The organism is Streptantibioticus silvisoli, assembly GCF_027947535.2.
GTDB lineage: Bacteria > Actinomycetota > Actinomycetes > Streptomycetales > Streptomycetaceae > Streptantibioticus_C > Streptantibioticus_C silvisoli.
Genome location: NZ_JAAGKO020000011.1, coordinates 114,056 through 169,474 on the forward strand (window position 1 = coordinate 114,056; position 55,419 = coordinate 169,474).

Here is a 55,419-nt window from a genome sequence, read left to right on the forward strand (position 1 = left end):
TGATCCGGTCGGCGTACATGTGCACCTCGCCGGAGACGTTGCGCGCCGCGCGGCCGATGGTCTGGATCAGCGAGGTGCCGGAGCGCAGGAAACCCTCCTTGTCGGCGTCGAGGATCGCCACGAGCGAGACCTCCGGCAGGTCGAGGCCCTCACGCAGCAGGTTGATGCCGACCAGGACGTCGTACTCGCCGGCCCGCAGCTCGCGCAGCAGCTCGATCCGGCGCAGCGTGTCGATGTCGCTGTGCAGGTAGCGCACCTGGATGCCCAGCTCCAGCATGTAGTCGGTGAGGTCCTCCGACATCTTCTTGGTGAGCGTGGTGACCAGCACGCGTTCGTTGCGCTCGGCGCGCACCCGGATCTCGTGCACCAGGTCGTCGATCTGGCCCTCGGTGGGCTTGACGATGACCTGCGGGTCGATCAGGCCGGTGGGGCGGATGACCTGCTCGACGTAGGTGTCGGAGCGGGACAGCTCGTAGGGGCCGGGGGTGGCCGACAGGTAGACGGTCTGGTCGACCCGGCCGAGGAACTCCTCCCACTTCAGCGGCCGGTTGTCCAGCGCGGAGGGCAACCGGAAGCCGTGGTCGATCAGGGTGCGCTTGCGGGAGGCGTCGCCCTCGTACATCGCGCCGATCTGCGGGACGGTCTGGTGGGACTCGTCGATGACCAGGAGAAAGTCCTCCGGGAAGTAGTCGAGCAGCGTGTTGGGCGCGGTGCCCGCCTCGCGGTCGTCGATGTGGCGGGAGTAGTTCTCGATGCCGGCGCAGGAGCCGATCTGCCGCATCATCTCGATGTCGTACGTGGTGCGCATCCGCAGCCGCTGGGCCTCCAGCAGCTTGCCCTGCTTCTCCAGGGTGGCGAGGGTGGTCTCCAGCTCCTTCTCGATGCCGGCGATCGCGCGTTCCATCCGCTCGGGACCGGCGACGTAGTGCGTGGCGGGGAAGACGTACAGCTCGGTGTCGTCGGTGATGACCTCGCCGGTGAGCGGGTGCAGGGTCGACAGCGCCTCGACCTCGTCGCCGAACATCTCGATGCGGACGGCGAGTTCCTCGTAGACCGGGAAGATCTCGATGGTGTCGCCGCGCACCCGGAAGGTGCCGCGGGTGAACGCCACGTCGTTGCGCGCGTACTGGATGTCGACGAAGCGGCGCAGCAGCTGGTCGCGGTCGATCTCGTCGCCGACGCGCAGCCGGACCATGCGGTCCACGTACTCCTGCGGGGTGCCCAGGCCGTAGATGCAGGAGACGGAGGCGACGACGATGACGTCGCGGCGGGTCAGCAGCGAGTTGGTGGCCGAGTGCCGCAGGCGTTCGACCTCCTCGTTGATGGAGGAGTCCTTCTCGATGTAGGTGTCCGTCTGCGGGACGTACGCCTCGGGCTGGAAGTAGTCGTAGTAGGAGACGAAGTACTCGACGGCGTTGTTGGGCAGCAGTTCGCGGAACTCGTTGGCCAGCTGGGCCGCGAGCGTCTTGTTCGGGGCGATGACCAGGGTGGGGCGCTGGAGCTCCTCCACCATCCAGGCGGTGGTGGCGGACTTGCCGGTGCCGGTGGCGCCGAGCAGCACGACGTCCTTCTCGCCGGCCCGGACGCGCCGGGCCAGCTCGGCGATGGCCGTGGGCTGGTCGCCGCTGGGCTGGTAGGCGCTGACGACCTCGAAAGGGGCCACCGTGCGCTCGATGTCTGTTACGGGCCGCATGTCATCACCGTACGACCTGGCACTGACAATCGGCGTCCGACCACCTGCCGGCCACCCCCGGCACCGCCGTGACCTGCGACGACGGTCCCGGATCGGGAATTGTCCGCGGCACCCGCTACGTTGTCGATCACGGGGCCGCACGGCCCCGCCCGGCCGTACCGCACGGAGGACGTCATGCCCATGCCCACTCCCGACTTCGAGTGGATCTTCACCGAGGGCCGGACGTTCACGTTCCCCGAGGACGACCAGGCCGGGGTGATCGGGCTGATGTCCGGTGGGGAGCTGGCGCTGCCGACCGGCCGGGTCGCCGCCTGCGACCCCCTGGTGACGCTGGGCGAGGAGCTGGAGGGGTTCACCGCGACGGTGCCGCCGGGGCGCTATCCGGTGTCGGTGGCCGTGGTGACCATCGGCGATCCGGCGGCCGCGGAACCGCACCAGCGGGTCGCGGCGGCCCGGCTGGTGATCAAGGACGTGCCGCCGGTGAGCTGGGACATGGCCCTCCAGCCGGAGCAGGAGCTGACGGACCTGACCGACGACGAGTTCTACGGCTACGGCGTGGACGCGGGCACCGGCTGCTTCGCGGACGCGAGCGTCGACAGCCGCTTCGCCGGCGGGCAGGGCGCGGAGGACTCGCAGCTCTTCGACGCGATCAACGCGGCCGGCTGGACCGCCCGGCCGATCAACCACACCGACCCCGCCACCGGCCAGCAGGTGGTGGTCTTCTTCAGCGGCTGGGGCGACGGCGCCTACCCGACCTGGGTGGGCCGGGACGCGTCCGGCGAGGTGTGCTGCTTCGTCACGGACTTCTTCGTCGTCCCGCCGGAGGCCATACCGGGCGCTGTCGGCGGCGGAGCCTAGGGTGGGCCGTATGACGACTTCGGCGACCGCGCCGGGCGGCGGGACCCCCGCCGCAGAGCCGCCCGCGCAACGGCAGCCCGCCGGCGGCACCACCGTGCGCTGGACCGTGCTGGACGACATGCCGATCGGGCCCCTGCTGGTGGCGGCGACGCCGCAGGGGCTGGTCAAGGTGGAGTTCCGGGCCGGTGAGCGGGCGGTGCGGTCGGTGCTGGGCCGGCTGGCGGCGCGGTTCGGCACCGAGCCGGTCCGGGACGACGCGCCGGCCCCGGACAGCGTGCTGGGCCGCGCGGCCGCCGAACTGCGGGCCTACTTCGCCGGGACGCTGCGTGACTTCACGGTGCCGCTCGACTGGTCGCTCAGCGGCGGCTTCAACCTCAGGGTGCTGCTGGAACTGGCGGCCTCGGTGCCGTACGGCGGCGTCGTCGGCTACCAGACGCTGGCCGACCGGGTCGGTGAGCCCGGCGCCGCCCGCGCGGTGGGCGTCGCCATGGGCTCCAACCCGCTGCCCGTCGTGGTCGCCTGCCACCGCGTCGTGGAGTCCAACGGCAACCTGGGCGGCTTCGGCGGCGGCCTGCCCATCAAGCGCCAGCTGCTGGCCCTGGAGGGCGTCCTGCCGGAACCGCTGTTCTGACGGGCGCCTTCGTCCGCCCCGCTCACGCCCCGCCCTCCCCGCGGTCCCCCCGGTCCTCGAAGTGGGCGGCGGCGAGGAACTCGGGGTTGGGATCGAGGGCGGCGGCCAGGCGGTAGTGGCGCTGGGCCTCGGTGGGGCGATTGGCGCGGGTGAGGGTGCGGGCCAGGGCGAAGTGGGCGAAGGCGTTGTCGGGCTCGCGCTCGATGACGACCTGGAATTCCAGCTCGGCGGCCCGCAGCTGGGCGCCCAGGAAGAAGGCCCGGGCCCGCAGCAGGCGGGCCGCGGTGTTCTCCGGGTGGGCGGTGATGACGGGGTCGAGCAGCTTGACGGCGCCCCGCGGATCGCGGGCGGCGAGCAGCTGCTCGGCGGCGCGGTAGTCGATGACGTTGGTTTCCGGGCTGCGCTCGGCCACGTATACCTCCTCGCGGCGGCGATCTGTCGCCTTTCAGGAATACCCAACCGGCACCCCGCCAATCGCATTCCCCGGCGCCCGGACGCCGGCGTACCGATGGGCTGCACCCACGTTCGGTGACCCGGATCACGCAACCCGCGTGCCGTCGGCGGACTCCTAGGCAGGGGGGAGTCCAACCGAACGGAGCATCAGATGATCGGGCCGAACCGGCCGCAGTGGTACCGCAGGCACCTGCTGGGGGTGGCCGCCGCGGCGGGGGCCGGGGTGATCACGGGCTGCTCGCCGCAGGCGGCACCGGGCGGCGCGGGCCACACCCCTGCCGCCGGACACGCGGACGGCAGCAACGCGACCGCCCGGGAGAACGCGCGGCCCGGCGACCGGGACTGGCGGCTGCGGCGGCTGGGCGCGGACCGGGCGGTCGAGGGGTACGCCGACCGGGTGAGCGTGCTGCCGGGTGAGGCCTTCCACCTGCACGTGTCCACCACGGCGGCGGCGTTCCGGGCCGAGGCGTTCCGCATGGGGTGGTACGGCGGCGCCGGGGCGCGCAAGGTGTGGCAGTCGCCGCGGGTGACCGGTGCGCGCCGCAGCGTCCCGGGGCCGGCGGGGGCGACCCGGACGGTGACGGCGGGCTGGCAGCCGTCGCTGCGGGTGCCCACGGCGGGCTGGCCGGAGGGGGCGTACCTGATACGTCTGACCGCGGACGGCGGCGCGCAGCGGTACGTGCCGCTCGTCGTGCGGTCGGCGCGGACCGACGGGAAGCTGGTGCTGCTCCACGCGACGGCGACCTGGCAGGCGTACAACACCTGGGGCGGCCACAGCCTGTACCAGGGGCCCGGCGGCAAGGCGGACTACTCCAACCGGTCGCTGGCGGTCAGCTGCGACCGGCCGTTCGACGGCGACGGGGCGAAGCTGTTCCTGACGTACGAGCGGCCCGTGGTGGCGCTGGCGGAGCGGCTGGGGCTGCCGGTGGCGTACGTGACGGGCATGGACGTCGACCGGGAGCCGGGGCTGCTGCGCGGGGCGCGCGCGGTGGTGTCGCTGGGGCACGACGAGTACTGGAGCCCGGCGATGCGCGAGCGGGTGACCGCGGCGCGGGACGCCGGGACGAACGTGGCGTTCCTCGGGGCGAACGCGTGTTTCCGGCGGATACGGCTGGAGGCGGCCGACAGCGGTGACCGGCGGCTGGTGGTCTGTTACAAGACGGACTGGCAGCGGGACCCGCTGTACGGCAAGGACGACGCGGCGGTGACCGCCGACTGGCGCGAGCCGCCGGACGCACGGCCGGAGAGCTCGCTGACCGGGGTGCTGTACGAGTCGAACCCGACGAGCGCCGCCTACGTGGTGGCCGATCCGGGGCACTGGGTGTTCGCGGGGACCGGGGTGCGGCGCGGGACGCGGTTCGCGAACCTGGTGGGCACCGAGTACGACCGGGTGAATTCCGGGCCGCTGACACCGCGTCCGATCCACATCGTCGCGCATTCGCGGCTGGTGTGCCGGGGCGTGCGGACGTTCTCGGACTCGGCGTACTACACGACGCCCGGCGGCGCGGGAGTGTTCGCGACCGGCACCATGCGCTGGGTGGAGTCGATGACCGGCAACGGCGCGCACGGGATCGCGCGGCACACCGCACGATTCACCGGCCGGGTGACGGCGAACGTACTGCGGGTCTTCGCAGCGGGACCGGCCGGGACGCCACACCCGGCGCAGGACAACCTGGCGGACTTCCACCCGTTCGACGGCGACCCGACCTGGGCCCGCAAGGACCTCTGGTAGCGGCTGGCCGCCCCGGACCGGCGGGCCGGTGCCCAGGGCGCAGGTCAGGTGCCCACGGCCCCCGGCCGGCGCTCACGCGCCCACGTACGGCCGTCCTGCGCCCGTGCCGCGGCCAGGGGCCGGACCCCGGCCGCCGACAGCCTCAGTGCCCGGCGCGGGCGCGCAGTTGGTCCCACACGCGCCTGACGCGGGGTTCGAGGGCTTCGAGCGGGCCGTCGTTGGCGATCACGAGGTCGGCGATGGCGAGCCGCTCGTCGCGGCCGGCCTGGGCGTCCATCCGGGCGCGGGCCTGTTCGGGCGTCATGCCGCGGACGGCCACCAGCCGTTCGAGCCGGGTCTCGCGGGACGCGTCGACGACGACCACCAGGTCGTAGTGCGGGGCGAGGCCGCTCTCGGCCAGCAGCGGCACGTCGTGCACGACGACGGCGTCGGGCGCGGCGGCGGCCTCCAGTTCGGCGGCGCGGCGGCGGACCAGCGGGTGGACGATGACATTGAGCGCGGCGAGACGTTCGGGGGCGCCGAAGACGAGTTCGCCGAGCCGGGGGCGGTCGAGGGTGCCGTCCGCGGCGAGCACGCCGGCGCCGAACTCCTCGACGACCGCGGCCAGTCCGGGCGTGCCCGGCTCGACCACCTCCCGGGCGATCCGGTCGGAGTCCACGATGACGGCACCGTAGGACCCCAGCAGCCGGGACACCTCGCTCTTGCCGGCGCCGATCCCGCCGGTCAGGCCCACCTTCAGCATGCGGTCAGCCTACGGCCTGCGGTCATGCCCCGGTCAGCCGCCGTCGCCCTCCCGTTCGGCGAGGAAGCGTTCGAACTCGGCGCCCAGGTCGTCGGCGGACGGCAGGTCGGCGGCCTCGGCGATGAGGCTCTCGCGGCTGCCGGCGCCGGCCAGCGCGTCGTACTGCGCCTCCAGGCCGCGGACGACGGCGACCAGCTCGGCGTCGCCCTCGGAGATCTGCCGTTCGATCTCCACCTGGACGGTCTCGGCCTCGGCGCGCAGGGCCTGGGCGATGTCGGGCAGCACCAGGCCGGTGGCACCGGTGACGGCCTCCAGGACGGTCAGCGCGGCATCCGGGTACGGCGAGCGGGACAGGTAGTGCGGCACGTGGGCTGCGACACCGAGCACGTCGTGGCCGCCCTCGGTCAGGCGCAGCTCCACCAGCCCCTCGGCGCTGCCGGGCACCTGCGCCTCGTCGAACCAGGCGCGGTGGCCGGGCACCAGGTCGGTGCGGTTGCCGTGCGGGGTGAGGCCGACCGGGCGGGTGTGCGGCACGCCCATCGGGATGCCGTGGAAGTTGATCGCCATGCGCACCCCGAACTCCTCCACCAGCTGCTGCACGGCGGTGGCGAAGCGCTCCCACAGCACGTCCGGCTCGGGGCCGGCCAGCAGCAGGAACGGGGTGCCGGTGCTGTCGTGGGTGAGGTACAGCGCCAGCTCGGGCGTCTCGTAGTCGGCCCACCGGTCGCGCCGGAACGTCATCAGCGGCCGTCTGGCCCGGTAGTCCAGCAGGCGGTCCACGTCGAACCGCGCGACCAGCTGGTGGTCCAGCCGGCCGAGGAGCTCGGTGATCAGCTGCTCGCCGGTCTCACCCGCGTCGATGAAGCCGTCCAGGTGGTACAGCAGCACCAGCCCGTCGGCGACCACGGCCTCGACCGCCTCGACCCCGTCCGGCTCGAACTCGTACAGATCCCGCGCTTCCAGCAACGTCAACGCTCCTTCTTCGTCTCCCCCGCGTCAACACGGGCCCCCGCAGGGGAATTCCCCCGCCCGGCCGCTCCGCACACGGCACGTCGACCGGATGACCGGTATGAACGGTCTTGACAGCTGTTGGAATCCCCCGACGGGAAGGTTCGACGCGGCGAACGCTCCCGACCATATATGCGCGATACATCAGCCTTCCCCGTGTCGTCACGAAGGGACCTCAGGCCGTGCCGCACCGATTCGCAGGACGTCCGGCGTCCCGGCGTCTGAGGGCGCCGCTGGCCGCCGCGGCGGCGGTACTCCTGCTCGTCGTGGTGCCGCACCTGCCGGATCGTCCGCCGCGTCCGGTACAGCGGCTCACCGACCTGGTGAACCCGTTCATCGGATCACGCGACGAGGGCAACACCTTCCCGGGCGCGACCGTGCCGTTCGGCATGGTGCAGCTGTCACCGGACACCGGGCATTCGACGGGTTACGACTGGGGGCAGGGCCACATCCGGGGGTTCAGCGCGACGCACCTGTCGGGGGTGGGGTGCCCGGCCGGCGGCGACCTGCCGGTACTGCCGACGACCGGCGCCGTGACGCGTACCGACGACGCGCGGTACGCGGCCGCCTTCCGGCACGCCTCGGAACGGGCGTCGCCGGGGTACTACCGGGTCGGCCTGGAGTCGTACGGCGGTATCACCGCGGAACTGACGGCGACCACCCGGACCGGCTGGCAGCGCTACACCTTCCCCGCCACCGAACGGGCCAACGTGATGCTGGACGCCGGGCAGGCGCTGCACTCCGTGGTCTCCAGCCGGGTCACCGTCCTGGGCGCGCGCACCGTGGCGACCGCGATCACCGGGCGCGGCTTCTGCTGGGGGACCCTGCCGTACACGCTGTACACCGTGACGCGGTTCGACCGGCCGTTCACCGGCTACGGCACCTGGAGCGGCCCGGCGGTGACGCCCGGGGCGCGGAGGTCGGCCGGGCCCGGGCTGCGGGGGGCCTACGCGCGGTTCGACACCCGACGCGGGCGCCGGGTGACAGCGGTGACCGCGCTGTCGTGGGTGAGTACGCGCGGGGCGCTGGCGAACCTGGCGGCGGAGGGCCGCGGCGGCTTCGACGCGACGGCGCGGGCGGCCCGTGACACGTGGCAGCGGCGGCTGTCGGCGGTGCGGGTGACCGGCGGGAGCGACGGACGGCGGCGGGTGTTCTACTCCGCGCTGTACCGGGCGTTCCTGGCGCCCAGCACCGGTACGGACACCGACGGCGCGTACACCGGCTGGGACGGGCGGGCGCACCGGGCGCGGGGGTTCACGTACTACCAGAACTGGTCGCTGTGGGACACCTACCGCACCCAGGCGCAACTGCTGTCGCTGGTGGCGCCGGCCGAGTCGCGGGACATGGCGCTGTCGCTGCTGCGGGTGCGGCGCGACAGCGGGCGGCTGCCCAAATGGGGTTACGCGACGGTGGAGACCAACACGATGACGGGCGATCCCGTCACACCGTTCCTGGTGAACGCCTGGGCGCAGGGCCTGCTCAAGGGGCACGAACGCGAGACGTACGCGGCGCTGACCTCCGAGGCGGGCGAGGCCCCGCCGGCCGACACCGCCTACGAGGGGCGCGGCGCCGACAAGGCGTACCTGTCCGACGGGTACGTGCCGCTCGATCCGTCGGAGGTCGGCGCACCGGGCGACCCGGACACCTCACGGGCGGCGTCGGCGACGCTGGAGTACGCGCTGGGCGACGCCGCGCTGGCCACCATGGCGGACGCCCTGGGCAGGCCGGCGGACGCGGCGCGGCTGCGGGCCCGCGGACAGGACTACCGCAACATCCTCGACCCGCGGACCGGCTGGTTCCGCGCCCGCGGCCCCGGAGGCACGTTCACCGGCCCGGGGGGCCCGTCGGCCGGCACCGGGTTCCACGAGGGGACCGCCGGGCAGTACGCGTGGCTGGTGCCGCAGGACCTGCCGGGCCTGGTCAGCGCGCTGGGCGGCCGGGCGGCGGCACGGCGGCGCCTCGACGCGTTCTTCGCCTACGACCGGTTGCGGGCCGACCCGGCCGGGACCGCGCGGAAGGTCTGGGTCAACGGCCCGTACGCGTACTACGCCCGGACGACGTACAACCCGCAGAACGAGCCCGACCTGACCGCGCCCTACGCGTACCTGAGCACCGGTCAGCCGTGGAAGACGACGGACGTGGTGCACGCGGCGTTGACGCTGTTCACCGACGCGCCGGACGGGGTGACCGGCAACGATGACCTGGGCACGATGTCGTCGTGGGCGGTACTGGCGTCGATCGGGATGTATCCCGTGATGCCGGGGACCGCGATGTGGGGGCTGACGACGCCGGTTTTCTCCCGGGTGGACCTGACGCTGGACCGGCGCTACTACCCGCGCGGCCACTTCACGATCACCGCGCCCGGCATCTCGGACGGCGCGCGGTACGTGCGGTCCCTGTCGGTGGGCGGCACGCCGAGCACCGCCAGCTGGATCGGCACCGAGGACGTGCGGGCCGGCCGCGACCTGGACTTCACCGTGGGCACCGCGCCGTCCGCCTGGGGTACCGGCGCGGCTGACGCGCCGCCGGCCGTGGACGGCGTGCCGGTACCGCAGCGCCGCGCGGCGCTGTCCGTGCTGCCGGGGCGTACCGCGGCGGCCCCCGGGCGTTCGGTGCGGCTGACGGCCGCCGCGGTCTTGACGGCACCGGGAACCGCGGCGGGCACGGTCACCGCCTCGGCGGCCGGCGGCCTGACGACGACGGTCCGCGGCGGCCGGATCGCGGCGTGGTCCGACGACCTGCCGGCCACCACGGTCGTCGCGGTCGACGTCGGCGTCCCGTCCGGCACGGCCGACGGCACGTATCCGGTGACGGTACGACTGGCCGGGCCCGGCGGCACGACCGCGGTGCGTACCGTGCCGGTGACCGTCGGTGGGGGCTTCGCGCCGCCCGGTGGGCCGTAGGAGCGCCTGCGGGGCGGCCCGGGCCCAAGGGGGTCGCCCGCCGGTCCGGAGGGACGCGAGAGGCCGCCTGCGACGCGTTGCGCGGGGAGCGCCCGGGGGAAACGGGATCGGCGCCGGGAAACGGGCGAGGCCCGCCCCCCGAGGGGAGCGGGCCTCACTTGCGTGCTGGGGACCGAGCGTCAGCTCTGGCCGCCCGCCAGCTTCTCGCGGAGCGCGGCGAGCGCCTCGTCCGAAGCGAGCGCACCGGAGTTGTCGGCCGACTCCGAGGAGTACGAACCGCCACCCAGACCGCTGGCCGCCGGCGCGGCGGCGGGGCCACCCTCGGCGGCAGCCTGCTCGTCGGCCTCGCGGGACTTGACGACCTGTGCCTGGTGCTGCTCGAAGCGGGTCTGCGCCTCGGCGTACTGGCGCTCCCACTCCTCGCGCTGCTTCTCGTAACCGGGCAGCCAGTCGTTGGCCTCCGGGTCGAAGCCCTCGGGGTAGATGTAGTTGCCCTGGTCGTCGTAGGACGCGGCCATGCCGTACAGGGTCGGGTCGAACTCGACCGCGGACGGGTCCGCGCCGAAGGCCTCGTTCGCCTGCTTCAGCGAGAGGCTGATGCGGCGGCGCTCCAGGTCGATGTCGATGACCTTGACGAAGATCTCGTCGTTGACCTGGACGACCTGCTCCGGGATCTCCACGTGGCGCTCGGCCAGCTCGGAGATGTGGACCAGGCCCTCGATGCCCTCGTCGACGCGGACGAACGCGCCGAACGGAACGAGCTTGGTGACCTTACCGGGGACGACCTGCCCGATCTGGTGGGTCCGGGCGAACTGCTGCCACGGGTCTTCCTGGGTCGCCTTGAGCGACAGGGAGACGCGCTCGCGGTCCATGTCGACGTCCAGGACCTCGACCGTGACCTCCTGGCCGACCTCGACGACCTCGGAGGGGTGGTCGATGTGCTTCCAGGACAGCTCGGAGACGTGCACCAGGCCGTCCACGCCACCCAGGTCCACGAAGGCACCGAAGTTGACGATGGAGGAGACGACGCCGGAGCGCACCTGACCCTTCTGCAGGGTGGTGAGGAAGGTCTGACGCACCTCGCTCTGGGTCTGCTCCAGCCAGGCACGGCGGGACAGGACCACGTTGTTGCGGTTCTTGTCCAGCTCGATGATCTTGGCCTCGAGCTCCTTGCCGACGTACGGCTGGAGGTCGCGGACGCGGCGCATCTCCACGAGGGAGGCGGGGAGGAAGCCGCGCAGACCGATGTCGAGGATCAGGCCGCCCTTGACGACCTCGATGACGGTACCGGTGACGATGCCGTCCTCGTCCTTGATCTTCTCGATCGTGCCCCAGGCGCGCTCGTACTGAGCACGCTTCTTGGACAGGATGAGGCGACCTTCCTTGTCCTCCTTCTGGAGAACCAGGGCCTCGATCTCGTCACCCACGGCGACGACCTCGTTCGGGTCGACATCGTGCTTGATCGAAAGCTCGCGGGAGGGGATGACGCCTTCGGTCTTGTAACCGATGTCGAGCAGGACCTCGTCCCGGTCGACCTTCACGATGACGCCGTCGACGATGTCGCCGTCGTTGAAGTACTTGATCGTCTCGTCGATCGCGGCGAGGAAAGCTTCCTCGTTACCGATGTCGTTGACCGCCACCTGCGGGGTGGTACGAGGGGCCTCGGTGCTGCTCGTCATTAGGGAAAGGACTCCGGTGCGGACAGTAAGTCGTAGGTACTGCTACGCCGGGAGCCCGTATCGCTTCTGCCGATTCCGGACAGCTTCGAGATGGTGGACCGGAATGAACCGGACACCACGTCAACAACTGAGGGATCTGTGGCAGACGCGAGCGCGACCTGCTCCGTCCGAGGCGCGCAGGCCCGCAGCGCAACTTGTAGCATACGGGGGCGGCCGGAGCGGGTCAATGCACGAAGAGCGCACCTGGGACACCAGCACCCAAAACCGGCACAACCCGCAAGCCACAGGTCGATCAGTAGGGTACGACGAACCCCCCGATGAACCAAGACATTCCCGCCTTCAACGCGCCCGACGACCGGCCGGACCTGCCGGACGACCTCGACGAACCCGAGGCCACCCGCCGCACCGCGGACCCCGGCGAGACCAGCACCGCCAACCGCGGCTGGTGGGACCGCAACGCCGACGAGTACCAGAGCGACCACGGCGCCTTCCTCGGCGACGACCGCTTCGTCTGGGGCCCCGAGGGGCTGGACGAGGCCGACGCCGCCCTGCTGGGCCCGGCCGCCGCCCTGACCGGACAACGCGTACTGGAGATCGGCTGCGGTGCCGCGCAGTGCGCACGCTGGCTGGCGGGGCACGGCGCCCGGCCGGTGGCGCTGGACCTGTCCTACCGCCAGCTCCAGCACGCCCGCCGGATCGGCGAAGGAGCCTGCGACGGTGACGAGGCCGACGCCGGGGCCCCCGGCGGCTTTCCCCTGGTGCAGGCGGACGCCGGCGCCCTGCCGTTCGCCGACGGCTCGTTCGACCTGGCCTGCTCGGCCTACGGCGGCGTGCCGTTCGTCGCCGACTCCGCCCGCGTGATGCGCGAGGTCGCCCGGGTACTGCGCCCCGGCGGCCGCTGGGTGTTCTCCGTGACGCACCCGATCCGCTGGGCCTTCCCCGACGAACCCGGCCCCGAGGGCCTCACCGCTGGCGCCTCCTACTTCGACCGCACGCCCTACGTCGAGCAGGACGACGACGGCCGCGCGGTGTACGTCGAGCACCACCGTACCCTCGGCGACCGGGTGCGGGAGATCGCCGCCGCCGGACTGCGCCTGACCGACCTCGTCGAGCCGGAGTGGCCCTCCTGGAACGACCAGGAATGGGGCGGCTGGTCCCCACTGCGCGGCCGCCTCTTCCCCGGCACGGCGATCTTCGTCTGCGTGAAGGACTGACGTGTAGGGGGGTTTGGGGGTTTAGGGGCTCGGGGGCTCGGGGCTGACGTATTACGTGGGTTCGCGCGGCTGACGTGTACGGGGGATCGGGGGATGCGGGCGGCCGACGTATACGTGGGTCGGGAGACACGGGCGGCCCCGACGTATACGTGGGTCCGCAGGGCTGATGTACACCGGGGCTCAGGGGGTGCGGACGGCCAACGTATACGCGGGTCAGGAGACACGGACGGCCCGACGTATACGTGGGTCCGCGCGACTGACGTACCCGTGCGCTCGGCGACGCTGACCCTATGACGTGCGCCTTCGCGGCCCGACGTACACCGTGGGCTCAGGGACGCGAACGGCCGACATACACGGGCGCCAGCATGGCCGGCGTACACGTGCGCCCAGGAACGCGGCCCGGCCTACGTACACGCGAGCCCGCGCAGCCGACGTACACGCAGCACTCGACGGTGCGAACGGCTGCCGCGCGACGTGACGACACGGTGCGAACGGCTGCCGCACGACGTGACGACCGCCGTAGCGACGTCATAGCGCTCGGCCGCGCGGTCACTACCCTTGCGGCGTGATCCGCGACGAGGCGTTCGAGCTGCCGGTGAGGAGCGCGCTGCCCGCATTGCGGACGGCGCTGGAGACGGGCGGTACCGCGGTGCTGGCGGCGCCGCCCGGTACCGGCAAGACGACGCTGGTACCGCTCGCGCTGGCCGGGCTGGCGGACGGCGGGCCGGTACGGCGGGTGCTGGTCGCCGAGCCGCGGCGGATGGCGGTACGGGCGGCGGCCCGCCGGATGGCCTGGCTGATGGGTGAGGACGTGGGACGCCGGGTCGGGTTCACGGTGCGCGGTGAGCGCCGGGTGTCGGCCGGGACGGTCGTCGAGGTGGTCACGACCGGCGTACTGCTGCGGCGTCTGCTGCGCGATCCGGAACTGCCGGGCGTCGACGCGGTGATCGTCGACGAGTGCCACGAACGCCACCTGGACGCCGACACCGCGATGGCGTTCCTGCTCGACGTCGTCGCGACGCTGCGGCCGGAGCTGGCGCTGATCGCCGCGTCCGCGACCGGCGACACCGCCGCGTGGTCGCGGCTGATGGGCGGCGCGCCGGTGGTGAGCGCGGCGGGGACCGCGCACCCGGTGGAAGTGGTGTGGGCGCCGCCGGCCGCGACGGTGCGGCCCGCGCACGGCACCCGGGTCGATCCGGCCCTGCTGTCCCACGTGGCCGAGGTGGTGCGCCGGGCCCTGCGGGAGCGCGAGGGGGACGTGTTGTGCTTCCTGCCGGGCGTCGGCGAGATCACCCGGGTGGCGGGTCTGCTGGGATCGCCGTCCGGGGTGGACGTCGTGGCGCTGCACGGGCGGATTCCGGCCGCCGCGCAGGACGCCGCGCTGTCGCCCGGTGTCCGGCGCCGCGTGCTGCTCGCGACGTCGGTGGCGGAGTCGAGCCTGACGGTGCCGGGGGTGCGGGTCGTGGTGGACTGCGGGCTGGCCCGGGAGCCGCGTACCGACCACGCGCGGGGTCTGGGGTCGCTGGCCACCGTGCGGGTGTCGCGGGCGGCGGCGACGCAGCGGGCGGGGCGGGCCGGCCGGGAGGCGCCCGGCGCGGTGTACCGGTGCTGGGCGGAGGCGGAGGACGCGCGGGCGCCGCGGTTCCCGTCGCCGGAGATCGCGGTGGGCGACCTGGCGGAGTTCGCGCTGCGCGCCGCCTGCTGGGGTGATCCGGACGCGAGCGGGCTGGCGCTGCCGGACGCTCCGCCGGCGGGCGCGCTGGCGGCGGCTCGGGCGACGCTGCGGGCGGTGGGCGCGGTCGGGGCCGACGGGCGGGTGACGGCGCGCGGCACGCGGATGGCGGGGCTCGGTCTGCATCCGCGGCTGGCGCGGGCGCTGCTGGACGGTGCGGAACGGGTCGGGGCGCGGCGGGCGGCCGAGGTCGTCGCGCTGATCGCGGAGGAGCCGCCGCGTGGCCATGGCGACGATCTGGCGGGGGTGTGGCGGGCCGCGCGGCAGGGTGGCGACGGCTACGCGTCCTGCTGGCGGGCGGAGGCCGGGCGGCTGGCGTCCTCGGTGACCGGGCGGTCGGGTTCGGGTGAGGCAGCGGGCCGGGACGTGCTGGGGGACGACGCGGTGGCCGGGCTGATCGCGGCGCTGGCCTTCCCCGAGCGGGTGGCGCGGCGGCGTGGTGGCGCTTATCTGATGGCGTCGGGGTCGGCGGCGGAGCCGGGCGGTGGTACACGGCTGGGCGGCGCGGAGTGGATCGCGGTGGCGGTGGCGGACCGCACGGCGGCGTCGGCGGTGGCACGGGTGCGGTTGGCCGCGGTGATCGACGAGGGCACGGCGCGTTCAGCGGCGGCGTCGATGGTGGAGCGGTGCGAGGAGGTGGCCTGGGACGGCGGTGACGTGGTGGCCCGGCGGGTGGAGCGGCTGGGGGCCATCGAGTTGTCCACGCGGCCGTTGCGGGCCCCGGACCGGGCGGCGGTGCGCGGCGCGCTGGTGGAGGGGCTGCGGGCGGAGGGCACCGGGTTGCTGCGCTGGAACCGGGACGCGCTGGCGGTGCGGGAGCGGATGGCGTTCCTGCACCGCGAGTTGGGGGCACCGTGGCCCGCGGTGGACGAGGCGGCGCTGCTGGAGCGTTCCGCCGAATGGCTCGGGCCGGAGCTGGCGGCGGCGCGGCGGCGGGCGGACCTGGAACGGGTGGACGCGGGCACGGCGCTGGCCCGGCTGCTGCCGTGGTCGACCGGTCAGGCGGCCCGGTTCGGCGAGCTGGCCCCGGAACGGATCGAGGTGCCGAGCGGTTCACGCGTCCGCGTCGACTACGGCGGGCCGCAGCCTGTGCTGGCGGTGAAACTCCAGGAGTTGTTCGGGCTGCGCCGCACGCCGCGGGTCGCGGACGGCCGGGTGCCCGTGCTGGTGCACCTGCTGTCGCCGGCCGGGCGCCCGGCGGCGGTCACCGCGGACCTGGAGTCGTTCTGGCGGGACGGCTACCGCGCGGTGCGGGCGGAGCTGCGCGGCCGCTACCCGCGGCACCCGTGGCCGGAGGATCCGGCGGCCGCCCAGCCCACCCGTCGGACGAACACGCGGCGTTGAGGCGTACCGATGCCTGACGTCGAACGTGAGAACGCCCGGCGTTGAACGTAAGAATGCCCGGTGCCGAGACGTACGGATGCCTGGCGCCGGAGTGTGCCGACGCCAGGCATCGAGGTCGTACGGGCCGGATCAGGAAGCGGACGGGCTGACGCCGCTGGGGCTGACCGAGGGGGTGGTGGTCGGCGTCGGCGAGGGCGACGGGGAGCAGGAACCGCTGGGCGACGGCGAGGCGGTCGGCGGAGCGGACACGGGCGGGGTGGGGGTGGCCGTCGGCGTGCCGGTGGGCGTCGGGCAGCCGGTGGGCGAACCGGTGGGGCTCGGCGAGCCGGTCGGGCTGCCGGTGGGGCCGGTACTCGGCGAACCACTGCCGGTCGGCGTGCCGGAAGGCGTCGTCGAGGCGCTGGGTGACGCGCTCGCCGTGGGCGTGCCGGAAGGGCTGCCGCTGGCGGAGGGGCTGGGGTGCGGGGTGCGGCTCGGCGTGGCGGACGGCGTCGGGCTCGGCGAGCCGCTGGGCGTCGCGGAGCCGGACTGCGAGTCGTCGCCCGGCAGGGTGACGCCGGTGCCGACAGCGCTGTCGGGCACCTCGGAGACGTGGTCGCGGAAGTAGTCCAGCCACGACAGGACCGTACGCAGATACGCGTCGGAGTGGTTGTAGCCGAGGATCGCCCGGTTCACGTTGGCCTGCTGCGACAGGTCGCCGCCGACCGCGCACAGGTAGTCGCCGGCGGCCAGGGCCGCGTCGTACACGTTGTCCGGGTCCTTGACGCCGTCACCGTTGCCGTCGGCGCCCCAGGAGGCCCAGGTGGACGGTATGAACTGCATCGGGCCGACCGCGCGGTCGTGCACCGGGTCGCCGTCCCATCTGCCGCCGTCGGTGTCGGTGATGTCGGCGAACCCGTTGCCGTCGAGGACCGGGCCGAGGATCTTGTGCAGCGTGGTCCCGGCGAGGTTGACGTCGCCGCGCTCCGCCTGGCCGGACTCCACCTGGCCGATGGCCGCGAGGAGTTGCCACGGCAGGTGGCAGCCGGGGCGGGTACCGGCCAGGACGGTCTCGGCGTGCCGGTAGGCGGCGAGCACGGTGGCGGGAATACCCGCGGTGGTCGGCCCGCCGGCCGGGGAACCGGACACGGGGTCGGGGTTCGCCTTGGGGGCGCCCGACGGGGTCGAGGCGGACAGCGGCGGCAGAGTGGTGATGTAGTCCGGCGAACCACCGTCGATCTGCGTGCCGGGCGGCACATCGGGCACCGAGGTCTCATGGGCGGCGCCCATGGCCAGTCCCGGTGCCTGCGAAGCGGTCAGTGCCGCCATCGCGGCCGCGGCCACCGCGGTCCCGGCAGCACCCTTGCGTATCCGTCGGCCGAACCCCACAGCCATGCGCCGATTCCCTCCCGTACCGCGTGATGTCGCCGGTCACCGGACCGCCGCCACGCGTCGTCATCGCCGTCTGCACCGCCACGCTCGTCCGCGTGGCAACAACGGACCCTACGTCAACTCGGTGACGGGATCTACCGTGCGTAGCCCCGTTGGCCGGGAACAAGGCCGTGAACAGTGTGACAACGGGACCATGCGGCACGGGAAGGGCATGATGGTGCCCCCTTGATGACCAGTCGTTCCGTCCCCCGGGACGGTCGGGCGCGGGAACCGTTCCGGCCCGTGGTTCGTCCCATCGTCAGGAGTACGGGATGCCGTTCACGCCAAGCCATGTGGCGGCGGTGCTGCCCGCGCTGCGCGGTTCCGGCTCGGGCGGGGTGCGGGGTCGCGGACCGCTGGTGGCCGCCGCGCTGGTGGCCGGTTCCCTCGCGCCCGACGTGCCGTTCTTCGCCGACTCCGTGCTGCCCGGCTGCCATCGCCTCGGCCGCGTCACGCACGGCACCGCCGGCGTGCTCATCGTCGACCCGCTGCTGGCCGTCGCGTTGACGGTCGGCTGGGCCGCTGTACGCCGCCCGGTCATCGGCCTGCTGCCGGCCGCCACGGCCGGCCGCGTGACCCGCGCCTTCGGCGGCCCACCGCACCACGTGCCGCATCGTGGCGTGTACGGCCTGGCGCGGTTCTGGGCCTCGGCCGCGCTCGGCGCCGGTACGCATGTGGTCTGGGACGCCTTCACGCACGGCGGCCGCTGGGGTGTGCGCCGCTTCCCGGTCCTGGACCACGAGGTGGCCGGCGTACCCCTGCATCACTGGGCGCAGTACGCGAGTTCAGCGGCCGGCCTGGCGCTCGTCGCGACGTGGACCAGCCGCACACTGCACGATGCGGACGAGAAGTTGACGGAGCGGGAGGAACGAGGGGTACGGCGGACGAGGGCGCGGCTGCGGCCGGAGGTGGGAGGGGCTGCGGGGAAGGGGCCGGTGGCGGAGGAGCCGACGGAGGGGCTCGTGGCGGAGGGGCTGGCGGAGGCGAGGCGGACGGCGGCGGAGTGGGCGACGGGGCGGGCGACGGAGCCGGGGCAGGCGACGGAGCGGGAGCAGGCGGCAGAGCCGGAGCGGGCTACGGAGCCGGCTCGGTGGCGGGGGCGAGGGCAGGGGCAGGGGCAGGGGCAGGGGCAGGCGACAATCGGCTCATCCGATCAACGCCCTTCAGTGAGCGTCGTATTGACGTCCCGTCAACGAATCGCCGGGATCACGCTCCTCGCCGGCTGCGCTCTCGCCGGTGCGGTGGCCCGCTGCCGCCGGGACCGGCCGGCGGGGCTGTCCGGGCTGATCGCCTCGGTGTCGTTCGGCGCCGGCGGCTGGCTCCCGGCCGGTGCGGCGGCGCTGGCTCTGGCCACCCGTCGGCGGACTGCGGCAGGGTGACGACAGGCGCCCCGGTGCTGACGGACCGATGCCAGAGCCTGGTGACCGTGAACCGGTGACGGCGGACCGGCGCCTGCGTCCGCCAGCACGGTACGGAGTCCGCCGACGCGCGGTACGGAGGTGACCGCGTCCGCCATCAGGCCGCAGTAGGGAGGCGGCGGCGTCCGCCACTCCCCCGTACCGCGCGGTCGTACAACCGCCGCCGCACACCCCGTACCGCGGGCGCGCGCTCAGTGCGCGGCGGACTCCCAGTCGGCGCCGGCGCCGATGGAGACGTCCAGCGGGGCGAGCAACGGGTAGGCGGTGCTCATCTGTTCGCGGACGACCTCCTCCACCCGGGTGCGCTCGCCGGGGGCGACCTCCAGCACGATTTCGTCGTGCACCTGGAGCAGGGTGCGGGACCGCAGCCCCTCGCCGGTCAGCGCCTGGTCGACACGGAGCATCGCGATTTTGACGATGTCGGCGGCCGAGCCCTGGATGGGGGCGTTCAGCGCCATGCGTTCCGCCATCTCGCGACGCTGCCGGTTGTCACTGGTGAGGTCGGGCAGGTAGCGGCGGCGGCCGAGCAGGGTCTCGGTGTAACCGGTGACGCGGGCCTCCTCGACCGCCCGGTGCAGGTAGTCGCGCACCCCGCCGAAACGTTCGAAATACCCCTCCATCAGGCCCTTGGCCTCGTCCGGGCCGATCCCCAGCTGCTGGGAGAGGCCGAACGCGGACAGGCCGTAGGCCAGCCCGTACGACATGGCCTTGATCTTGCGGCGCATCTCGGCGTCGACGGCGTCCTTGGCCACGTTGAAGACCTGGGAGCCGACCGTGGTGTGCAGGTCCTCGCCGCTGGTGAACGCGGCGATCAGGCCCTCGTCCTGCGACAGGTGGGCCATGACGCGCAGTTCGATCTGGCTGTAGTCGGCGGTGAGCAGCGACTCGAATCCCTCCCCGACCACGAAGCCGCGGCGGATGGCGCGGCCCTCGTCGGTGCGGACCGGGATGTTCTGCAGGTTGGGGTCGGTGGAGGAGAGCCGGCCGGTGGCGGCCACCGTCTGGTTGAACGTGGTGTGGATGCGGCCGTCGGGGGCGACGGTCTTGATCAGCCCCTCCACGGTGGAGCGCAGCCGGGCCTGCTCGCGGTGGCGCAGCATGATGACCGGCAGTTCGTGCTCGGTCTGGCCGGCGAGCCAGGCCAGCGCGTCGGCGTCGGTGGTGTAGCCGGTCTTGGTCTTCTTGGTCTTGGGCAGGCCCAGTTCGTTGAAGAAGACCTCCTGGAGCTGCTTGGGCGAGCCGAGGTTGAACTCGTGGCCCACCGCGCGGTGTGCCTCCTCGACCGCCTGCTGCACGGCACCGGCGAACTGCTGCTCCAGGCTTTCCAGCCACTCGCGGTCGGCGGCGATGCCGTGCCGCTCCATCCGGGCCAGCAGTTCGGAGGTGGGCAGTTCGACGTCGCCCAGCAGTTCGATCGCGCCGACCTCGGCCAGCCGGGTGCCGAACTCCTCGCCGAGGTCGACCACCGCCCGGGCCTGCGCCATCAGCTTGTCGGCCTCGGCGCCCTCCTCGACGCCGAACGCCAGCTGTCCGGTCTCCGCCTCGGCCGGCTCCAGCTCACGGTGCAGGTACTCCACCGACAGCACGTCCAGCGCGAAGGAGCGGCGCCCGGGCTTGATGAGGTAGGCGGCCAGCGCGGTGTCCATCGCCACGCCGCCCACGGTCCAGCCGTGCTCGGCGAAGACCCGCATGACGCTCTTGGCGTCGTGCATCACCTTGGGCCGCGCGGCGTCGGCGAGCCAGCCGGCGAACGCCTTCTCGTCGTCCTCCGCCAGGTGGGCCGGGTCGAACCAGACGGCTGGCCCGTCGGCCGTGGCCAGCGCGATCTCGCTGACCGTGCCGGCGCCCAGCGCCCAGGCGTCGACGGTGGCCACGCCGAGCCGGTCCGTGCCGTGGCCGTCCAGCCAGCCGGGCAGCGTGCCGGCCTCCAGGGCGTGTCCGTCGATCGCGACGCCGGGGTCGACGGGGGCGTCGACGACCTGCTCGGCGCCGGGATCGGCCGCGTAGACCCGGTCGCGGAAGTTGGGGTGGCGGAACTCCAGGACGTCCATCATCACGTCGAGCGTGGCACGGTCGTACGGGCGGCGGTCGAGGTCCTCGGGAACGCTGTCCAGCGCGACGTCGCGCACCATCTCGGTGAGGCGGCGGTTGAGCTTGACGGCGTCGAGGTGGTCGCGCAGATTCTGCCCGGCCTTGCCCTTGACCTCCTCGACGCGGGCCACGAGCTCGTCGAACGACCCGAACTGCGTGATCCACTTGGCGGCGGTCTTCTCCCCGACGCCGGGGATGCCGGGCAGATTGTCCGACGGGTCGCCGCGCAGGGCCGCGAAGTCGGGGTACTGCGCGGGGGTGAGGCCGTAGCGCTCCTCGACCTTCTCCGGGGTGTAGCGCGTCAGCTCCGACACGCCCTTGGTCGGGTAGAGCACGGTGACATGCTCGGTGACCAGTTGGAACGCGTCCCGGTCGCCGGTGACGATCAGCACCTCGAAGCCGGCCGCCTCCGCCTGGGTGGCGAGCGTGGCGATGACGTCGTCCGCCTCGAACCCGTCGACCGCGAACCGCTTGACGCTCATCGCGTCCAGCAGCTCACCGATCAGCTCGACCTGGCTGCGGAACTCGTCCGGAGTGGCCGACCGGGTCGCCTTGTACTCCGGATACTCCGACAAACGCCACGTCTTGCGCGAGACGTCGAACGCCACCGCGAGGTGCGTGGGCTTCTCGTCACGCAGCGTGTTCGCCAGCATGGAGGTGAATCCGTAGATGGCGTTGGTGGTCTGCCCGGTCGTGGTGCTGAAGTTCTCCGCGGGCAGCGCGTAGAACGCCCGGTACGCCAGCGAGTGCCCGTCGAGCAGGAGCAGGCGCGGCCGGTCCGCGCCCCCCGCCGTGGACCCCTTGGCCTGCGGTGCCGCTGTTGCTGTCTTCGTTGCCTTTGCTGCCACGTTCCGATCCTCCCACGGACCACTGACAGCACCCGGCCACCCGCGCGCCCGGCGAAGTGGGAGGATCGGTGACAGAGCGCGCCGAGCCGCCCGACGGCACCGGAAGGTACGAGAAGAGGTCACCATGGCAGGCAAGCCCCCCGCCCACGACCCGGTCCAGGACGCGCCGCGGGTCGGCGCACCGCAGCACGCGGCCGCCGGACTGACGGCGGTGGCGCAGTCACTGCGGATCGCCCAGCGGCAGATGGGCGTGACGCGTACCGCGCTCACCCTGCTCAAGGTCAACCAGGAGGACGGCTTCGACTGCCCGGGATGCGCCTGGCCGGAGCCCGGCAAGCGGCACCGCGCGGAGTTCTGCGAGAACGGCGCGAAGGCGGTGGCGGAGGAGGCGACGCTGCGCCGGGTGACGCCCGAGTTCTTCGCCCGGCACCCGGTCGCCGACCTGGCACGGCGCAGCGGCTACTGGCTGGGGCAGCAGGGACGGCTGACCGAGCCGATGTATCTGCCGCAGGGCGCGGACTCCTACCAGCCGGTGCCGTGGGACCGGGCGTTCGAGATCATCGCCGACGAACTGCGCGCGCTGGACGGCCCCGACGAAGCGGTCTTCTACACCTCGGGCCGCACCAGCAACGAGGCAGCCTTCCTCTACCAGCTGTTCGCCCGCGAATTCGGCACCAACAACCTGCCGGACTGCTCGAACATGTGCCACGAGTCGTCGGGTTCGGCGCTGACCGAGACGCTGGGCGTCGGCAAGGGCAGCGTGCTGTTGGAGGACCTCTACCAGGCCGATCTGATCATCGTCGCGGGGCAGAATCCCGGCACCAATCACCCCCGGATGCTGTCGGCGCTGGAGAAGGCGAAGGAATCCGGCGCACGGATCGTCACCGTCAACCCGCTGCCCGAAGCAGGACTCGAACGGTTCAAGAACCCGCAGAACGCCAAGGGACTGGCGGCCGGCGGCACCGCGTTGTCCGACCTGTTCCTGCACATCCGGCTGGGCGGCGACCAGGCGCTGTTCCGTGCGCTGAACGCCCTGCTGATCGAGGCGGACGACAGCGCGCCGGGTACTGTGCTCGATCGCGACTTCATCGACCGGTATACGCACGGATACGAGGAGTTCGCGGCGGCCGCCCGGGCGGTGGACCGGGAGGAGACCCGCACCGCGACCGGCCTGCCGGACGAGAGCGTGGACGAGCTGCTGCGCATGGTCCTGGAGGCCCGGAGCGTCGTCGTGTGCTGGGCGATGGGCCTGACCCAGCACAAGCACGCGGTTCCCACCATCCGCGAGGTCGTCAACTTCCTGCTGCTGCGCGGAAACGTGGGCCGGCCCGGCGCCGGCGTCTGCCCGGTACGCGGCCACAGCAACGTGCAGGGCGACCGCACCATGGGCATCTTCGAACGTCCGGCGCCCGCCTTCCTCGACGCCCTGGAGCGGGAGTTCGGCTTCGCCCCGCCGCGCGAGCACGGTTACGACGTGGTGCGGGCCATCCGCGCGCTGCGCGACGGCGACGCCAAGGTCTTCCTCGCCATGGGCGGCAACTTCGTGGCCGCCTCCCCCGACACGCTGGTCACCGAGGCGGCGATGCGGCGCGCCCGGCTGACCGTGCACGTCTCGACCAAGCTCAACCGCTCGCACGTCGTCACCGGCGCCCGCGCCCTCATCCTGCCGACGCTGGGGCGCACCGAGAAGGACGTCCAGGCGGGCGGCGCGCAGTTCGTCACCGTCGAGGACTCGATGGGCATGGTGCACGCCTCACGCGGCAGCCTGGCGCTGTCCAGCCCGCACCTGCTGTCGGAGCCGGCCATCGTGTGCCGGCTGGCCCGGGCGGTCCTCGGCCCGGACAGCGTCGTGCCGTGGGAGGCGATGGCGGCCGACTACGACCGGGTACGCGACGCGGTCTCCCGCGTGGTCCCCGGCTTCGAGGACTTCAACACCAAGGTGCGGGCCCCCGGCGGCTTCACCCTGCCGCACGGCCCGCGCGACAGCCGCACCTTCCCCACCGCCACCGGCAAGGCGAACTTCACCGCCGCCCCCATCGAGTACCCCCGGGTACCGCAGGGCCGGCTGCTGTTGCAGACGTTGCGCTCGCACGACCAGTACAACACCACGATCTACGGCCTCGACGACCGCTACCGCGGCATCAAGGACGGGCGACGCGTCGTGCTGATCCACCCCGACGACGGCCGCGACCTGGGGTTCGCCGACGGTACGTACGCCGACCTGGTCGCCGAGTGGACGGACGGCGCAGAACGCCGCGCCGAGGGGTTCCGCGTCGTGCACTATCCGACGGCACGGGGCTGTGCGGCGGCGTACTACCCGGAGACCAATGTTCTGGTGCCGCTCGACCACACCGCCGACACCAGCAACACCCCGGCCTCGAAATCCGTCGTCATCCGCCTGGAACCCACCGCGGTACCCGGCGCCCCGGCCACGCGGCGTCCGTGACGAACGACACCCGGTAACCGCCGTCCCGCCGGTGCGAAGTCCTGATAGGACGGTGCCAGTTCCCGGCCGAGGGGGCGGGCGATCCACGATCGGAGCACGACAGCATGGGCGAGCAGGCCGCAGTGACGTTCCCGCCGGAGGTCATCGAGGAGTACGCGGGTCTCGGAATCGATCTTCCCGCGCTGTTCTCCGCCGGACACCTCGGCACCCGCATGGGCATCGAGGTCGTCGAGGCCTCCGCCGAGCGCGTCGTGGGCACCATGCCGGTGGAGGGCAACACCCAGCCGTACGGCCTGCTGCACGGCGGCGCCTCCGCGGTGCTCGCCGAGACCCTCGGCTCGGTCGGCGCCATGCTGCACGGCGGACCGCACAAGCTCGCCGTCGGCGTCGACCTCAACTGCACCCACCACCGCGGCCTGCGCTCCGGCGTGGTCACCGGCGTCGCCACCCCGGTGCACCGCGGCCGTTCCAGCGCCACCTACGAGGTCGTCATCTCCGACGACCAGGACCGCCGGATCTGCTCCGCCCGCCTGACCTGCATGCTCCGGCCGTCCTCACCCAACGGGCAGACGGCCTGACGGTCATACGGTCCGACGGGGCTTCGGTCCGACCGGCTTACGGTCCGACGGGCCTACAGTCCGGTCGGAATACGGTCCGGTCGGCATACGGGCTTCCAGGCTTCCGGCCCGATGGCTCGACGGCCTGACGGGCTTCCGGAGCCGCAAGGTCGGCCGCGGCAAGCGGAAGACGACGGAACGGGCCGGGCGCTGGTACGCCCGGCCCATTCCGCTTGTCTTCCCTACGATCATCCGATCCGTACGATCATCCAATCCGCGCCGGTCAACTGCCGGAACCACCGACCTCGTCGATGACGGCCTGGGCGACCTGCTGCATGGACATCCGCCGGTCCATCGAGGTCTTCTGGATCCAGCGGAACGCGGCCGGCTCACTGAGTCCGTACTTGGTCTGCAGAGCGCTCTTGGCCCGGTCGACCAGCTTGCGGGTCTCCAGCCGCAGCGACAGGTCGGCGATCTCCGTCTCCAGCGCGCGCAGCTCGGTGAACCGCGAGACGGCCATCTCGATGGCCGGCACCAGATCGCTCTTGCTGAACGGCTTGACCAGGTAGGCCATGGCCCCGGCATCCCGGGCCCGGTCCACCAGTTCGCGCTGGGAGAACGCGGTGAGCATCAGCACCGGGGCGATCCGCTCCTTGGCGATCCGCTCGGCCGCGGAGATACCGTCCAGCACAGGCATCTTCACGTCCAGGATCACCAGATCGGGGTGGTGCTCCTGGGCCAACTCGACGGCGCGCTGCCCGTCACCGGCCTCGCCGACGACGTGGTAGCCCTCCTCTTCCAGCATTTCCTTGAGGTCGAGCCGGATCAGCGCCTCGTCCTCCGCGATCACCACACGCGTGGTGTGCGGCGGTACGTGATCTCCGCCCACGGTGCTTGTGGCGGTCACGTCGTCCACCGTGCTCTTCTCATCAGGGGCGTCAGCGGCGCTCACTGGGCTCCTCGCTTCGGGGTGGGTGCTGCCCTTGAGCCTACCTGGGTGACCAGTGAGCCTCACAGGCTGTACGCTGACGCTTGCGTTCCCCGCCGGGTTGGTGGAATGGCATACACGGATGTCTCAAACACATCTGCCCGAAAGGGCTTGCGGGTTCGAGTCCCGCACCCGGCACCTCAGCACGCTTCACGGGCCCCGCGAATCCGCCGGGCCCCTTTTTCGTTTCCTGCTTCCCGTTTCCCGCACCCGCGCCTTCCCGCCGCCGGGTCGCGTCGCACTCGGCCTCCGGCTTCTCGCCCGTACCTTCCCACCACTGGGTAGCGCTCAGCTTCCGGGCCTTCCCGCCTCGCTCCCCCGGCCTTCTCTCCTTACTCCTGGGCGACTCCGGCCGCCCTCTCCTTGCTTCCGCTTACTTCTGCCCCGCACTGCTGGGCTGCTGGCCGTCGTCTCCATCTTCTGGCCGTTGTCTCCGCCCCTGCTCTCTCCTGACTTGCTGCCTTCTGGCCTTCTGGCCCTCTGGCCCTCTGGCCTTTCGATCTTCTGCCGCGGGACCTTCTGTCCCTCCAACCTTCCCCCCTTATGGGGCGAACGGCTCCGCCTTCCCGTCGCCGGTTCGACGCTTTTGGCCTTGCCACCGATGGAGTCGACGGCCCCCTGCCTCCTCGTCACGGGGTCAAGGCTCTCGCCCCTCTCGGCCTGTCGTCGGCGCTCCCGGCCTCCCCGCCGTGGGGCCGACCATGCCTCTCGGGGTCGTCGATCACTCGTTCGAGCTATTTCGTCCCTGTTCGATAGGCACGGAGTGAGAATTCAGTCACGCTCTGTACATGAACTACTTCACGCAGATGATCAGTACCGTCCGGCGCGCCCTCGCGGCGGCCCGCGCGGTAATCGAGGAAGCACGCGGCGCGGGAGCGGCCAGCGTGGCTCGACATCGGGCTTCCGCAACCGCAGCGCGAGCCGATTACGCGTCCGCTGCCGCACGTTGGACACTCGTCGAATCGGCTGAACCGGACACCGGACATGTGCCACGCCGTACGCGGATTCCCCCGGCGAGCACCGACCCCATGGCAGACGAGAGGTGGGGGCGACGAGCCGTCCGACGGGCCGTCGCCGCGTTCCTGGTTGCTGTCGAAGGGAGAGCGGGCAGGGCGGACGAAGCCGGGGCCGAGGCTGACGGAGCCATGGCTGACGCGGCCGGGGCCGGAGCTGACGGGGCCGGGGCCGGAGCCGCCGAAGCCGGTGCCGGTGCCAGTACCGCGAACAGAGTGGTTGCCGCTACCGCCGCCGGGCGCGAAGCGGCCAGCGCCGAAGGTACCGCCGTCACCGTCACCACCGGCGCCGGCGCCAAGGGCGCAACACCCAGGGCCAACCATGCCAACGCCTGTGCTAGCACCGCTGCCGCTGAAGGTGCCGATGCCAGCACCGCTGTCGCTGCCGATGGCGATGGCGAAGCAATCAGGGCCGGCCATGCCAACGCCGGCACCGCTGCCGCCGACCGCGCCCCCACCGCAGACGGCACCCCCATCAAGCCCGCAGCGGGCAGCGCCGACGACGCCGACGACCGCAAGCCCACCCGCCGCAAGACCAACCCTCGCAAACCCGACCGCCCCAAAACCGCCAGCCGCAAGGTCGACCCCAGCAAGGCCACCCCCCGCAAAACCGCCCGCCGCAAGCCCACCCCCAGCAAAGTCACCCACCCCGGAGCCGAACAACCATCATCCGGCGAAGCCCGAAGCGGAAGCCGTACCTCCCCCATCCCGACGGACGGAGTGCCGGAGCCACGGGGAACGGCGGAAACGGCGGAAACGGTCCACGACACCGGTTCGGCAGGGCGCCGTACGACCACCCCCGACACCCACCCGAAGGCCATCAACCGCCGGCCTGAAGCCAGTTGCCCCGGTGCGAGAACGGTGGCGCGCGGCGGGAGCCGGGGCTCAGCTCAGGTCGTGTTCGCCGACGTGGTGGACCCGGACCATGTTCGTGGTACCGGGGACGCCGGGCGGGGAGCCGGCCGTGATGACGACGACGTCGCCGCGCTGGCAGTGGCCGAGGCTGAGCAGGTGGCGGTCGACCAGTGCGACCAGGTCGTCGGTGGTGCGGGCGACCGGCGCGAGCACCGGTTCGACGCCCCAGGACAGGGTGAGCCGGCAGCGGGTGGACTCCTCCGGAGTGAGCGCCATGACCGGGATCGGCGACCGGTAGCGCGACAACCGGCGGGCGGTGTCGCCGCTCTGGGTGAACGCCACCAGGAAGCGCGCGCCGAGGAAGTCGCCCATCTCGGCGGCGACCCGGGCCACGGATCCGCCCTGGGTGCGCGGCTCGGTGCCCTCCGACAGCGCGGGCAGACCGGCGGCCAGCATGTCGGTCTCGGCGGCCATGACGATCCGGGCCATGGTGCGCACGGTGTGGTCGGGGTACTTGCCCACGCTGGTCTCGCCGGAGAGCATGACCGCGTCGGTGCCGTCCATGACGGCGTTGGCCACGTCGGAGGCTTCGGCGCGGGTCGGGCGGGAGGCGTCGATCATCGAGTCGAGCATCTGGGTGGCCACGATGACCGGCTTGGCGTTGCGCCGGGCCAGGGTGATGGCGCGTTTCTGCACCACCGGGACCTGTTCGAGCGGCATCTCGACGCCGAGGTCGCCGCGGGCGATCATCAACCCGTCGAAGGCGGCGACGATCTCCTCCAGCCGCTCGACCGCCTGCGGCTTCTCGATCTTGGCGATGACCGGGATCTCGCGCCCCTCCTCGGCCATGATCCGCCGCACCGCGTCGGCGTCCCGGCCGCTGCGCACGAACGACAGCGCGATCAGGTCGGCCCCGGCCCGCAGCGCCCAGCGCAGGTCGGCGGTGTCCTTGTCGCTCAGTGCCGGAACGTTGACGGCGGCGCCGGGGAGGTTGATGCCCTTGTGGTCGGAGACCAGGCCGCCCTCGATGACCAGGGTGCGCACCCGGGGGCCGTCGATGCCGGTGACCTCCAGCACGACCCGGCCGTCGTCGACCAGGACGCGCTCCCCCGGGCTGACGTCGGCGGCCAGCCCCGGGTAGGTGGTGCCGCAGTGGTGCAGGTCGCCCTCGACGTCCTCGGTGGTAATGGTGAAGGTGTCGCCGCGTTCAAGGAGTACCGGGCCCTCGCGGAAGCTGCCGAGTCGTATCTTCGGGCCTTGAAGGTCGGCCAGCACGCCGACGCCGCGCCCGGCCTCGTCCGCCGCCTTGCGTACGTGCCGCAGGCGGTCCTCGTGCTCGGTGTGGCTGCCGTGGCTCAGGTTGAGGCGGGCCACGTCCATTCCGGCGTCCACCAGGGCTTTGATCCGGTCGTAGCCGTCGGTGGCGGGGCCCAGGGTGCAGACGATCTTTGCTCGGCGCATAATACGACCATACGACTTACCCGGCAGTAGGGAACCTGGGACAGGCCACGCGCCAACTCCCCTCTCGTCAAGGGTTGTTGACATTCACGGGCGTCAGCCGAGGTCGGGCGGCATGATCGTGAAGTGGGCGGCGGCAAAGGCCCGGACGGTCCGCCGCGCCGGTTCGAGGTCGGGGACCGTCTCGGGTTCCGGGGCCGGGGCGTCGGGCGTGGCGGGGATGGGGCGCCCGGCCCGGCCGACCGGCCAGGGGCGGGGGGCGAGTCCCGGGTGGACCGCGACGCCGTGCGGCGCGCGCGATTACGCCGAAGTGCTCGGCTCCCAGGTCGTCGCCCTGCTGGAGCTCGCCGACCAGGGGGTGCGGGCCGTGCGGCAGGCGGCGGATTCCGGCCACAACGACCAGCAGGGCCCCTTGACCCGGGTGAGGTCCAGCGCGGCCCCCGCCTCCTCCAGTCCTTGAACCGCACCTTCCGGCCTGTCGACCCGGGGGAGGTCCAGCGCGGTGAGCCAGGTGGCCAGGTCGCCGAGCGCGGTGAAGGTGAAAGCGCGTCGTCACGGGTCGCCTGACGGCCCACCCGGCGGTGGTGGGCGGGTACGCGTTCGCCGCAGCCCCTGCCGAGGTCAGGGGTGATGACCAGGGCGCTGGTGTCGAGCTTGTCGACGGCCTCGCCGGAGCCGTTGACCGGCTCGATGGCGCGGTGTTGCGGCGGGCGAGGTCGTCGAGGGCGGCTGGAGCGATCAGTGGCGCGGGCGGTGACGTGATGCCGATGCGGGCGAGTTCCGGTTCGGCCTCCGCGGTGGCCTCGCCGCGCACGGCGAGGTGGGCCTGCGGGTGGCCGCGCGGGGCCGGGGCGTCGGGAGGGGTCAGGTGCCCGCTGTCGCCGCCTGGTTGGCACCGGGGCGTGCAGTCGGCCGGGCGGGGGCGGTCGCGCCGTGGCTCTGGACCGGCAGGCCGGGGTGCCGGGCGGGGTCGAGGCCGAAGGTGGTGAAGGCGGTGCGGCGCGGCAGCCGGTAGGTGTCCGGACGGTACGCGGAGTTGAGGATGACGGCGGACCGCCAGGCGCCCAGGCCCAGGTCGGGGGTGCCGACGCCGTGGCTGTGGTGTTCGGCGTTCTGCAGGTAGATGCCGCCCGAGATCCGCGGGTCGGTGATCACCCGGTGCTGGGCGTCGATCCGGGGGCGGCCGGCCGAGTCGCGGCGCAGGTAGGGCTCCAGCGGGGCGAGCAGCGGTTCCAGCGGGCGGCCGCGGTAGCCGGTGGCGAGGACGACGGCGTGGGTGCGCAGCCGGCTGCTGGTGCCCTGCTGGTGGTGTTCGAGGTGCAGTTCCAGTTCGTCGTTGCCGATACGGCCGCCGGTGCGCACGGTGGTGCCGGGGGTGATGGTGATGTCGGGCCAGTGCGGTTCGGTGTGGTGCGGGGTGAGGGTGCGCTGGTAGAGGGCGTCGTGGATGGCGCCGATGGTGTGCTGGTCGATGGCCTTGTGCAGTTGCCACTGCTGGGGGAACAGGCGGTCGCGGACGCTTTCCGGGAGCTGGTGGTAGTAGCGGGTGTAGTCGGGGGTGAAGTGCTCCAGGCCGAGCTTGCTGTACTCCATGGGCGCGATGGCGTCGGTGCGGGCGATCCAGGTCAGGCCGCCGAGCCCGGCCGGGCGGTGCCGCAGCAGGTCGAGGAAGACCTCGGCGCCGGACTGCCCGGCGCCGACGACGGTGACGTGGTCGGCGGTGAGGAACCGTTCCCGGTGCGGCAGGTAGTCGGCGGAGTGGTGCACCGGTACGGCGGGTGAGTCGGCCAGTGGGCGCAGCGGGCCGGGGACGTGCGGCACGCTGCCGATGCCGAGCACGACGTTGCGGGCCCGGGTGCGGCCGGTGGCGGCCGGTTCACCGTCGGGGGTCAGCCGGGTGTGGTCGATCTCGAACAGTTCCGCCTCCTGGTCCCAGCCGACGGCGTCGACGCGGTGGCCGAAGTGGCAGTTGGGCAGCGAGTCGGCGACCCAGCGGCAGTAGGCGTCGTACTCGGCGCGGGTCGGGTGGAAGCGTTCGGACAGGTAGAACGGGAAGAGCCGCTCGCGGTCGCGCAGGTAGGCGAGGAACGACCAGGGGCTGGTGGGGTCGACCAGGGTGACCAGGTCGGCGAGGAACGGCACCTGGAGGGTGGCGCCGTCGATGAGGATGCCCGGGTGCCAGCGGAAGGCGGCGGCCTGGTCGTAGAAGGCGGTACGCAGCCCGGGGACCGGGGCGGCGAGGGCGGCGAGGCTGAGGTTGAACGGGCCGACGCCGGCGCCGGCCAGGTCGAGCGGCTCGTCGGAGCCCGGGGCAGGGGGGGTGGTGGCCGTCATCGGTCGGGTCCTTCCGGGGTGGCGCGCGCGGCGCGGGTGACGTGGTCGAGCAGGGCGTCGAGCGCCGCGTCGGGGGTGTGCGGGTTGAGCAGGGTGGCCTTGAGCCAGAGCCGGCCGTCGGCGTGGGAGCGGCCCAGGACGGCGGTGCCGGCGGTCAGCAGGGCGCGGCGGATCGCGGCGACCCGCGCGTCGTCGGCGTCGTGCGGGCGGAACAGGACGGTGCTGATGGCCGGGGGTGCGTGCAGGGTGAGGCCGGGGTGCCGGTCGACCCGGTCGGCGAGGCGGCGGGCCTGGTCGCAGACCCGGTCGACGAGGGCGCCCAGGCCGTCGCGGCCGAGCGCGCGCAGGGTGACGGCGATCTTGAGGACGTCGGGGCGGCGGGTGGTGCGCAGCGAGCGGCCGAGCAGGTCGGGCAGGCCGGCTTCGGTGTCGTCGGCGGCGTTGAGGTAGTCGGCGCGGTGGTGCAGCGGGCGCAGCGCGGTGGCGTCGGGGACGGCGAGCAGCCCGGCGGCGACCGGCTGCCAGCCGAGTTTGTGCAGGTCGACGGTGACCGAGGCGGCGGACTGCAGGCCGTCGAGCAGGGCGCGGTGGCGGGCGCTGAACAGCAGGGGGCCGCCGTAGGCGGCGTCGACGTGCAGTTCGGCGCCGTGGGCGGCGGCGGCCTCGGCGAGGGCGGGCAGCGGGTCGACGGCGCCGGTGTCGGTGGTGCCCGCGGTGACGGCGAGCAGGGCCGGGGTGCCGCGCAGCGCGCCGAGGGCGCTGTGGACGTCGACCGGGTCCAGCACTCCGGCGGGGGTGGCCAGCGTGATGGGCGCGGGCAGGCCGAGCAGCCAGGCGGCGCGCTGGACGCTGTGGTGGCCGGCCTGGCCGCGGACCACCTGGACGCCGCGGGCGCCGGCCGCGCGGGCGCGTTCGCGGGCGAGCAGCAGGGCGAGCTGGTTGGACTCGGTGCCGCCGGTGGTGAGCAGGGCGTCGGGCTGCGGCAGGTCGGGGTAGACCAGGGCGGCGAGCCCGGCGGCGGTGTCGGTCTCCAAGGTGGCGGCCGCGGGGGCCTGCTCCCAGGAGTCGAGGGACTGGTTGAGGACGCTGACCGCGAGGTCGGCGGCGGCGGCCACGGCCAGCGGCGGGCAGTGCAGGTGGGCGACGCACTGCGGATCGGCGGGGTCGGCGGCGCCGGCGGCGAGGGCCCGCACCAGGGTGCGCAGGGCCTCGCCGGCTCCGGTGCCGGCGGCGGGCAGGCCGGGCGGGACCGCGGAACGCAGCCGGCGGGCGACGGGGGCCGGGCCGCCGGGCGGCAGCGGACCCTCCCGGTCGGCGGCCCCGTCGGCGAGCGCGGTCAGGACGATGTCGAGCAGGGGCCGCAGGGCTTCGGGCCCGGCGGCGCCACCGGCCAGCGCGCAGCCGTCGGGCAGCGGGATGTCGGGCGGGGCGGGCATCGGCGGCGTTTCCTTCCGGGTCCGGCTCGGTGAGTGCGGGGCACGTCACGCGTGCGTCCGCAGGCTCAACGAGCCGGACCCGGAGGGGGTATCGCCCCGAAGGGGCGGTGGGTCAGCCGGTCCGCCGGACCCGGGCGGCGCGGTGCAGGTCGTCGAGCTTGTCGACGAGCTGGCGGCGGAAGGCGGGCAGCAGGTCGGCGCGGGCCAGGCACGCCTCGCCGGCGGCCAGCACCTCGGGGGTGGGGTGGTGGTCGGGGAAGCCGAACCGGACCAGGGCCTGGGCGATGGCCGGGCCGCGGCGGGCGGCGGTCGCGGCGGCGGCGTCGAACCACGGGACGGCGTAGCCGGCGAGCAGGTCGAGCTGTTCGGGCTGCCAGAAGCCGGACGCGGTCTGGATGGCGAGGTTGTTGGTGAGTGCGTCGTCGTCGAACAGCGCCCGCCAGGCGGCCCGCTTGGCCGGTTCGGTGGGCAGCGCGGCGCGGCAGTGGGCGGCGGACTCGTGGCCGGTGGAGCTGGGGTCGCGGGCGAGTTCGGCGGCGACGGCGGCCTCGTCCACCGCGCCGAGGACGGCGAGCCGGCCCAGGATGCGCCAGCGCAGTTCAGGGTCGGCGGGGGCGCCGCCGGGCAGGGTGCCGGTCTCCAGCCAGTCGGCGAGTTCGCGGGCGGCCGGGCCGGGCGGGGCGCAGTCGATGAGCGCGCGCAGGCCGGCCAGCCGCACGTCGTCGTCGGCGTCGGGGCGGTCCAGCAGGGCGCGGGCGGTGGCCGACAGGGCGGCGAGGGCGTCCTGCTGGCCGGCCGGGTCGAGGTAGCAGCCGGCGACGGTGGTGCGGGCGAAGGTGAGCACGCCGTGGATGACCGAGGGGTCGGACTCGGCGGGCAGGTGGCGGGCGACCAGGGCGATGTGGTCGGCGGGCGGCAGGTCGCCGTCGCGGACCATGTCGCGGGCGGTGTTCCACAGCACGGCGCGCGAGAGCGCGTCGGGGACGCCGGACAGCGAGGTGGTGACGGTCCGCCAGGAGTGCGGGTCGAGCCGGACCTTGGCGTAGGTCAGGTCGCCGTCGTTGGGCAGCAGCAGCGCGGCCCGCGGAGCGGTGAGGGTGGCGGTGGCGTCGCCGGGGACGTTCAGCGGCACCGGGGCGCCGGGGACCAGGGTGCCGGGGCGGTCGGGGTCGGTGTCGTAGCAGCCGATGACCAGCAGGTGCGGGCGGCTGCCGTCGCGCTCCACGGTGACGTCGTAGCCGCCGTCGGTCTCCGGGCCGGTGCGGACGGTCAGGGTGTCGGGGCCGGTGGTGCGCAGCCAGGCGTCGGCCCAGCCGCGCACGTCGCGGTCGGTGGCGGCGCGGGCCAGCGAGTCGGTGAAGTCGGCGAGGGTGGCGTTGCCGAACCGGTGGCGGGTGATGTGGTCGTTGACTCCGGCCAGGAACGTCTTCTCGCCGAGCCAGGCGACGAGTTGGCGGATGGCGGAGGCGCCCTTGGCGTAGGAGATGCCGTCGAAGTTGCTCAGGGCGCCGGAGGTGTCGGCGACGCCGTCGGCGGACGGGGCGACGGGGTGGGTGCTGGGGCGCTGGTCGGCGTCGTAGCCCCAGCTCTTGCGGACCACGGCGAACGAGGTCCAGGGGCCGGCGGCCTGCCAGCCGGTGGTGGCGTCGCGGGTCAGCTCCGACAGCACCTGGTAGCCCATGTACTCGGCGAACGACTCGTTGAGCCAGATGTCGTCCCACCAGCGCAGGGTGACCAGGTCGCCGAACCACATGTGGGCCATCTCGTGGGCGATGACCATGGCGCGGGTCTGGCGTTCGGTGCCGGTGACGGCGGAACGGAAGACGAACTCGTCGCGGAAGGTGACCAGGCCCGGGTTCTCCATGGCGCCGGCGTTGAACTCCGGGACGAACGCCTGGTCGTAGGAGTCGAACGGGTAGGGCTCGTCGAAGATGTCGGCGTAGTGGTCGAAGCAGCGGCGGGAGATGTCGAACAGCTCGTCGGCGTCGGCGTCGAGGTGGGCGGCGAGCGAGCGGCGGCAGTGCAGGCCGAAGGGCAGCCCGGCGTGTTCGGTGCGCACCGAGTGGTACGGGCCGGCGGCGACCGCGAACAGGTAGGTGCTGATGGGCGGGGTGGTGGCGAAGGTCCAGCGGCCGTCGCCGTCGCGGCCGGTGCGGGTGGGCACCGCGTTGCCCAGCACGGTCCAGGCGGGCGGCGCGGTGACGGCCAGGTCGAAGACGGCCTTCAGGTCGGGCTGGTCGAAGCAGGCGTAGACCCGCTGGGCGTCCTCCAGGAAGCCCTGGGAGTAGACGTAGGTCTCGCCGTCGGCGGGGTCGGTGAAGCGGTGCAGTCCCTCGCCGGTGCGGGAGAAGGCCATGTCGGCCTCGACGAGCAGCTCGTTGTCGGCGGCGAGGCCGGTCAGCGGCAGAACGTTGCCGTCGAGGGCGGCGGGGTCGAGGTCGCGGCCGTTGAGGACGGCGCGGCGCAGCGTGGTGGGTTTGACCTGGACGAAGCTGTCGGTGCCGGGTTCGGCGGAGAAGCTGATCCGGGTGACGGAGCCGAACGCCTCGTCGCCCCGGGTCAGGTCGAGGTCGACGGCGTATCGGTGGACGGTGAGCAGCCGGGCGCGGGTCTCGGCCTCGGTGCGGGTCAAAGGCGGCATGGTGCTCATGCTGCCGCAGGGCGGTCCGGCCGGGCCAGCGGGTCACCGGGAACGCGTCGGCGGGGCGCGCGCCGGGGGCGAATCGCACTCCTGGCGCACCGCGGGACCGTAGTCTCGTAGCGGGGTTCCCTGCGGGCGGGAGGCGGCGATGGCGGACGACGGTGCGGCGCCGGGGGTCGGCGAGGTCGAGCGCGGGTTCCCGCACCTGGCGACGGTCCGTACGGCGCTGACCGCGCTGTACAAACGCCTGTCGTACGACACGATCAGCACGTTCGCGGCGAGTGTGCTGCCGGGGCAGGTGGCGATCGGGGCGGGGACGGATCTGCACCTGGGGACGCAGGACGTCGCGCGGGTCATGGTGCGGCACCTGCGGCTGCCGCGGGCCAGGATCGTGGTGTCGTTCCGCGACATGGTGCACGCCGGGCGGGTGGAACTGGCGGCCGGTCCCGAGTACTTCGTGGAGCTGAACTCACGGTTCACCACCGACCGCCGCGACATCGGCGCGTGCCTGGCGCACGAGGTCACCCACGTCTACCTGCACCGGCTGGACCTGTGGTGGCCGGGGACGCGGGACAACGAGATCCTCACCGACACGGCGTCGGTCTTCCTCGGCGCCGGCTGGCTGCTGCTGGACGCGTTCCGGCAGGAGAGCGTCATCCGCGGCGACCGGCTGGTGCGCACGGCCTCCAAGCTCGGCTACCTGACCCCGGAGGAGTTCGGCTACGTGCTGGCGGTACGGGCCCGGGTCTTCCACGAGGACATCGAGCCGTGGCTGTCCAGCGCGCAGGCCAGGGACGCGTACCGGGCCGGCGCCGAGGTGGCGCGCGCGGAGAGCCGGTGTCCGCCGCTGGCCGGGGCGGGCTGGGCGGCGCGCCGGGCCTACGCGGCGCGGCGCCGCCGGGCGGTGGAGGCGTGGCGGCGGCACGGCCGGCTGCCGGCGCGGGCCGCGGAGGCGGACGGCGTGGTGTTCGAGGGCGGCGATCCGCTGCGGGTGTCGTTCCCCTGCCCGACCTGCCATCAGCGGCTGCGGGTGCCGGTACGCGGCCGGCTGCGCGCCCGGTGCGTACTGTGCCGCGCCGAGTGGGACTGCGACACGTGACGGCGGGCGTGGACGGGGTGGCCACGGTCCCGTCCGGGGTCACGGCCGCGGTCCGAGCGCCCGGCACCGTTGGACGGACGGCACCGCCAGCCCCGGCACCGCCAGGACAGACCACCGCCCCGTCAGGACAGGCCCGTCGCCTCGCGGGCGGCGATGTGGGCGGGGACGGGGTGGCCGGGCGGCAGGGCGGGGTCGGGTTCGGGGGCGCCCCAGACGGTGGTGAGCGGCAGGACGCCGGCCCACAGGCCGAGCGCGCCGTCCGGGCTGTCGGCGTCCTCGGGCGGGCCGGTGCGGATCTTGACGGAGGCCTCGGTGAGCGGCAGCGCCAGCAGGGTGGTGGCGGCCAGCTCCTTGGCGTTGGGGCGGCGGGCGTAGTCCCACTGGCCGGGGGCGCTCTGCTCGCTCAGCACCCGCAGCCCGTGCAGGAGTTCGGCAGCGTCGTCGCCGGCGGTGACGCGGCGCGGGACGCCGTAGACCAGGGCGCTGCGGTAGTTGACGCCGTGCTCGAACAGCGAGCGGGACAGCACCAGACCGTCGACGTGCGTGACGGTGACGCACACCACGGCCGCCGGGTCGGCGCGCAGGCTGCGGCTGGCCACCGAACCGTGCAGGTAGAGGGTGTCGCCGTCGGTGCCGTAGACGGTGGGCACGACCATCGGCACCCCGTCGGTGACGACGCCGAGGTGGCAGACGAAGCCGGCGCGCAGGACGGCGTCGAGGTCGGCGCGGGCGGTGCTGCCCTGCTCGCGCAGCCGGCGGTGCCGGGTGCGGTCGGTGACGGTCAGGCGCTGGTCGTCGGACATGTCCGCAGGGTACGCCGGACGCCGTGCGGCGCCCGCCCCCGGTCGGGTGGGGGCGGGCGCCGCGTCCGGTTCCGTACGCCGTTGTACGGACCGTTTGGGGGGCCGGGCCCGGTCGCGCCGCGGTGGCGGCGGGTGCCGGGCGTCCGGGTCAGACCACGAGGGCGCGGTCCGTGGGGCGGATCGGGGCGTGCAGGCTGCTGGTGCCGGTCAGGTAGTGGTCGACCGCGCGGGCCGCGGACCGGCCCTCGGCGATGGCCCACACGATGAGCGACTGGCCGCGGCCGGCGTCACCGGCGACGAAGACCCCGGGGACGTTGGTGGCGAAGTCCTCGTCGCGGGCCACGTTGCCGCGCGGGTCGAGGGCCAGGCCGAGCTGGGCGACCAGGCCGTTGTCCTGGTCGGTGCCGGTGAAGCCCATGGCGAGGGTGACCAGCTGGGCCGGGATGACCCGCTCGGTGCCCTCCTGCGGCTCGAACCTGCCGTCCTTGAAGGCGACCTCGACCAGGTGCAGCTCCTGGACGTTGCCGTCCTCGTCGCCGGTGAACCTGACCGTGTTGACGGCGTAGACCCGTTCGCCGCCCTCCTCGTGGGCGGAGGTGACCTTGTAGGTCATCGGGAAGGTCGGCCACGGCTGGTGGTCCTGCCGCTGCTCGGCCGGGCGCGGCATGATCTCCAGCTGGGTGACGGAGGCCGCGCCCTGCCGGTGGGCGGTGCCGACGCAGTCCGCGCCGGTGTCGCCGCCGCCGATGACCACGACGTGCTTGCCCTCGGCCGAGATCGGGGAGGTGACGTAGTCGCCCTCCTGGACCTTGTTCGACAGCGGCAGGTACTCCATGGCCTGGTGGACGCCGTTCAGCTCCCGGCCGGGGACCGGCAGGTCGCGGGCGGTGGTGGCGCCGGCCGCGATGACCACCGCGTCGTAGCGGCGGCGCAGCCCGGCGGCGTCGAGGTCGCGGCCGATCTCCACGCCGGTGCGGAACTTGGTGCCCTCCGCGCGCATCTGCTCGATGCGGCGGTTGATGTGCCGCTTCTCCATCTTGAACTCGGGGATGCCGTACCGCAGCAGGCCGCCGATCCGGTCGGCGCGCTCGTAGACCGCGACGGTGTGGCCGGCCCGGGTCAGCTGCTGGGCGGCGGCCAGGCCGGAGGGGCCGGAGCCGATGACGGCGACGGTCTTGCCGGACAGCCGCTCGGGCGGCTGCGGGGTGACGTTGCCCTGGTCCCACGCCTTGTCGACGATGGTGACCTCGACGTTCTTGATGGTCACCGGCGTCTGGTTGATGCCGAGCACGCAGGCCGCCTCGCAGGGTGCCGGGCACAGGCGGCCGGTGAACTCCGGGAAGTTGTTGGTCGCGTGCAGGCGGTGGGCGGCGCCCTTCCAGTCCTCGCGGTAGGCGTAGTCGTTCCACTCGGGGATGAGGTTGCCCAGCGGACAGCCGTTGTGGCAGAACGGGATGCCGCAGTCCATGCAGCGGCCGGCCTGCTTGGTGATGATGGGCAGCAGGGAGCCGGGGACGTAGACCTCGTTCCAGTCCTTGACGCGTTCGTGGACCGGGCGGGAGGTGGCGATCTCGCGCCCGGTGGTCAGAAAGCCCTTCGGGTCAGCCATGTGCCGCCTCCATCATCTTGGCCGTCGTCTCCGACTCGGTGAGCCCGGCTTGCTCGGCGGCGACCTTGGCGGCGAGCACCGCCTTGTAGTCCCTCGGCATGATCTTGCCGAAGCGGGTCAAGGTCGTCCCCCAGTCGGCGAGCAGAGCGGTCGCCACCGTGGACCCGGTCTCCTCCTGGTGGCGGCGCACCACGTCGTGCAGCCAGCCGATGTCGTCCGCGTCGAGCGGTTCGATCTCCACCAGGCCGGTGTTGACGTGGCCCGGGTCCAGGTCGAGGACGTACGCGATGCCGCCGGACATGCCGGCGGCGAAGTTGCGGCCGGTCTCGCCGAGCACCACCGCGCGGCCGCCGGTCATGTACTCGCAGCCGTGGTCGCCGACGCCCTCGGCGACCACCGTGGCCCCGGAGTTGCGCACGCAGAAGCGTTCGCCGACCCGGCCGCGCAGGAACAGCTCGCCGCCGGTGGCGCCGTAGGCGAGGGTGTTGCCGGCGATGGTGGAGTACTCCGCCAGGTGGGTCGCGCCGCGGTCCGGGCGCACCACCAGCCGGCCGCCGGACAGGCCCTTGCCGACGTAGTCGTTGGCGTCGCCCTCCAGGCGCAGCGTCACGCCCTTGGGCACGAAGGCGCCGAAGGACTGGCCGGCCGAGCCGGTGAAGGTGATGTCGATGGTGTCGTCGGGCAGGCCCGCGCCGCCGTACCGCCGGGTGACCTGGTGGCCGAGCATGGTGCCGACGGTGCGGTTGATGTTGCGGATGGCGATCCGGGCGCGGACCGGGGCACCGTTGTCGAGGGCGTCGGCGGCCAGCTTGATCAGCTGGTTGTCGAGCGCCTTCTCCAGGCCGTGGTCCTGGGCGACGACCTGGTGGCGGGCGGCGCCCTCCGGCAGGTCGGGCACGAACAGCAGCGGCGCGAGGTCGAGGCCCTGGGCCTTCCAGTGCTGCACCGCGGCGCCGGTGTCGATCAGCTCGGCGTGGCCGACCGCCTCGGCGATGGTGCGGAAGCCCAGTTCGGCGAGGAGTTCGCGGACCTCCTCGGCGATGAACTCGAAGAAGTTGACGACGAACTCCGGCGAGCCGTTGAACCGCTCGCGCAGCACCGGGTTCTGGGTGGCGATGCCCACCGGGCAGGTGTCGAGGTGGCAGACGCGCATCATGACGCAGCCGGAGACGACCAGCGGCGCGGTGGCGAAGCCGAACTCCTCGGCGCCCAGCAGCGCGGCGATCAGCACGTCGCGGCCGGTCTTGAGCTGGCCGTCGGTCTGCACCACGATGCGGTCGCGCAGCCCGTTGAGCAGCAGCGTCTGCTGGGTCTCGGCCAGGCCCAGTTCCCAGGGGCCGCCGGCGTGCTTGAGCGAGGTGAGCGGCGAGGCGCCGGTGCCGCCGTCGTGGCCGGAGATCAGCACCACGTCGGCGTGCGCCTTGGACACCCCGGCCGCGACCGTGCCGACGCCGACCTCGGAGACCAGCTTGACGTGCACGCGGGCCGCCGGGTTGGCGTTCTTCAGGTCGTGGATGAGCTGGGCGAGGTCCTCGATGGAGTAGATGTCGTGGTGCGGCGGCGGGGAGATCAGGCCGACGCCGGGGGTGGAGTGCCGGGTGCGGCCGATCCACGGGTAGACCTTGTGGCCGGGCAGCTGGCCGCCCTCGCCGGGCTTGGCACCCTGGGCCATCTTGATCTGGATGTCGTCGGCGTTGACCAGGTACTCCGAGGTGACGCCGAAGCGGCCGGAGGCGACCTGCTTGATGGCGCTGCGCCGCTGCGGGTCGTGCAGCCGCTCGGGGTCCTCGCCGCCCTCACCGGTGTTGGACTTGCCGCCGATGCGGTTCATGGCGACCGCGAGCGTCTGGTGGGCCTCCAGCGAGATGGAGCCGTAGGACATCGCGCCGGTGGAGAAGCGCCGGACGATGTCGGCGACCGGCTCGACCTCCTCCAGCGGCACCGCCGGGCGTTCGCTCCTCAGGCCGAACAGGCCGCGCAGCGTCATCAGCCGGGTGGACTGCTCGTTGACCCGCTCGGTGTACTTCTTGAAGATGTCGTAGCGCCGGGTGCGGGTGGCGTGCTGGAGCCGGAAGACGGTCTCCGGGTCGAACAGGTGCGGTTCGCCCTCGCGGCGCCACTGGTACTCCCCGCCGATCTCCAGCCGCCGGTGCGCGGCGGAGATGCCGGAGACCGGGTAGGCCTTGGCGTGCCGGGCGGCCACCTCCTGGGCGACGACGTCGACGCCGACGCCGCCGATCTTGGTGGTGGTGCCGCGGAAGTAGGTGTCGGTGAAGCGCGGGTCCAGGCCGACGGCCTCGAAGACCTGCGCGCCGCGGTAGGAGGCGACGGTGGAGATGCCCATCTTGGACATCACCTTCAGCACGCCCTTGCCGAGCGCCTTGATCAGGTTGGCGAGGGCGGCCTCCGGCTCGATGTCCTGGAGGAACGTTCCCGCGCGGACCAGGTCCTCGACCGACTCCATGGCCAGGTACGGGTTGACGGCGGCGGCGCCGTAGCCGACCAGCAGGGCCACGTGGTGGACCTCGCGCACGTCGCCGGCCTCGATGAGCAGGCCGACGTGGGTGCGGGTCTTGGTGCGGATGAGGTGGTGGTGGACCGCAGAGGTCAGCAGCAGCGACGGGATCGGCGCGTGCTCGGCGTCGGAGTGCCGGTCCGACAGCACGATGAGCCGGGCGCCGTCCTCGATGGCGGTGTCGGCCTCGGCGCAGATCTCGGCGAGCCGGGCGGCCAGCGCGTCGCCGCCGCCGGAGACCCGGTACAGGCCAGACAGCGTGGCGGCGCCCAGTCCCGGCAGGTCGCCGTCGGCGTTGATGTGGATGAGCTTGGCCAGCTCGTCGTTGTCGATCACCGGGAACGGCAGCACGACGTTGCGGCAGGAGGCCGGGGTGGGCTCCAGCAGGTTGCCCTGCGGGCCGACCGAGGAGATCAGCGAGGTGACGAGCTCCTCGCGGATGGCGTCCAGCGGCGGGTTGGTGACCTGCGCGAACAGCTGGGTGAAGTAGTCGAACAGCAGCCGCGGGCGGCTGGAGAGCGCGGCGATCGGCGAGTCGGTGCCCATCGAGCCGATCGGCTCGGCGCCGGCCTTGGCCATCGGCGCCAGGATGACCCGCAGCTCCTCCTCGGTGTAGCCGAAGGTCTGCTGGCGGCGGGTGACCGAGGCGTGGGTGTGCACGATGTGCTCGCGCTCGGGCAGCTCGTCGAGGTTGATCAGCCCGGCGTCCAGCCACTCCGCGTACGGGTTGCCGGCCGCGAGTTCGGCCTTGATCTCGTCGTCCTCGATGATCCGGTGGCCCTCGGTGTCGACCAGGAACATCCGGCCGGGCTGGAGGCGGCCCTTGCGGACCACCTTGTCCGGCGCGATGTCGAGCACGCCGACCTCGGAGGACAGCACGACCAGGCCGTCGTCGGTGACCCAGTACCGTCCCGGGCGCAGGCCGTTGCGGTCCAGCACCGCGCCGACCAGGGTGCCGTCGGTGAAGGTGACGCAGGCCGGGCCGTCCCAGGGCTCGATCATCGTCGAGTGGAACTGGTAGAAGGCGCGCCGCTGCGGGTCCATCGTCGCGTGGTTCTCCCACGCCTCCGGGATCATCATCAGCACGCTGTGCGGCAGCGAGCGGCCGCCGAGGTGCAGCATCTCCAGCACCTCGTCGAAGGTGGCCGAGTCCGAGGCGTCCTCGGTGCAGACCGGGAAGATCCGCTCCAGGTCGCCCGGTATCAGGTCACTGGCCAGCTGCGATTCGCGGGCCCGCATCCAGTTGCGGTTGCCCTGCACGGTGTTGATCTCGCCGTTGTGCGCGACGAAGCGGTACGGGTGGGCCAGCGGCCAGCTCGGGAAGGTGTTGGTGGAAAAGCGCGAGTGGACCAGCGCGATGGCGGTGGCGAACCGCCGGTCGGACAGGTCGGGGAAGAACGGCTCCAGCTGCCCGGTGGTCAGCATGCCCTTGTAGACGATGGTCCGCGCGGACAGCGAGGGGAAGTAGACGCCCAGCTCGCGTTCGGCGCGCTTGCGCAGCACGAACGCCGAGCGGTCCAGCTCGATGCCGGTCCGCCCGCCGCGGGCGTCGGCGACGAACAGCTGGGAGAAGTACGGCATGGTCGAGCGGGCGGTGGCGCCCAGCAGCTGCGGGGCGACCGGCACCTCGCGCCAGCCCAGCACCGCCAGGCCCTCGGCGTCGGCGAGCCGCTCGACGTCCTCGACGGCCTTGGCGCGGTCGTCGGTGCCGACCGGCAGGAAGGCGATGCCGACGGCGTAGCCGCCGGGGGCCGGAAGGGTGAACTGCGGGCCGATCGCGTCACGCAGGAAGGCGTCCGGGACCTGGAGCAGGATGCCGGCGCCGTCGCCGGAGTCCGGTTCCGAGCCGGTGGCACCGCGGTGCTCCAGGTTGCGCAGGACGGTCAGCGCCTGCTCCACGAGCTCGTGGCTGGCCTCACCGGTGAGGGTGGCCACGAAGCCGACACCGCAGGCGTCGTGCTCGTTGCGGGGGTCGTACATCCCCTGCGGGGCGGGGCGCCCGTCCAGGTGGGCCCGGCGGCTGTCGCCGGGCTCGGAGTGCGTGGACGCGGAACGCATCGGCTCTCCCGTCGTCGTCGTTGTATTGCCGGAGTGATGTCGCGACACAACAGGGACGGCGCTGGCCCTCTGCGATTTCGTGCAGGTTACATGATGGCTGAGATCTCGAAAAACGGAATCTTGATTCCATTATGTGGACATGAGCCGAGGTGTACGGCATCGGGTATGTGTCGGATTGCGGCCACGGGGGTCCGCATCACACGTCGCGCGGGTAGGGCGGCGTTGCCCCGGCGCTAGAAGCTGATGCCCCGCGGCAAGCGGACCGAAACACGGCAGAAATAACCGGTGTCCGCACAAGTGCCCCGCAGGCCGTTCGTGGCGGGCCCGCCGGCGCGACCGGCGCGGCGCGCGAAGGCCGCCTGCCACCGGCGGTACGGCCGGTGGCAGGGGTGGTACGGCGGTGCCCGGCGGGGCGGGCGCGGCCGCCGCGGGCCGCGGGAGCGGGCGGTGCCGGACGGGCCCCGAACCGGGCCGCCCGGGCCGGGGAGCGCAAGCGGAATCCGCGGCCGCCCCCGGCGGGCGTGCCGTCAGCCGACCGCGGTGCCGAACAGGTGGCCCAGCAGGAAGGTGACGCCGGCTGCCGCGCCGCCCAGCACCAGCTGGCGCAGGCCGCTGTACCACCACGACTTCGCGGTCACCCGGGCCACGACCGCGCCGCAGCCGAACAGGCCGATCAGCGCGAGCACCAGCGACGGCCACAGCGAGGTGGCGCCCAGCAGGTACGGCAGCAGCGGCAGCACCGCGCCGATCGCGAAGGAGGCGAACGAGGAGACCGCGGCCACCGCGGGCGACGGCAGGTCGGAGGGGTCGACGCCGAGTTCCTCGCGGGCGTGTATCTCCAGGGCCTGCTCGGGGTCGCGCGACAGCTGCCGGGCGACCTCGGCGGCCAGTCCCGCCTCCACGCCGCGCGAGACGTACAGCGCGGCCAGCTCGCGCTCCTCGTCCTTCGGGTTGCGGCGCAGCTCCTGGCGTTCGACGTCCAGTTCGGCCTGGACCAGCTCGCGCTGCGAGGCCACCGAGGTGTACTCCCCCGCCGCCATCGAACACGCGCCGGCCACCAGTCCGGCAAGGCCGGTGATCACGATGGTGCGCACCGCGACGTCCCCGCCGGCCACACCGGTCATCAGGGCGAAGTTCGACACCAGGCCGTCCATCGCGCCGAACACGGCGGGACGCAGCCAGCCGCCGTTGACGTCGCGGTGGCTGTGGTGGGTCACGTGGTAACTGTCCGACGGCTGGTCGGCGTTCTCAACAGCGGTGGACATCGGCTCGCTGACTCCTTCCGGGCCGCGGGGGCGGCGCCCTCGACCATACGCACCGCCGGGGGCCCGCTGCCAGCAAGGAAAGGCTGCCCGAACCCCGGTGACCAGCGGGATCACGTGGCGGCGGGGTGCGGGGCGGCGCGGGCCGCTCGGCGGGGGGGAGCCGGTCGGCGGCGCGGGCCGCTCGGCGGAGGGATCGTCCGACGGCGGGGCCGGGCGGCGGAGGGGGCGGTACGCGGCGGGAGCCGTGCGTGGCGGGGCCGGTACGCCGCAGGCCACCCGGTCGTACGGACCGGGTGGCCTGGTGGTGACGCGAGGCGGTCTGCGTCAGGTGGTCTGCGGTGCCTCGGTGACGACCTTCGGCGCCTCGCTGTCCGCCTTGGTCAGGTCGGCCTTGCCGGTGTCCGCACCGGGCTCGGGGGCGTCCTTGCCGGCGGTGTCCTCGGCGGAGGCGACCTCGGCGGCGGAGGCGTCCCGCGCGGTGGTGTGCTCGGCGGAGGCGGAGGCGTCCTCGGCGGTGGGCGCGGGGGCCGCGCCGGGTGCGGGGTCGGCGCCGGAGGGGGTCGCCGCTCCCCCGGGCACCGCGTCCTGCGGCTTCGCGTCCTTGCCGGCACCGTCGACGCCGTCGACCGTAGCGTCGGCGCCGGTGGCCGTATCGTCGGCGCCCGCCGTACCGGCCGTACCGCCGTCACCGTCGATGAGGGGCTCGACCTCGTCCTCGCGGCCGGGGTGGCGCTTGGCGGAGATCAGGAAGCCGGTGACCGCGCCGATGAAGACGATGATCGCGGTCCAGTCGTTGAGACGCAGGCCCAGGATGTGGTGGGCGTAGTCGACCCGCATGTGCTCGATCCAGAAGCGGCCCACCGTGTACGAGGCGACGTACAGGGCGAAGGCCCGGCCGTGGCCGAGGCGCCACTTGCGGTCCGCCCACATCACGAGCAGCGCGACGCCGATGCACCACAGGCACTCGTAGAGGAACGTCGGCTGGTACAGCCCGATGTCGGGGGTGTTCGGCGGCCGGTGCGCGGCGTCGATCTTCAGCGCCCAGGGCAGCTTGGTCGGGCTGCCGTACAGCTCCTGGTTGAACCAGTTGCCCCAGCGGCCGATGGCCTGCGCGAGCGCGACGCCCGGGGCGACCGCGTCGGCCCAGGCCGGCAGCGGGATGCCCCGGCGGCGGCAGCCGATCCAGGCACCCAGCGCGCCGAGCGCGACCGCGCCCCAGATGCCGAGACCGCCGTCCCAGACCTTGAAGGCGCCGACCCAGTCCTTGCCGGGGCCAAAGTAGAGCTCGTAGTCGGTGATGACGTGGTAGAGCCGGCCGCCGACCAGTCCGAAGGGCACCGCCCAGACGGCGATGTCGGCGACGGTGGTCTTCTGGCCACCGCGGGCCGCCCAGCGACGGCCGCCCAGCCACACGGCGACGAACACGCCGATGATGATGCAGAAGGCGTATCCGCGCAGCGGGATCGGGCCGAGGTGAACGACGCCCACCGAGGGGCTGGGAATGTATGCGAGGTCCATGGCGGAACCGACGCTACCTTGCCGGGCCCGGACCGGCGCAACCCGCCCCGCACGGAAATCCGCGCGCCCCCGGCCGTCCACCCGGTCCGCGCAGGTCGGCGCGGTGCGGGCGGATACCGGGGGCGGAGGGTACGGCAGGGATGCGGCGTGGTTACGGCGGGGGCGCGGCGGGGACGGCCGGAGACGTCAGCCGGCGCTCGGGCCGGAGCCGCCCGGGGCGGTGCCAGCGGCGGCGGAACCGCCCGCCGGGGCGGAACCACCCCTGGAGGCGGAACCGCCCGTGGACGCGGAGGTGCCCGCGGTCGCGGAGCTGCCCGCCGGGGCGGAACCGCCCGTGGAGGCGGAGCTGCCCGTGGAGGCGGTCGGGGCGGCGGAACCCAGCGGTTTGCCCTGGTCGGCGGCGTCGACCAGCTGGATCAGCCGGGCCGGGCTCAGCGGGTGGGCGGTGTCGGCGTAGATGTTCTTGCCGTTGAGCAGGACGGTCGGGGTGGAGCCGAAACCCGCACGGGCGAACTGGGCGTTGGCCTTGTTGACCCACGCGTCGTACCGGCCGCTGTCGACGCAGGAGGTGAAGGCGGCGGTCTTCATGCCGGGGACCTTCGCCGCGAGCTGGAGCAGCCGCTTGTTGTCCGCGAAGGAGTCCTCGCGCTCGTCGGGCTGATTGTCGTACAGCAGGTCGTGGTAGGGGCGGAACCTCCCCTCTTCCTGGGCGCAGGCGGCGGCGTTGGCGGCGTGCAGCGAGCCGGTGCCGCCGAGGTTGCCGTCGATGAGCCGCACCAGGTGGTACTCGCCCTTGAGCTTGCCGCTGTCCATCAGGGAGTGGACGGTGGCGCGGAAGCTGCGTTCGAAGCCGTCGCAGGCCGGACAGCGGAAGTCCTCGTAGACCGTCAGGGTCGAGGGGGCGTTCGGGTCGCCGACCGGCACGGCCAGGTCCGCCTTGCCGGTGGCGCCGGAGGGGGCGGCGGCCGGCGCGCCCTGCTGTCCGCCGCCGCGCCCGGCCACCACCACGCCGATCACCGCCGCGATCGCCAGCACGGCGACGATGCCGCCGCCCACCAGCGCTCCCCGCTTGCGCCGGGCCCGGGCCTCGTCGCGCTCGCGCTCCTCCCGCAGCCGCTCGCGGGCGGTGCGCTTTCCGTCACGGTTCTTGTCGCTCACGCCCCTGCTAACGCGCCGGACCTGCCGGGGACGCGCCCTGCCGCCCCACCGGGCCGGCAATTCCCCCGATCGGGCGACAGCGCCGACCGGGGGAAGCGACGGTCAGCCGCGCTTGCGGACGCCCGCGGCCAGCTCGCCGGCCAGGCCGCGCAACGCGTTCAGCCCGGCCTGGAGGTCCTGGCCCGCCTCCCGCGCGTCCAGCAGCCGCTGGACGAACGCGGAGCCGACGATGACGCCGTCCGCGAAGGCGGCGACCTCGGCGGCCTGTTCGGCGTTGGAGACGCCCAGGCCCACGCAGACCGGCAGGCCGGTGGTGGCCCGGGTGCGGCCCACCAGCGCCTCCGCCGACGCGCCGACCGACGCGCGGGTACCGGTGACGCCCATCAGCGAGGCCGCGTAGACGAAGCCGGAGCCGACCGCGGTGATCTTCGCCAGCCGTTCGTCGCGGCTGCTGGGGGCGACGACGAAGACCGTGGCGAGCCCGTGCCGTTCGGCGGCCGCCCGCCACACCGCGGACTCCTCCACCGGCAGGTCGGGCAGGATGCAGCCGGCGCCGCCGACCGCGGCCAGGTCCTCGGCGAACCGTTCGGCGCCGTAGCGGTCGACCGGGTTCCAGTACGTCATGCACAGCACCGGCGCGCCGGTCGCCGCGTGCACCGCGCCGACCGTGCGGATGACGTCGGCGATCCTCACCCCGCCGCGCAGCGCGATGTCGTCGGCGGTCTGGATCACCGGGCCGTCCAGCACCGGGTCGCTGTGCGGCAGGCCGATCTCGACGATGTCGCAGCCGCCCTCGATCATGGCGACGGCCGCGGCGATCCCGTCCTCGACGGTGGGGAAGCCGGCCGGCAGGTAGCCGACCAGCGCGGCGCGGTCCTCGGCCTTCGCGGCGGCCAGGACCCCGGACAGCAGCTCGATGTTCCCGCTCACTTGGTCTCCCCCTGGGCGTCGTTGCCGCCACGGCCGCCGGCGGCCCCGTCGTCGTACAGGCCGAAGTACTTCGCGGCGGTGTCCATGTCCTTGTCGCCGCGACCGGAGAGGTTGACCAGCAGCAGCGCGTCCGGGCCCAGTTCGCGGCCGACGACGAGCGCCCCGGCCAGCGCGTGGGCGGACTCGATGGCCGGGATGATGCCCTCGGTCTGCGACAGCAGCCGCAGCGCCTGCATGGCCTCGTCGTCGGTGACCGGGCGGTACTCCGCGCGGCCGGCGTCCTTGAGGTAGGAGTGCTCGGGGCCGATGCCGGGGTAGTCCAGGCCGGCCGAGATCGAGTACGGCTCGGTGATCTGGCCGTCCTCGTCCTGAAGGACGTAGGACCGCGAACCGTGCAGGATGCCGGGGTCACCGGCGGTCAGCGTGGCGGCGTGCTCACCGGAGTCGACGCCGTGGCCGGCCGCCTCCAGGCCGATGAGCCGCACGCCCGCGTCGGGCAGGAAGGCGTGGAAGAGGCCGATGGCGTTGGATCCGCCGCCGACGCAGGCCAGCGCCGCGTCCGGCAGCCGTCCGGTGCGCTCCAGCAGCTGGCGGCGGGCCTCGACGCCGATGACCCGGTGGAAGTCGCGCACCAGCGCCGGGAAGGGGTGCGGCCCGGCCACCGTGCCGAACAGGTAGTGGGTGCGGTCGACGTTGGCCACCCAGTCGCGGAACGCCTCGTTGATGGCGTCCTTCAGGGTGCGGCTGCCGGACTTCACCGCGATGACCTCGGCGCCGAGCATCCGCATCCGGGCGACGTTGAGCGCCTGGCGCTCGGTGTCGATCTCGCCCATGTAGATGGTGCACTCCAGGCCGAAGAGTGCGCAGGCGGTGGCGGTGGCGACGCCGTGCTGGCCGGCGCCGGTCTCGGCGATGACCCGGGTCTTGCCCATCCGCCGGGTCAGCAGCGCCTGGCCCAGCACGTTGTTGATCTTGTGCGACCCGGTGTGGTTGAGGTCCTCGCGCTTGAGGAAGACCCGCGCGCCGCCGGCGTGCTCGCCGAACCGGGAGACCTCGGTGAGCGCGCTGGGGCGCCCGGTGTAGTTGACCAGCAGGTCGTTCAGCTCGGCGGCGAACGCCGGGTCCGCCTTGGCCTTGTCGTACTCGGCGGCGACCTCGTCCACGGCGGCGACCAGCGCCTCCGGGATGAACTTGCCGCCGAAGTCGCCGAAGTACCCGGCGGCGTTCGGAACCAGACCCTCGGGGTCCGGGATGAAGAAGTCGGTGGTCATACCGATGGCTCCTCGCGGAACGGCCGACAGCCGTTCCGTGCGTGATGACGGCGCCCCCGGCGCGTCGGAACAGCGCGGGGCGCGTGCGGGACGGGGGTACGGGACAGGGATGACGGATCGCGTGCGCGACGGGGGGCGCGGCGGGTTCAGGCCGCCGCGGGGCGCCGCCGTCGCCGGTGTCGACGTGACGGTGCGCACCCAGGTCGCGCCGGCGGCTTCAGGCCGCCGCGGCGCGCCGCCATCGCCGGCCGTTCACCTGGCCCGGCTCGCAGCCGATGACGTAGCGCACCCGTCGTCCCAGCACCCGGCGCGCGGGCGCGCGGCAGCCGCGCGGCTTGCAGCCGCGGGCCAGTCGGGCGGACAACGGCATGGGGTCAGTCCCTGCCCTGCCGCAGCGCCGGGTGGGCGCCGGCCGCCACCAGGTCGGCCACCGCGGACTTCGGGTCGCGGCCGGTGACCAGCGACTCGCCGACCAGCACCGCGTGGGCGCCGTCGTGGGCGTAGGCGATCAGGTCGTGCGGGCCGCGCACGCCGGACTCGGCGATCTTGACCAGGTGGTCGGGGATCTCCGGGGCGACGCGGGCGAACGTGCCGCGGTCGACCTCCAGCGTCTTGAGGTTGCGCGCGTTGACGCCGATGACCCGGGCGCCGGCCGCCAGGGCCCGTTCGGTCTCCTCCTCGTCGTGGACCTCCACGAGCGGGGTCAGGCCGATGGACTCGGCCCGTTCGATGAGGGAGACCAGCGCGTTCTGGTCGAGGGCGGCGACGATCAGCAGGGCCAGGTCGGCGCCGTACGCGCGCGCCTCCCACAGCTGGTAGCTGCTGACGATGAAGTCCTTGCGCAGCACCGGGATGTCGACCCGGGCGCGGACCGCGGCCAGGTCCTCCAGGGAGCCGCCGAACCGGCGCCTCTCGGTGAGCACGCTGATGACGGCGGCACCGCCGGCCTCGTAGTCGGCGGCGAGGCCGGCCGGGTCGGCGATGGCGGCCAGCGCGCCCTTGCTGGGGCTGGACCGCTTGACCTCGCAGATCACCGCGACGCCCTCGCCGCGCAGCGCCGCGAAGCCGTCCTTGGCCGGCCGGGCCTGGGCCGCGCGCTCCTTCAGTTCGTCGAGGGAGACACGGGCCTGCCGTTCGGCGAGGTCCTCGCGGACACCGTCGATGATCTCGTCGAGCACAGTCACGCGAGTGGCCCCCTTCCGGGCTGGTGCGGATTCCCGGCGCACGTCACGCGCGAGTAGTTGCGATGGTATCCGCCACGGGAGCCCGACGAGCCATCCGAGCGCCCCGGCGCAGCCGTCGCGACGCGGGTAGCCCACGCTGAACGCGCAGGTCAGGGAGCCAGCGCGGCACCAAAAGGCAGATTGCGGACAACGCTGAAGACGACCAGCAGACCGCCGAGCGCGTACCAGGCGGCCGGCGTCATCCGCCAGCGCCGGGGCACCACCGGACGGCCGCGGGCCTCACGCAGCGCCCACAGCACCCACAGCACGGCGCACACCGCGTACCCGAGCACCGCCACCGCGTTGTCGTGCAGGGCGCCGCCGAGGTCGCCGTGCACGACCGCGTACGCGCTGCGCAGACCGCCGCAGGCCGGGCAGTACCAGCCGGTCAGCGCCAGGAACGGGCAGACCGGGTAGTGCCCGGGGTGGTTGGGGTCGACGCTGCCGACGTAGGCGAAGGCGGCAGCCACCCCGGCGAGCGCGGCGACCGGCACCACGAGCCGCCGCGCCGCCGGGGCGGGCGCGGGATCCGGTCGCGGGATCGACGGCACCCGGCGATCCTCCCTCGGCACGGCGCGGTCCGCCAGGCCGTTCAGCCGTCAGCCGTCGGCGCTGGTCCTGGCGCCGACGGCGATCTTCTTCTTCTCCGGCAGCGGCATGCCCAGGCCCATCAGACGCATGACCAGGCCGACGACGCCGCCCAGGACGATGATGACGATGCCCACCCAGAAACCGATCGGCTCCGCCAGCACCATGAAGACGCCGCCGACGCAGAACCCGATGAAGATGATGGTCGCACCGGTCCACCCGGCAAGCGTGTGACCGTGGCTGTTGCCCGACATGAATACTCCTCATGTGTTGCGAGCGCGGCACCTCACAGCGCGCTCGCGACCATTGTCCCCCGCCCGGCCCGGTGCTCCCGCACGGGGTCACCCTCGCCTGCGGAGTGTCGCGAGGGTCACCCCGCAGGGGCGCGAGGTGGGCGGAGCGGGGCGCGTGTTGGGCGATGGATGGACGGGGTTACGGGACGGCGGGGTTACGGGGACGGGGCCGGGGGCCGGCCTGCGCGGGCGCGGTTACGTAAGGACGGGGCCGGGGTCTGCGGACGTGGCCCCGCGGGGGCGGAGTTACGGGAGGACCGGCCGGGGTCTGCGGATGCGGCCCCACGCGGGTGCGGTTACGGGAGGACGGGGCCGGGGTCTGCGGACGTGGCCCCGCGGGGGCGGAGTTACGGGAGGACCGGCCGGGGTCTGCGGATGCGGCCCCACGCGGGTGCGGTACCGCTCCGGGGCTCCGGCGTGCCGGGGCGCGGCCGGCACCGGGGAGAGACCTGACCGCTCGGGTCAGAGGTCGGCGGTGGGGTCCTCGCCGCGGTCGAGGGCCTTCCAGATCTCGCCGGGGGCCTCGGGGTCGGGGGCCTTGCGGGGGGCGCGGCGCGGCCGGGGGGTGCCGTCGCGTTCGTAACGGGAGGACATGGCCGGCCAGGAGCCGCCACGGGCCACGGCGATCAGCCCGGAGCACAGCAGCAGCAGGCCGCCGGCCGCAGCGACCCAGGGCCAGCCGCTGTGCGAGGCGTGCTGGACGGTGGTGGCGGTCAGACCGCTGGCCTTGGCCGCCGCGGCGTCCAGCGCGCCGGTGCCGGACGCGCCGGCGACCGCGGTCCACAGCACGCCGGCGCCGCACACCGCCAGCAGGACGGAGACCACGACACGGCCGGTGCGGCGGACCGCGAAGACGGCGACCAGCGCGGCCAGCCCGACCAGCGCCAGCGCGTCCGGGATGCCGGTCACCGCCTTGCCGCTGACGCTCACCGGTTCGTGCGCGCCCGCGACCGGCGCGGAACCGGTCGCCCAGGTCTCACCGGCCGCGAACAGCACGACGGCGGCGCCCACCGCGCCGAGCACCAGCGCCGCCGTGAGACTGCGCCGGCCCGATGACGGTGCCGCGTCCCGCGACACCGTGCCGTCAACCGGCTCGCCGCTCTGCGTCGCCTGGGGTGCGTCCTGCCGCGTTGCCTGGGGTGCGTCACTCACGTCGTCCACTATCGCCTCCACGCTCCGGGCCCCGGCACCCGGGGTGGGTGCGGGGGGATCGGGTGCGGGGTGCGGGGCGGCGTGGTGCGGGGGCGGGGAGCACCGGGGGGCAGGGGCGGTCGACGGAGGCGGGGGCACCGGACATCACAGCCGGTTGACGGAACCGAGGGCACCGGCGGCACAACCGACCGACGGGGAGGGATGCACCGGACGTCACAACCGGCCGACGGAGGCGGGGGCACCGGACGTGACAACCGGCCGACGGAGGCGGGGGCACCCGACGTCACAACCGGCCGACGGAATCGGGGGCACCGGACGGAGACGGACGCCCCGGACGCGTCACAGCCGGTTGGCGGTGGCCACCGCGCGCAGGACGGCGGCCGCCTTGTTGCGGCATTCGGCGTCCTCGGCGGCCGGGTCGGAGTCGGCGACCACTCCGGCGCCCGCCTGGACGTACGCGGTGCCGTCGCGCAGGAGGGCGGTGCGGATGGCGATGGCGGTGTCGGAGTCGCCGGCGAAGTCCAGGTAGCCGACGCAGCCGCCGTACAGGCCGCGCCGGGTGGGTTCGAGTTCGTCGATGATCTGCAGGGCGCGCGGCTTGGGCGCCCCGGACAGCGTGCCGGCCGGGAAGCACGCGGTGAGCACGTCGAAGGCGGTGCGGCCCTCGGCGACCCGGCCGGTGACCGTGGAGACGATGTGCATGACGTGGCTGTAGCGCTCGACGGACATGAAGTCGACCACCTCGACGCTGCCCGGCTCGCAGACCCGGCCCAGGTCGTTGCGGCCGAGGTCGACCAGCATCAGGTGCTCGGCGCGTTCCTTGGGGTCGGCCAGCAGTTCGTCGGCGAGGGCGGCGTCCTCCTGCGGGGTGGTGCCGCGCGGCCGGGTGCCGGCGATCGGGTGGACCATCGCGCGGCCGTCCTCGACCTTGACCAGCGCTTCGGGCGAGGACCCGACGACGTCGAAGCCGTCGAACCGGAACAGGTACATGTACGGGCTCGGGTTAGTGGCCCGCAGCACCCGGTAGACGTCCACCGCGGCGGCCTCGCACGGCGTCTCGAACCGCTGCGACGGCACGACCTGGAACGCCTCACCGGCGCGGATACGCTCCTTGACCTCCTCGACCGCCTCCTGGTACGCCGGACCGCCCCACAGCGCGGTGAACTCCGGCAGCTGCGACGGCGGCAGCTCGCACGGCCGGCTGTCCAGCGGCTGCGCCAGGTCGGCGGCCATCGCCTCCAGCCGCGCCACCGCGTCCGCGTACGCCTCGTCGACGCCGCTGGGACCGCCGTCGAGGTTGATGGCGTTGGCGATCAGCAGCACCGTGCCGTTCCAGTGGTCCAGGACCGCCAGGTCGGAGGTGAGCAGCATCGTCAGCTCGGGCAGCCCGAGGTCGTCCTTGGCGTGCTCGCCGATGTGCTTCTCCAGCCGCCGGACCACGTCGAACGCCAGGTATCCGACCATGCCGCCGTGGAACGGCGGCATGCCCGCGCTGTCGTGCAGGTCGCGCGGGGTGTGCAGGGCCTGGACGGTGGCCCGCAGCGCGGCCAGCGGATCGCCGTCGGTGGGCACGCCGACGGGCGGGTTCCCCAGCCAGTGCGCCTGCCCGTCGCGCTCGGTCAGCGCCGCCTCACTGCGCACCCCGATGAAGGAGTAGCGGGACCACGAGCGGCCGTGCTCGGCGGATTCGAGCAGGAACGTGCCCGGTCGCTCGCCGCTCAGCTTGCGGTAGAGGCCGATCGGCGTGTCGCCGTCCGCGAGCAGCCGCCGGGTGACCGGGATCACCCGGCGGTCCTGCGCGAGCCGACGGAAGGTGTCCAGGTCTGGAGTGAGAGTGGTGTTGCCCGGGGTCATGCGCGAATCCTAGTGGCCCGCGCCCGACCGGACCGGGGGTCACCGGCCTGGCGGGCCGTCACCCGGGGAGCGGCCGTGTTGTGCGGGGCGGGCGATGTCCGGGGTGGGCCGGCGATGTCCGGGGTGGCACCCGTCCGGGGTGGGCCGGGTCCGGAGCGGCCGCGACCCCGGGGCCACGTCCCGTCAGCTCAGCGGGAGTCGGTCCGCGTCGAAGCAGGTGCGGTCGCCGGTGTGGCAGGCGGCACCGACCTGGTCGACCTTGACCAGGAGCGTGTCGCCGTCGCAGTCCAGGGCGACGGACTTGACGTGCTGGACGTGGCCCGAGGTGTCGCCCTTGACCCAGTACTCCTGGCGGCTGCGGCTCCAGTACGTGCAACGGCCGGTGGTCAGCGTGCGGTGCAGCGCCTCGTCGTCCATCCAGCCGAGCATCAACACCTCACCGGTGTCGTACTGCTGGGCGACGGCGGGCACCAGGCCCTGGGAGTCACGCTTGAGGCGCGCGGCGACGGCCGGATCGAGCGGCGATGCGGGTGCTGGCATGCACCCATTGTCGCGCGGACCGGCGCGAACGCGGAATTACAGCGGCGTGGGAGGTGGTG

The 55,419-nt window shown here is 73.4% G+C and carries 38 protein-coding genes and 1 tRNA gene (1 of these 39 running past the window's edge); 12 read left to right on the forward strand and 27 right to left on the reverse strand.

The window, feature by feature from the left end:
* Window positions 1–1,693, reverse strand: partial view of an excinuclease ABC subunit UvrB gene (gene uvrB / locus POF43_RS10650; protein ID WP_271314323.1) — the 5' portion only. Its footprint begins 404 nt before the window's first position; 1,693 of the gene's 2,097 nt are visible here — the first part of the coding sequence; the start codon lies at window positions 1,691–1,693; its stop codon lies off the left edge, out of view.
* A 174-nt stretch (window positions 1,694–1,867) separates the two neighbouring features.
* On the opposite strand from uvrB, the gene POF43_RS10655 reads away from it, so the two are divergent.
* Together POF43_RS10655 and POF43_RS10660 are read left to right on the forward strand one after the other, a co-directional pair.
* The gene (locus POF43_RS10655; protein WP_271314322.1) at window positions 1,868–2,551 is read left to right on the forward strand and encodes a DUF4241 domain-containing protein; all 684 of its coding nucleotides are present in this window, start codon (window positions 1,868–1,870) and stop codon (window positions 2,549–2,551) included.
* A gap of 10 nt (window positions 2,552–2,561) precedes the next feature.
* On the forward strand, window positions 2,562–3,182 hold the full coding sequence (locus tag POF43_RS10660; RefSeq protein WP_271325075.1) for a methylated-DNA--[protein]-cysteine S-methyltransferase: 621 nt from the start codon (window positions 2,562–2,564) through the stop codon (window positions 3,180–3,182).
* Between the two features lie 22 nt (window positions 3,183–3,204).
* Here POF43_RS10660 and POF43_RS10665 read toward each other — a convergent pair whose 3' ends face one another.
* The gene (locus POF43_RS10665; RefSeq protein WP_271314320.1) at window positions 3,205–3,594 is read right to left on the reverse strand and encodes a tetratricopeptide repeat protein; all 390 of its coding nucleotides are present in this window, start codon (window positions 3,592–3,594) and stop codon (window positions 3,205–3,207) included.
* A gap of 192 nt (window positions 3,595–3,786) precedes the next feature.
* Here POF43_RS10665 and POF43_RS10670 point away from each other — a divergent pair, with 192 nt between their 5' ends.
* Window positions 3,787–5,367 carry a N,N-dimethylformamidase beta subunit family domain-containing protein gene (locus POF43_RS10670; RefSeq protein WP_271323980.1) on the forward strand — a complete coding sequence of 527 codons (1,581 nt, stop codon included), beginning with the start codon at window positions 3,787–3,789 and terminating at the stop codon, window positions 5,365–5,367.
* A 142-nt stretch (window positions 5,368–5,509) separates the two neighbouring features.
* Here POF43_RS10670 and coaE read toward each other — a convergent pair whose 3' ends face one another.
* Together coaE and POF43_RS10680 are read right to left on the reverse strand one after the other, a co-directional pair.
* Window positions 5,510–6,109 (reverse strand): dephospho-CoA kinase, encoded by a 600-nt coding sequence (gene coaE / locus POF43_RS10675; RefSeq protein ID WP_271314318.1) that lies wholly within the window; start codon window positions 6,107–6,109, stop codon window positions 5,510–5,512.
* 33 nt (window positions 6,110–6,142) lie between these two features.
* Window positions 6,143–7,075, reverse strand: a complete 933-nt coding sequence (locus tag POF43_RS10680; protein WP_271314326.1) for a PAC2 family protein — start codon at window positions 7,073–7,075, stop codon at window positions 6,143–6,145.
* Window positions 7,076–7,338: 263 nt separating this feature from the next.
* On the opposite strand from POF43_RS10680, the gene POF43_RS10685 reads away from it, so the two are divergent.
* On the forward strand, window positions 7,339–10,020 hold the full coding sequence (locus POF43_RS10685; protein WP_372515957.1) for a GH92 family glycosyl hydrolase: 2,682 nt from the start codon (window positions 7,339–7,341) through the stop codon (window positions 10,018–10,020).
* A 179-nt stretch (window positions 10,021–10,199) separates the two neighbouring features.
* On the opposite strand, the gene rpsA is transcribed toward POF43_RS10685, so the two are convergent.
* The gene (gene rpsA, locus POF43_RS10690; RefSeq protein WP_271314317.1) at window positions 10,200–11,699 is read right to left on the reverse strand and encodes a 30S ribosomal protein S1; all 1,500 of its coding nucleotides are present in this window, start codon (window positions 11,697–11,699) and stop codon (window positions 10,200–10,202) included.
* 317 nt (window positions 11,700–12,016) lie between these two features.
* On the opposite strand from rpsA, the gene POF43_RS10695 reads away from it, so the two are divergent.
* Window positions 12,017–12,913, forward strand: coding sequence for a class I SAM-dependent methyltransferase (locus POF43_RS10695; protein WP_271323981.1), 897 nt, complete (start codon window positions 12,017–12,019; stop codon window positions 12,911–12,913).
* A 565-nt stretch (window positions 12,914–13,478) separates the two neighbouring features.
* Complete coding sequence (gene hrpB / locus POF43_RS10700; protein WP_271325477.1) at window positions 13,479–15,989, forward strand: ATP-dependent helicase HrpB; 2,511 nt, start codon at window positions 13,479–13,481, stop codon at window positions 15,987–15,989.
* Between the two features lie 129 nt (window positions 15,990–16,118).
* Here the strand turns inward: hrpB and POF43_RS10705 are convergent, their stop codons facing one another.
* Window positions 16,119–17,363 carry a lytic transglycosylase domain-containing protein gene (locus POF43_RS10705; protein WP_282704524.1) on the reverse strand — a complete coding sequence of 415 codons (1,245 nt, stop codon included), beginning with the start codon at window positions 17,361–17,363 and terminating at the stop codon, window positions 16,119–16,121.
* Window positions 17,364–17,671: 308 nt separating this feature from the next.
* On the opposite strand from POF43_RS10705, the gene POF43_RS10710 reads away from it, so the two are divergent.
* The gene (locus POF43_RS10710; RefSeq protein ID WP_282704525.1) at window positions 17,672–18,778 is read left to right on the forward strand and encodes a DUF4184 family protein; all 1,107 of its coding nucleotides are present in this window, start codon (window positions 17,672–17,674) and stop codon (window positions 18,776–18,778) included.
* A 230-nt stretch (window positions 18,779–19,008) separates the two neighbouring features.
* Here POF43_RS10710 and polA read toward each other — a convergent pair whose 3' ends face one another.
* Window positions 19,009–21,756, reverse strand: a complete 2,748-nt coding sequence (gene polA, locus POF43_RS10715; RefSeq protein WP_271315756.1) for a DNA polymerase I — start codon at window positions 21,754–21,756, stop codon at window positions 19,009–19,011.
* Between the two features lie 124 nt (window positions 21,757–21,880).
* Here polA and POF43_RS10720 point away from each other — a divergent pair, with 124 nt between their 5' ends.
* Together POF43_RS10720 and POF43_RS10725 are read left to right on the forward strand one after the other, a co-directional pair.
* Window positions 21,881–24,202, forward strand: coding sequence for an FdhF/YdeP family oxidoreductase (locus POF43_RS10720; RefSeq protein ID WP_271324173.1), 2,322 nt, complete (start codon window positions 21,881–21,883; stop codon window positions 24,200–24,202).
* A gap of 104 nt (window positions 24,203–24,306) precedes the next feature.
* Window positions 24,307–24,780 (forward strand): PaaI family thioesterase, encoded by a 474-nt coding sequence (locus POF43_RS10725; protein WP_271315754.1) that lies wholly within the window; start codon window positions 24,307–24,309, stop codon window positions 24,778–24,780.
* Between the two features lie 262 nt (window positions 24,781–25,042).
* Here the strand turns inward: POF43_RS10725 and POF43_RS10730 are convergent, their stop codons facing one another.
* Window positions 25,043–25,711 carry an ANTAR domain-containing response regulator gene (locus tag POF43_RS10730; RefSeq protein ID WP_372515952.1) on the reverse strand — a complete coding sequence of 223 codons (669 nt, stop codon included), beginning with the start codon at window positions 25,709–25,711 and terminating at the stop codon, window positions 25,043–25,045.
* 91 nt (window positions 25,712–25,802) lie between these two features.
* Here POF43_RS10730 and POF43_RS10735 point away from each other — a divergent pair.
* A tRNA-Leu gene (locus POF43_RS10735) sits at window positions 25,803–25,885 on the forward strand.
* A gap of 1,760 nt (window positions 25,886–27,645) precedes the next feature.
* On the opposite strand, the gene pyk is transcribed toward POF43_RS10735, so the two are convergent.
* Window positions 27,646–29,076 carry a pyruvate kinase gene (gene pyk, locus POF43_RS10740; protein WP_271325839.1) on the reverse strand — a complete coding sequence of 477 codons (1,431 nt, stop codon included), beginning with the start codon at window positions 29,074–29,076 and terminating at the stop codon, window positions 27,646–27,648.
* Window positions 29,077–29,383: 307 nt separating this feature from the next.
* On the opposite strand from pyk, the gene POF43_RS10745 reads away from it, so the two are divergent.
* Window positions 29,384–29,533: a hypothetical protein gene (locus tag POF43_RS10745; RefSeq protein WP_282704526.1), complete on the forward strand. Its 150-nt coding sequence runs from the start codon at window positions 29,384–29,386 to the stop codon at window positions 29,531–29,533.
* Between the two features lie 404 nt (window positions 29,534–29,937).
* On the opposite strand, the gene POF43_RS10750 is transcribed toward POF43_RS10745, so the two are convergent.
* The 3 genes from POF43_RS10750 to pepN all read right to left on the reverse strand — a co-directional run bounded on the left by POF43_RS10750 (window position 29,938) and on the right by pepN (window position 35,484).
* Window positions 29,938–31,407 carry a lysine N(6)-hydroxylase/L-ornithine N(5)-oxygenase family protein gene (locus POF43_RS10750; protein ID WP_271324649.1) on the reverse strand — a complete coding sequence of 490 codons (1,470 nt, stop codon included), beginning with the start codon at window positions 31,405–31,407 and terminating at the stop codon, window positions 29,938–29,940.
* Window positions 31,404–32,843 (reverse strand): pyridoxal phosphate-dependent decarboxylase family protein, encoded by a 1,440-nt coding sequence (locus tag POF43_RS10755; protein WP_271314238.1) that lies wholly within the window; start codon window positions 32,841–32,843, stop codon window positions 31,404–31,406. The genes POF43_RS10750 and POF43_RS10755 overlap by 4 nt, the downstream gene beginning before the upstream one ends.
* 112 nt (window positions 32,844–32,955) lie before the next feature.
* The gene (gene pepN / locus POF43_RS10760) at window positions 32,956–35,484 is read right to left on the reverse strand and encodes an aminopeptidase N (RefSeq protein WP_271324648.1); all 2,529 of its coding nucleotides are present in this window, start codon (window positions 35,482–35,484) and stop codon (window positions 32,956–32,958) included.
* Window positions 35,485–35,632: 148 nt separating this feature from the next.
* On the opposite strand from pepN, the gene POF43_RS10765 reads away from it, so the two are divergent.
* On the forward strand, window positions 35,633–36,583 hold the full coding sequence (locus POF43_RS10765; protein ID WP_271324647.1) for a hypothetical protein: 951 nt from the start codon (window positions 35,633–35,635) through the stop codon (window positions 36,581–36,583).
* 122 nt (window positions 36,584–36,705) lie between these two features.
* On the opposite strand, the gene POF43_RS10770 is transcribed toward POF43_RS10765, so the two are convergent.
* The 15 genes from POF43_RS10770 to hisI all read right to left on the reverse strand — a co-directional run bounded on the left by POF43_RS10770 (window position 36,706) and on the right by hisI (window position 55,360).
* The gene (locus POF43_RS10770; protein WP_282704527.1) at window positions 36,706–37,386 is read right to left on the reverse strand and encodes a pyridoxamine 5'-phosphate oxidase family protein; all 681 of its coding nucleotides are present in this window, start codon (window positions 37,384–37,386) and stop codon (window positions 36,706–36,708) included.
* A 148-nt stretch (window positions 37,387–37,534) separates the two neighbouring features.
* The gene (locus POF43_RS10775) at window positions 37,535–38,995 is read right to left on the reverse strand and encodes a glutamate synthase subunit beta (RefSeq protein WP_271314228.1); all 1,461 of its coding nucleotides are present in this window, start codon (window positions 38,993–38,995) and stop codon (window positions 37,535–37,537) included.
* Window positions 38,988–43,568, reverse strand: a complete 4,581-nt coding sequence (gene gltB / locus POF43_RS10780; RefSeq protein ID WP_271314229.1) for a glutamate synthase large subunit — start codon at window positions 43,566–43,568, stop codon at window positions 38,988–38,990. The genes POF43_RS10775 and gltB overlap by 8 nt, the downstream gene beginning before the upstream one ends.
* Window positions 43,569–44,095: 527 nt before the next feature.
* Window positions 44,096–44,833 carry a VIT1/CCC1 transporter family protein gene (locus POF43_RS10785; RefSeq protein ID WP_271314230.1) on the reverse strand — a complete coding sequence of 246 codons (738 nt, stop codon included), beginning with the start codon at window positions 44,831–44,833 and terminating at the stop codon, window positions 44,096–44,098.
* Between the two features lie 324 nt (window positions 44,834–45,157).
* Window positions 45,158–46,351, reverse strand: a complete 1,194-nt coding sequence (lgt, locus tag POF43_RS10790) for a prolipoprotein diacylglyceryl transferase (protein ID WP_271325943.1) — start codon at window positions 46,349–46,351, stop codon at window positions 45,158–45,160.
* 186 nt (window positions 46,352–46,537) lie between these two features.
* Window positions 46,538–47,509 (reverse strand): DsbA family protein, encoded by a 972-nt coding sequence (locus tag POF43_RS10795; RefSeq protein ID WP_308217732.1) that lies wholly within the window; start codon window positions 47,507–47,509, stop codon window positions 46,538–46,540.
* 102 nt (window positions 47,510–47,611) lie between these two features.
* On the reverse strand, window positions 47,612–48,439 hold the full coding sequence (gene trpA, locus POF43_RS10800) for a tryptophan synthase subunit alpha (protein ID WP_271325004.1): 828 nt from the start codon (window positions 48,437–48,439) through the stop codon (window positions 47,612–47,614).
* On the reverse strand, window positions 48,436–49,710 hold the full coding sequence (trpB, locus tag POF43_RS10805; RefSeq protein ID WP_271314233.1) for a tryptophan synthase subunit beta: 1,275 nt from the start codon (window positions 49,708–49,710) through the stop codon (window positions 48,436–48,438). Before trpB ends, trpA begins: the two co-directional genes overlap by 4 nt.
* A 217-nt stretch (window positions 49,711–49,927) precedes the next feature.
* Window positions 49,928–50,080, reverse strand: a complete 153-nt coding sequence (gene trpM, locus POF43_RS10810; protein WP_271325003.1) for a tryptophan biosynthesis modulator TrpM — start codon at window positions 50,078–50,080, stop codon at window positions 49,928–49,930.
* Between the two features lie 4 nt (window positions 50,081–50,084).
* A complete protein-coding gene (gene trpC / locus POF43_RS10815; RefSeq protein WP_271314234.1) occupies window positions 50,085–50,894 on the reverse strand; it encodes an indole-3-glycerol phosphate synthase TrpC in 810 nt (269 codons plus the stop codon).
* Window positions 50,895–51,043: 149 nt separating this feature from the next.
* Window positions 51,044–51,484 carry a DUF2752 domain-containing protein gene (locus POF43_RS10820; protein WP_271325002.1) on the reverse strand — a complete coding sequence of 147 codons (441 nt, stop codon included), beginning with the start codon at window positions 51,482–51,484 and terminating at the stop codon, window positions 51,044–51,046.
* Between the two features lie 48 nt (window positions 51,485–51,532).
* A complete protein-coding gene (locus POF43_RS10825) occupies window positions 51,533–51,775 on the reverse strand; it encodes an HGxxPAAW family protein (RefSeq protein WP_271325001.1) in 243 nt (80 codons plus the stop codon).
* A 501-nt stretch (window positions 51,776–52,276) separates the two neighbouring features.
* Complete coding sequence (locus tag POF43_RS10830) at window positions 52,277–52,966, reverse strand: TIGR02234 family membrane protein (RefSeq protein ID WP_372515953.1); 690 nt, start codon at window positions 52,964–52,966, stop codon at window positions 52,277–52,279.
* 339 nt (window positions 52,967–53,305) lie between these two features.
* Complete coding sequence (locus tag POF43_RS10835) at window positions 53,306–54,820, reverse strand: anthranilate synthase component I (protein ID WP_271325847.1); 1,515 nt, start codon at window positions 54,818–54,820, stop codon at window positions 53,306–53,308.
* 183 nt (window positions 54,821–55,003) lie between these two features.
* The gene (gene hisI, locus POF43_RS10840; RefSeq protein WP_282698701.1) at window positions 55,004–55,360 is read right to left on the reverse strand and encodes a phosphoribosyl-AMP cyclohydrolase; all 357 of its coding nucleotides are present in this window, start codon (window positions 55,358–55,360) and stop codon (window positions 55,004–55,006) included.
* Window positions 55,361–55,419: the final 59 nt, after the last annotated feature.

Bases quoted from the DNA above. Each gene is read 5' to 3' on its own strand.
- pyk (WP_271325839.1), bottom strand. From the start codon at position 29,076: ATGCGCCGAGCAAAGATCGTCTGCACCCTGGGCCCCGCCACCGACGGC.
- POF43_RS10695 (WP_271323981.1), top strand. From the start codon at position 12,017: ATGAACCAAGACATTCCCGCCTTCAACGCGCCCGACGACCGGCCGGAC.
- gltB (WP_271314229.1), bottom strand. From the start codon at position 43,568: ATGCGTTCCGCGTCCACGCACTCCGAGCCCGGCGACAGCCGCCGGGCC.
- coaE (WP_271314318.1), bottom strand. From the start codon at position 6,109: ATGCTGAAGGTGGGCCTGACCGGCGGGATCGGCGCCGGCAAGAGCGAG.
- POF43_RS10770 (WP_282704527.1), bottom strand. From the start codon at position 37,386: ATGTCCGACGACCAGCGCCTGACCGTCACCGACCGCACCCGGCACCGC.
- trpM (WP_271325003.1), bottom strand. From the start codon at position 50,080: ATGCCGTTGTCCGCCCGACTGGCCCGCGGCTGCAAGCCGCGCGGCTGC.
- POF43_RS10785 (WP_271314230.1), bottom strand. From the start codon at position 44,833: ATGTCCACCGCTGTTGAGAACGCCGACCAGCCGTCGGACAGTTACCAC.
- lgt (WP_271325943.1), bottom strand. From the start codon at position 46,351: ATGGACCTCGCATACATTCCCAGCCCCTCGGTGGGCGTCGTTCACCTC.
- POF43_RS10725 (WP_271315754.1), top strand. From the start codon at position 24,307: ATGGGCGAGCAGGCCGCAGTGACGTTCCCGCCGGAGGTCATCGAGGAG.
- rpsA (WP_271314317.1), bottom strand. From the start codon at position 11,699: ATGACGAGCAGCACCGAGGCCCCTCGTACCACCCCGCAGGTGGCGGTC.
- POF43_RS10825 (WP_271325001.1), bottom strand. From the start codon at position 51,775: ATGTCGGGCAACAGCCACGGTCACACGCTTGCCGGGTGGACCGGTGCG.
- POF43_RS10765 (WP_271324647.1), top strand. From the start codon at position 35,633: ATGGCGGACGACGGTGCGGCGCCGGGGGTCGGCGAGGTCGAGCGCGGG.
- POF43_RS10755 (WP_271314238.1), bottom strand. From the start codon at position 32,843: ATGCCCGCCCCGCCCGACATCCCGCTGCCCGACGGCTGCGCGCTGGCC.
- POF43_RS10660 (WP_271325075.1), top strand. From the start codon at position 2,562: ATGACGACTTCGGCGACCGCGCCGGGCGGCGGGACCCCCGCCGCAGAG.
- trpB (WP_271314233.1), bottom strand. From the start codon at position 49,710: ATGACCACCGACTTCTTCATCCCGGACCCCGAGGGTCTGGTTCCGAAC.
- pepN (WP_271324648.1), bottom strand. From the start codon at position 35,484: ATGCCGCCTTTGACCCGCACCGAGGCCGAGACCCGCGCCCGGCTGCTC.
- hisI (WP_282698701.1), bottom strand. From the start codon at position 55,360: ATGCCAGCACCCGCATCGCCGCTCGATCCGGCCGTCGCCGCGCGCCTC.
- POF43_RS10750 (WP_271324649.1), bottom strand. From the start codon at position 31,407: ATGACGGCCACCACCCCCCCTGCCCCGGGCTCCGACGAGCCGCTCGAC.
- POF43_RS10670 (WP_271323980.1), top strand. From the start codon at position 3,787: ATGATCGGGCCGAACCGGCCGCAGTGGTACCGCAGGCACCTGCTGGGG.
- POF43_RS10710 (WP_282704525.1), top strand. From the start codon at position 17,672: ATGCCGTTCACGCCAAGCCATGTGGCGGCGGTGCTGCCCGCGCTGCGC.
- POF43_RS10720 (WP_271324173.1), top strand. From the start codon at position 21,881: ATGGCAGGCAAGCCCCCCGCCCACGACCCGGTCCAGGACGCGCCGCGG.
- POF43_RS10835 (WP_271325847.1), bottom strand. From the start codon at position 54,820: ATGACCCCGGGCAACACCACTCTCACTCCAGACCTGGACACCTTCCGT.
- POF43_RS10705 (WP_282704524.1), bottom strand. From the start codon at position 17,363: ATGGCTGTGGGGTTCGGCCGACGGATACGCAAGGGTGCTGCCGGGACC.
- POF43_RS10775 (WP_271314228.1), bottom strand. From the start codon at position 38,995: ATGGCTGACCCGAAGGGCTTTCTGACCACCGGGCGCGAGATCGCCACC.
- POF43_RS10655 (WP_271314322.1), top strand. From the start codon at position 1,868: ATGCCCATGCCCACTCCCGACTTCGAGTGGATCTTCACCGAGGGCCGG.